This is a genomic window from Rhodovulum adriaticum (assembly GCF_004345735.1).
Taxonomy (GTDB): domain Bacteria; phylum Pseudomonadota; class Alphaproteobacteria; order Rhodobacterales; family Rhodobacteraceae; genus Rhodovulum; species Rhodovulum adriaticum.
The window spans coordinates 339270-392430 of the sequence record NZ_SLXL01000002.1 but is presented as its reverse complement, the minus strand read 5'-3'; the positions used below and the strand labels follow the sequence as shown (position 1 = coordinate 392430).

General features: G+C 66.2%; 61 protein-coding genes and 1 tRNA gene (2 of these 62 only partly in view). 25 read left to right on the top strand and 37 right to left on the bottom strand.

What is annotated here, in order from left to right; translation table 11 throughout:
* A protein-coding gene (locus EV656_RS05325) for an HlyD family type I secretion periplasmic adaptor subunit (RefSeq protein ID WP_132600433.1) crosses the window boundary here: on the top strand, window positions 1-1149 show its 3' portion. The gene continues 168 nt to the left of window position 1, outside the view; the window shows 1149 of its 1317 coding nt (coding positions 169-1317); the start codon falls outside the window, past its left edge; it ends in the stop codon at window positions 1147-1149.
* Between the two features lie 21 nt (window positions 1150-1170).
* On the opposite strand, the gene EV656_RS05320 is transcribed toward EV656_RS05325, so the two are convergent.
* The 12 genes from EV656_RS05320 to EV656_RS05265 form a co-directional block, all read right to left on the bottom strand.
* Window positions 1171-2388, bottom strand: a complete 1218-nt coding sequence (locus EV656_RS05320) for a DegT/DnrJ/EryC1/StrS family aminotransferase (protein WP_132600430.1) — start codon at window positions 2386-2388, stop codon at window positions 1171-1173.
* A gap of 149 nt (window positions 2389-2537) precedes the next feature.
* Window positions 2538-3215, bottom strand: coding sequence for a type 1 glutamine amidotransferase (locus EV656_RS05315; RefSeq protein WP_132600427.1), 678 nt, complete (start codon window positions 3213-3215; stop codon window positions 2538-2540).
* Between the two features lie 33 nt (window positions 3216-3248).
* Window positions 3249-4088, bottom strand: coding sequence for an ABC transporter permease (locus EV656_RS05310; protein WP_132600424.1), 840 nt, complete (start codon window positions 4086-4088; stop codon window positions 3249-3251).
* Complete coding sequence (locus EV656_RS05305) at window positions 4085-4966, bottom strand: ABC transporter permease (RefSeq protein ID WP_132600421.1); 882 nt, start codon at window positions 4964-4966, stop codon at window positions 4085-4087. The genes EV656_RS05310 and EV656_RS05305 overlap by 4 nt, the downstream gene beginning before the upstream one ends.
* Window positions 4967-5015: 49 nt before the next feature.
* On the bottom strand, window positions 5016-5741 hold the full coding sequence (locus EV656_RS05300; RefSeq protein WP_132600418.1) for a transporter substrate-binding domain-containing protein: 726 nt from the start codon (window positions 5739-5741) through the stop codon (window positions 5016-5018).
* Window positions 5742-5794: 53 nt separating this feature from the next.
* The gene (locus EV656_RS05295) at window positions 5795-6583 is read right to left on the bottom strand and encodes an ABC transporter ATP-binding protein (RefSeq protein ID WP_165918938.1); all 789 of its coding nucleotides are present in this window, start codon (window positions 6581-6583) and stop codon (window positions 5795-5797) included.
* Between the two features lie 137 nt (window positions 6584-6720).
* Window positions 6721-7773, bottom strand: a complete 1053-nt coding sequence (locus EV656_RS05290) for a threonine aldolase family protein (protein ID WP_132600412.1) — start codon at window positions 7771-7773, stop codon at window positions 6721-6723.
* A 5-nt stretch (window positions 7774-7778) separates the two neighbouring features.
* Window positions 7779-8249, bottom strand: a complete 471-nt coding sequence (locus EV656_RS05285) for a YcgN family cysteine cluster protein (RefSeq protein ID WP_132600409.1) — start codon at window positions 8247-8249, stop codon at window positions 7779-7781.
* 19 nt (window positions 8250-8268) lie between these two features.
* Window positions 8269-9228: a bifunctional riboflavin kinase/FAD synthetase gene (locus EV656_RS05280; protein ID WP_132600406.1), complete on the bottom strand. Its 960-nt coding sequence runs from the start codon at window positions 9226-9228 to the stop codon at window positions 8269-8271.
* A 32-nt stretch (window positions 9229-9260) separates the two neighbouring features.
* On the bottom strand, window positions 9261-9704 hold the full coding sequence (locus EV656_RS05275) for a MaoC family dehydratase (RefSeq protein ID WP_132600403.1): 444 nt from the start codon (window positions 9702-9704) through the stop codon (window positions 9261-9263).
* 137 nt (window positions 9705-9841) lie between these two features.
* A complete protein-coding gene (locus EV656_RS05270; protein ID WP_132600400.1) occupies window positions 9842-10711 on the bottom strand; it encodes a TIGR01459 family HAD-type hydrolase in 870 nt (289 codons plus the stop codon).
* A gap of 79 nt (window positions 10712-10790) precedes the next feature.
* A complete protein-coding gene (locus EV656_RS05265; protein WP_132600397.1) occupies window positions 10791-11711 on the bottom strand; it encodes a manganese-dependent inorganic pyrophosphatase in 921 nt (306 codons plus the stop codon).
* Between the two features lie 226 nt (window positions 11712-11937).
* On the opposite strand from EV656_RS05265, the gene EV656_RS05260 reads away from it, so the two are divergent.
* The 3 genes from EV656_RS05260 (at window position 11938) to EV656_RS05250 (ending at window position 15160) form a co-directional block, all read left to right on the top strand.
* Entirely contained in the window at window positions 11938-12225 is a 288-nt protein-coding gene (locus EV656_RS05260; RefSeq protein ID WP_132600394.1) for a co-chaperone GroES, read from the top strand.
* A 39-nt stretch (window positions 12226-12264) separates the two neighbouring features.
* Window positions 12265-13911, top strand: coding sequence for a chaperonin GroEL (gene groL, locus EV656_RS05255; RefSeq protein ID WP_132600391.1), 1647 nt, complete (start codon window positions 12265-12267; stop codon window positions 13909-13911).
* Window positions 13912-14035: 124 nt separating this feature from the next.
* Window positions 14036-15160 (top strand): DUF8173 domain-containing protein, encoded by a 1125-nt coding sequence (locus EV656_RS05250; RefSeq protein WP_132600388.1) that lies wholly within the window; start codon window positions 14036-14038, stop codon window positions 15158-15160.
* Window positions 15161-15165: 5 nt separating this feature from the next.
* Here EV656_RS05250 and EV656_RS05245 read toward each other — a convergent pair whose 3' ends face one another.
* The 4 genes from EV656_RS05245 to EV656_RS05230 are packed head-to-tail and all read right to left on the bottom strand — an operon-like array spanning window position 15166 to window position 17448.
* On the bottom strand, window positions 15166-15627 hold the full coding sequence (locus EV656_RS05245) for an NUDIX domain-containing protein (protein ID WP_243695677.1): 462 nt from the start codon (window positions 15625-15627) through the stop codon (window positions 15166-15168).
* The gene (locus EV656_RS05240) at window positions 15624-16700 is read right to left on the bottom strand and encodes a 5-(carboxyamino)imidazole ribonucleotide synthase (protein WP_132600385.1); all 1077 of its coding nucleotides are present in this window, start codon (window positions 16698-16700) and stop codon (window positions 15624-15626) included. Before EV656_RS05240 ends, EV656_RS05245 begins: the two co-directional genes overlap by 4 nt.
* Window positions 16693-17181 (bottom strand): 5-(carboxyamino)imidazole ribonucleotide mutase, encoded by a 489-nt coding sequence (gene purE, locus EV656_RS05235; RefSeq protein WP_132600382.1) that lies wholly within the window; start codon window positions 17179-17181, stop codon window positions 16693-16695. Before purE ends, EV656_RS05240 begins: the two co-directional genes overlap by 8 nt.
* A gap of 48 nt (window positions 17182-17229) precedes the next feature.
* Window positions 17230-17448: a YdcH family protein gene (locus EV656_RS05230; RefSeq protein WP_132600379.1), complete on the bottom strand. Its 219-nt coding sequence runs from the start codon at window positions 17446-17448 to the stop codon at window positions 17230-17232.
* 170 nt (window positions 17449-17618) lie between these two features.
* Between EV656_RS05230 and EV656_RS05225 the strand changes: the two genes are divergently transcribed.
* Window positions 17619-18032, top strand: coding sequence for an Hsp20 family protein (locus tag EV656_RS05225; RefSeq protein ID WP_132600376.1), 414 nt, complete (start codon window positions 17619-17621; stop codon window positions 18030-18032).
* 15 nt (window positions 18033-18047) lie between these two features.
* Window positions 18048-18275, top strand: a complete 228-nt coding sequence (locus EV656_RS05220; RefSeq protein WP_132600373.1) for a DUF1150 family protein — start codon at window positions 18048-18050, stop codon at window positions 18273-18275.
* A gap of 98 nt (window positions 18276-18373) precedes the next feature.
* On the opposite strand, the gene EV656_RS05215 is transcribed toward EV656_RS05220, so the two are convergent.
* The 3 genes from EV656_RS05215 to trxB all read right to left on the bottom strand — a co-directional run bounded on the left by EV656_RS05215 (window position 18374) and on the right by trxB (window position 21944).
* Complete coding sequence (locus tag EV656_RS05215) at window positions 18374-19066, bottom strand: glycosyltransferase family A protein (protein WP_132600370.1); 693 nt, start codon at window positions 19064-19066, stop codon at window positions 18374-18376.
* A 75-nt stretch (window positions 19067-19141) separates the two neighbouring features.
* Window positions 19142-20857: a bifunctional sulfate adenylyltransferase/adenylylsulfate kinase gene (locus EV656_RS05210; protein WP_132600367.1), complete on the bottom strand. Its 1716-nt coding sequence runs from the start codon at window positions 20855-20857 to the stop codon at window positions 19142-19144.
* Window positions 20858-20999: 142 nt separating this feature from the next.
* Window positions 21000-21944, bottom strand: coding sequence for a thioredoxin-disulfide reductase (gene trxB, locus EV656_RS05205; RefSeq protein WP_132600364.1), 945 nt, complete (start codon window positions 21942-21944; stop codon window positions 21000-21002).
* A gap of 186 nt (window positions 21945-22130) precedes the next feature.
* Between trxB and EV656_RS05200 the strand changes: the two genes are divergently transcribed.
* Entirely contained in the window at window positions 22131-22631 is a 501-nt protein-coding gene (locus EV656_RS05200; RefSeq protein WP_132600361.1) for an Lrp/AsnC family transcriptional regulator, read from the top strand.
* 3 nt (window positions 22632-22634) lie between these two features.
* Here EV656_RS05200 and EV656_RS05195 read toward each other — a convergent pair whose 3' ends face one another.
* The 4 genes from EV656_RS05195 to lgt all read right to left on the bottom strand — a co-directional run bounded on the left by EV656_RS05195 (window position 22635) and on the right by lgt (window position 26671).
* Window positions 22635-23423 (bottom strand): Hint domain-containing protein, encoded by a 789-nt coding sequence (locus tag EV656_RS05195; RefSeq protein ID WP_132600358.1) that lies wholly within the window; start codon window positions 23421-23423, stop codon window positions 22635-22637.
* Between the two features lie 541 nt (window positions 23424-23964).
* Window positions 23965-24720 (bottom strand): peptidoglycan editing factor PgeF, encoded by a 756-nt coding sequence (pgeF, locus tag EV656_RS05190; RefSeq protein ID WP_132600355.1) that lies wholly within the window; start codon window positions 24718-24720, stop codon window positions 23965-23967.
* Window positions 24720-25781, bottom strand: a complete 1062-nt coding sequence (locus EV656_RS05185; RefSeq protein WP_132600352.1) for a class I SAM-dependent methyltransferase — start codon at window positions 25779-25781, stop codon at window positions 24720-24722. The genes pgeF and EV656_RS05185 overlap by 1 nt, the downstream gene beginning before the upstream one ends.
* The gene (gene lgt / locus EV656_RS05180; RefSeq protein ID WP_132600349.1) at window positions 25778-26671 is read right to left on the bottom strand and encodes a prolipoprotein diacylglyceryl transferase; all 894 of its coding nucleotides are present in this window, start codon (window positions 26669-26671) and stop codon (window positions 25778-25780) included. Before lgt ends, EV656_RS05185 begins: the two co-directional genes overlap by 4 nt.
* Window positions 26672-26770: 99 nt before the next feature.
* Between lgt and EV656_RS05175 the strand changes: the two genes are divergently transcribed.
* From EV656_RS05175 to EV656_RS05165, 3 genes are all read left to right on the top strand, one after another.
* Entirely contained in the window at window positions 26771-27010 is a 240-nt protein-coding gene (locus EV656_RS05175) for an accessory factor UbiK family protein (protein WP_132600346.1), read from the top strand.
* Between the two features lie 268 nt (window positions 27011-27278).
* Window positions 27279-28244 (top strand): sodium-dependent bicarbonate transport family permease, encoded by a 966-nt coding sequence (locus EV656_RS05170; RefSeq protein WP_132600343.1) that lies wholly within the window; start codon window positions 27279-27281, stop codon window positions 28242-28244.
* A 1-nt stretch (window position 28245) separates the two neighbouring features.
* On the top strand, window positions 28246-28557 hold the full coding sequence (locus EV656_RS05165) for a P-II family nitrogen regulator (protein WP_132600340.1): 312 nt from the start codon (window positions 28246-28248) through the stop codon (window positions 28555-28557).
* 106 nt (window positions 28558-28663) lie between these two features.
* Here EV656_RS05165 and EV656_RS05160 read toward each other — a convergent pair.
* Window positions 28664-28737, bottom strand: a tRNA-Cys gene (locus EV656_RS05160).
* Between the two features lie 156 nt (window positions 28738-28893).
* Between EV656_RS05160 and EV656_RS05155 the strand changes: the two genes are divergently transcribed.
* From EV656_RS05155 to EV656_RS05145, 3 genes are all read left to right on the top strand, one after another.
* The gene (locus tag EV656_RS05155; protein ID WP_132600337.1) at window positions 28894-29547 is read left to right on the top strand and encodes a protein-L-isoaspartate O-methyltransferase family protein; all 654 of its coding nucleotides are present in this window, start codon (window positions 28894-28896) and stop codon (window positions 29545-29547) included.
* Between the two features lie 56 nt (window positions 29548-29603).
* Entirely contained in the window at window positions 29604-30983 is a 1380-nt protein-coding gene (locus tag EV656_RS05150; RefSeq protein ID WP_425057164.1) for a TolC family outer membrane protein, read from the top strand.
* Between the two features lie 69 nt (window positions 30984-31052).
* Window positions 31053-31721, top strand: coding sequence for a hypothetical protein (locus EV656_RS05145; RefSeq protein WP_132600334.1), 669 nt, complete (start codon window positions 31053-31055; stop codon window positions 31719-31721).
* Window positions 31722-31798: 77 nt separating this feature from the next.
* Here the strand turns inward: EV656_RS05145 and EV656_RS05140 are convergent, their stop codons facing one another.
* Window positions 31799-32119: a DUF6280 family protein gene (locus tag EV656_RS05140; protein ID WP_132600331.1), complete on the bottom strand. Its 321-nt coding sequence runs from the start codon at window positions 32117-32119 to the stop codon at window positions 31799-31801.
* A gap of 215 nt (window positions 32120-32334) precedes the next feature.
* On the opposite strand from EV656_RS05140, the gene efp reads away from it, so the two are divergent.
* From efp to EV656_RS05110, 6 genes are all read left to right on the top strand, one after another.
* Complete coding sequence (efp, locus tag EV656_RS05135; RefSeq protein WP_132600328.1) at window positions 32335-32898, top strand: elongation factor P; 564 nt, start codon at window positions 32335-32337, stop codon at window positions 32896-32898.
* 119 nt (window positions 32899-33017) lie between these two features.
* Window positions 33018-33635, top strand: a complete 618-nt coding sequence (locus EV656_RS05130; protein ID WP_132600325.1) for a VOC family protein — start codon at window positions 33018-33020, stop codon at window positions 33633-33635.
* Window positions 33632-34126, top strand: a complete 495-nt coding sequence (locus tag EV656_RS05125; RefSeq protein WP_132600322.1) for a GNAT family N-acetyltransferase — start codon at window positions 33632-33634, stop codon at window positions 34124-34126. Before EV656_RS05130 ends, EV656_RS05125 begins: the two co-directional genes overlap by 4 nt.
* 36 nt (window positions 34127-34162) lie before the next feature.
* The gene (locus tag EV656_RS05120) at window positions 34163-34846 is read left to right on the top strand and encodes a molecular chaperone DjiA (RefSeq protein WP_132600319.1); all 684 of its coding nucleotides are present in this window, start codon (window positions 34163-34165) and stop codon (window positions 34844-34846) included.
* Window positions 34843-35874: an endonuclease/exonuclease/phosphatase family protein gene (locus EV656_RS05115; protein ID WP_132600317.1), complete on the top strand. Its 1032-nt coding sequence runs from the start codon at window positions 34843-34845 to the stop codon at window positions 35872-35874. The genes EV656_RS05120 and EV656_RS05115 overlap by 4 nt, the downstream gene beginning before the upstream one ends.
* A 35-nt stretch (window positions 35875-35909) precedes the next feature.
* Window positions 35910-36254 (top strand): hypothetical protein, encoded by a 345-nt coding sequence (locus tag EV656_RS05110; RefSeq protein WP_132600314.1) that lies wholly within the window; start codon window positions 35910-35912, stop codon window positions 36252-36254.
* A 5-nt stretch (window positions 36255-36259) separates the two neighbouring features.
* On the opposite strand, the gene EV656_RS05105 is transcribed toward EV656_RS05110, so the two are convergent.
* Genes EV656_RS05105 through EV656_RS05090 form a run of 4 tightly spaced genes read right to left on the bottom strand, consistent with a single transcriptional unit; the run spans window position 36260 to window position 41860 of the window.
* The gene (locus EV656_RS05105; protein WP_132600311.1) at window positions 36260-37807 is read right to left on the bottom strand and encodes a Ppx/GppA family phosphatase; all 1548 of its coding nucleotides are present in this window, start codon (window positions 37805-37807) and stop codon (window positions 36260-36262) included.
* Window positions 37808-37861: 54 nt separating this feature from the next.
* Window positions 37862-40030, bottom strand: coding sequence for an RNA degradosome polyphosphate kinase (locus EV656_RS05100; RefSeq protein WP_132600308.1), 2169 nt, complete (start codon window positions 40028-40030; stop codon window positions 37862-37864).
* A 41-nt stretch (window positions 40031-40071) separates the two neighbouring features.
* Window positions 40072-40758 carry a P-loop NTPase family protein gene (locus EV656_RS05095; protein ID WP_132600305.1) on the bottom strand — a complete coding sequence of 229 codons (687 nt, stop codon included), beginning with the start codon at window positions 40756-40758 and terminating at the stop codon, window positions 40072-40074.
* Window position 40759: 1 nt separating this feature from the next.
* Window positions 40760-41860 (bottom strand): AI-2E family transporter, encoded by a 1101-nt coding sequence (locus EV656_RS05090; protein ID WP_132600302.1) that lies wholly within the window; start codon window positions 41858-41860, stop codon window positions 40760-40762.
* Window positions 41861-41989: 129 nt separating this feature from the next.
* Between EV656_RS05090 and proS the strand changes: the two genes are divergently transcribed.
* The 4 genes from proS (at window position 41990) to EV656_RS05070 (ending at window position 45850) form a co-directional block, all read left to right on the top strand.
* Window positions 41990-43381 carry a proline--tRNA ligase gene (gene proS / locus EV656_RS05085; RefSeq protein ID WP_132600299.1) on the top strand — a complete coding sequence of 464 codons (1392 nt, stop codon included), beginning with the start codon at window positions 41990-41992 and terminating at the stop codon, window positions 43379-43381.
* A gap of 30 nt (window positions 43382-43411) precedes the next feature.
* Window positions 43412-43807: a VOC family protein gene (locus EV656_RS05080; RefSeq protein ID WP_132600296.1), complete on the top strand. Its 396-nt coding sequence runs from the start codon at window positions 43412-43414 to the stop codon at window positions 43805-43807.
* Between the two features lie 86 nt (window positions 43808-43893).
* Complete coding sequence (locus EV656_RS05075; protein WP_132600293.1) at window positions 43894-45180, top strand: lipoprotein-releasing ABC transporter permease subunit; 1287 nt, start codon at window positions 43894-43896, stop codon at window positions 45178-45180.
* Window positions 45173-45850 carry an ABC transporter ATP-binding protein gene (locus EV656_RS05070; protein ID WP_132600290.1) on the top strand — a complete coding sequence of 226 codons (678 nt, stop codon included), beginning with the start codon at window positions 45173-45175 and terminating at the stop codon, window positions 45848-45850. Before EV656_RS05075 ends, EV656_RS05070 begins: the two co-directional genes overlap by 8 nt.
* Before the next feature lie 17 nt (window positions 45851-45867).
* On the opposite strand, the gene EV656_RS05065 is transcribed toward EV656_RS05070, so the two are convergent.
* Window positions 45868-46830, bottom strand: coding sequence for a phosphotransferase (locus EV656_RS05065; protein ID WP_165918937.1), 963 nt, complete (start codon window positions 46828-46830; stop codon window positions 45868-45870).
* A 152-nt stretch (window positions 46831-46982) separates the two neighbouring features.
* Here EV656_RS05065 and EV656_RS05060 point away from each other — a divergent pair, with 152 nt between their 5' ends.
* On the top strand, window positions 46983-47285 hold the full coding sequence (locus tag EV656_RS05060; RefSeq protein ID WP_132600284.1) for a hypothetical protein: 303 nt from the start codon (window positions 46983-46985) through the stop codon (window positions 47283-47285).
* Window positions 47286-47350: 65 nt separating this feature from the next.
* Here the strand turns inward: EV656_RS05060 and EV656_RS05055 are convergent, their stop codons facing one another.
* Window positions 47351-47557 carry a cold-shock protein gene (locus EV656_RS05055; protein ID WP_132600280.1) on the bottom strand — a complete coding sequence of 69 codons (207 nt, stop codon included), beginning with the start codon at window positions 47555-47557 and terminating at the stop codon, window positions 47351-47353.
* A gap of 211 nt (window positions 47558-47768) precedes the next feature.
* Here EV656_RS05055 and EV656_RS05050 point away from each other — a divergent pair, with 211 nt between their 5' ends.
* Window positions 47769-48095 (top strand): ArsC/Spx/MgsR family protein, encoded by a 327-nt coding sequence (locus EV656_RS05050; protein WP_132600277.1) that lies wholly within the window; start codon window positions 47769-47771, stop codon window positions 48093-48095.
* Here the strand turns inward: EV656_RS05050 and EV656_RS05045 are convergent.
* The 6 genes from EV656_RS05045 to EV656_RS05020 all read right to left on the bottom strand — a co-directional run.
* A complete protein-coding gene (locus EV656_RS05045) occupies window positions 48077-48571 on the bottom strand; it encodes a DoxX family membrane protein (RefSeq protein WP_425057163.1) in 495 nt (164 codons plus the stop codon). The two genes, EV656_RS05050 and EV656_RS05045, sit on opposite strands and share 19 nt — an antisense overlap.
* 73 nt (window positions 48572-48644) lie before the next feature.
* Window positions 48645-49400 (bottom strand): HvfC/BufC N-terminal domain-containing protein, encoded by a 756-nt coding sequence (locus EV656_RS05040; protein WP_132600270.1) that lies wholly within the window; start codon window positions 49398-49400, stop codon window positions 48645-48647.
* On the bottom strand, window positions 49397-50248 hold the full coding sequence (gene bufB / locus EV656_RS05035) for an MNIO family bufferin maturase (protein ID WP_132600267.1): 852 nt from the start codon (window positions 50246-50248) through the stop codon (window positions 49397-49399). Before bufB ends, EV656_RS05040 begins: the two co-directional genes overlap by 4 nt.
* 57 nt (window positions 50249-50305) lie before the next feature.
* On the bottom strand, window positions 50306-50596 hold the full coding sequence (locus EV656_RS05030) for a BufA1 family periplasmic bufferin-type metallophore (RefSeq protein WP_132600264.1): 291 nt from the start codon (window positions 50594-50596) through the stop codon (window positions 50306-50308).
* A 206-nt stretch (window positions 50597-50802) separates the two neighbouring features.
* Window positions 50803-52734: a threonine--tRNA ligase gene (thrS, locus tag EV656_RS05025; protein WP_132600261.1), complete on the bottom strand. Its 1932-nt coding sequence runs from the start codon at window positions 52732-52734 to the stop codon at window positions 50803-50805.
* 128 nt (window positions 52735-52862) lie between these two features.
* A protein-coding gene (locus tag EV656_RS05020) for a valine--tRNA ligase (RefSeq protein WP_132600258.1) crosses the window boundary here: on the bottom strand, window positions 52863-53161 show its final stretch. 2758 nt of this gene lie beyond the right edge of the window; only the last 299 of its 3057 coding nucleotides appear in the window; its start codon lies off the right edge, out of view; its stop codon occupies window positions 52863-52865.

Sequence of the window (53161 nt, the reverse complement as noted above, 5' to 3'; positions counted from 1 at the left end):
CGCCAGGTCGTGCAGCATCAGGACGGCGGCGTCGTAGGCGCGATCCATGCCAAGGATGGCGACAGGGTCGCGGCGGGGGATGTGCTGGTGACGCTGGACGGGACGTTCCTGCGCTCGGAATTGGCCATCGTGGAACGGCAATTACTGGAAATCGAGGTGCGCAAGGGCCGCCTGATCGCAGAGCGTGACGGCGCCGAGGCGCCGGTATTCCCGGCGGTGACCGGCTTTGCCCATCTGGATGCGGACTGGGTGCGGGGGCAGGTCGATGGGCAGAAAAGCCTGTTTGCCGCGCGGCGGGCCTCGCTTGCCCAGGAACTGAACCAGATTGAGGAACAGAAGATCCAGATCGACAACCAGATTGCGGGGATACGGGCGCAGGTGGCCGCCCTTGAACGGCAGTTGTCGCTGATCGAACGGGAATTGGCCGACAAGGAAACCCTGTTCGCCCAAAGCCTGGTGCCAATCGGGCAGGTGCTGGAATTGCAGCGCGAACAGGCGCGTCTGGACGGGGATATCGGCCGGCTGGATGCCCAGATCGCCGAAAACCGCGCCCGCATTTCGGAACTGTCCGTGCGCGCGCTGCGTCTGACGGATCGCCGCCGCGAAGAGGCGATCAGCGAATTGCGCGATCTGCAATACAGCGAAATCGCCCTGCAGGAACGCCGGCTAAGCCTGGCCGAGCAGTTGGCCCGGCTGGAGGTGCGCAGCCCCGCCGATGGCGTCGTCTTCGGCTCCAAGGTGTTTGCGGTGCGGGCGGTGGTTCAGCCGGCAGAGCCGCTGATGTACGTGGTGCCGGGCGGGCAGCCCTTGCAGGTTTCTGCACGGATCAACCCCGTCGATATCGACCAGGTCTATCCCGGTCAGCCGGTGTCGCTGAAGCTGACCACATACGACACGCGAACCACGCCCGACCTGCCGGGCGAGGTGGTGCGCCTGTCGGCGGATGTGCTGACCGACCAGGCGACTGGCGCCAGCTATTACGAGGTGGTGATCCTGCCCGAGGCCGAAGCGCTGGCCGCACTGCCGGATATCGAACTGATGCCCGGTCTGCCGGTCGAGGTGTTCCTGCGAACCCGCGACCGCACGCCGTTGTCCTATCTGCTGCAACCGCTTGCGGTCTATTTCGACCGCGCCCTGCGCGAGGGTTGACCGACCGGGGGCGCGCCGCCGTCAGGCCGCGGTTCCCGCACTCCGGGGCTGCGCACCGTCGCGGACCTTGACCGCGGCGGCGGCCTCGACCAGCGCAGTGGCGATGAAATCCAGGTCGTCGCGGGTCAGGCGGGCGGGCAGGCGGGTGTCGCAGGCCCGCATCAGCATCGCACGGGTCTGCGGCAGGTCGGGCATCGGCCCCTCTATGAACTGCCAGTTCCAATAGGCGCGTGCGTTGTCCTGGCTCAGGCCAAAGACCTGCACCGACACGCCCCGGGCCTTGGCGGCCTCCTGAAAGGCGGTTGCCTCTTCGTCGTTGTCGAAGCCGACCAGGTTGAACTGGATCGAATCCGGGGCCCGCGTTTCGGGTTCCAGCGGCGGGGGCACGTCCAGCCAGGGCGAGCGGTTGAGCAATTCGGCCACGTAATCGTGGTTGGCCCGGCCGTCATTCGCGCGGCGCTCGATCTCGGGCAGTTGCGGGCGGATCACCGCGGCGGACAGGTTCTGAAGGCGCAGGTTGTACAACGGCAGCTTGTTCTGCCAGCGGGCAAAGCTGTTCTGGAACCCGTGGTGTTTTTTCCAGTTATGCTCATACGCGCCGGACATGATGATGGCGCGCGCGGCCAGGTCGGCGTCGTCGGTAATCAGGATGCCGCCTTCGCCCGCGTTCACCAGCTTGTAGGACTGGAAGGAAAAGCAGCCGATCTTGCCGATGGTGCCGATCTTGCGGCCGTGCCACAGCGTGCCCAGCGAATGGGCCGCGTCCTCGATCACGGGGATGTCGCGGGCGGTGCACAGGTCCATGATCGCATCCATGTCCGAGGTATGGCCGCGCATGTGACTGATGATGACAGCGGAAATGTCATCCTCCAGCTTGGCGGCGAAATCGTCCATGTCCAGGCGATAGTTCGCGCCGACCTCGGCCAGGACGGGCTGGCAATCGGCATGCACGATGGCGGACGGCACCGCGGCAAAGGTAAAGGCCGGGATCAGCACCCGCGCGCCCCGCGGCAGGTCCAGCGCCTTGAGCGACAGGAACAGCGCCGCCGAACAGGACGAGACCGCGACCGCGTATTTCGCCCCCATGAACTCGGCGAATTCCCGTTCCAGCAGGCTGACCGGCGCATCCTTGGGCGCGGTATAGCGGAACAGGTCACCCGATGCGAGCAACCGCTCGATCTCGGCGCGGGCTTGCTCGGGGATCGGTTCGGCGTCGTAGACATTGGGGGCAAGCGCCATGGCTTTCGCCTTTTCTGAAATTCAATTTAAGAATAGCGATAAACGATTTTGCCCGCGCGCCCAAGGGGCCTGCACGACAATTGATGGGCCGGACCCTGCGCCGATTTGCCCCCCGCGCAGCCCCTGAGCCTGTGGCCCGATGCCCGTTCTCAGGACCGTGTGGTCAGGAACTGTGCCAGCCGGCGGGCCATGTCGGGGCGGTCGGTGGGCGTCTCCAGCCGCGCTTGGGCGGTCGCCAGCAACGCGTCGGGCACCGTGCCCGGGCCGCGCTGCGCGATCATTCCGGCGATCACGTCGCGCCCGAATTCGGGATGGGGTTGCAGGCTGAGTCCCCAATCGCCATAGCGCAGCGCCGCATGGGCGCAAAACGCGCTGTGGCCCACGGTTTCCGCACCCTCGGGTGGTACGATCACCTGATCCTGATGCCAGGCGTTCAGGGTAACGTCCTGCCCCTCGATCCGGTAGCTTTGCGCCCCCACCGACCAGCCGCCCGCGAATTTTTCCACCCGTCCGCCCAAGGCCTGTGCCATGACCTGATGGCCAAAGCAGATGCCCACCATCGGCACGTCCGCTGCGTGCGCCGCGCGGATGAACGCCTCCAGCGGCGGCAGGAAGGGGTGATCCTCATAGACGCCGTGGCGCGAGCCGGTAATCAGCCAGCCATCGGCGGCGTGCACACTGTCGGGAAACGCCATCCCTTCGACATCCCAGGTGTGAAAGCTCAGCCCATGCGGTGCAAAAAGCTGCCGGAACAGGTCGCTGTAATCGCCCAGTTCATGGCGCAGGGGGGCGGCCATGTGGCCGGCTTCGAGGATACCGATCTGCATGGGGTCTTGGCCTTTGGTGTTGCGGTCCCGCCGTTACCTGATGATCTGCGGCCGGATGCGCAGGCGCGGGCGTGCGGCTGGGTGCAGGTGCCGGTTCAGGCGCCGGTTGATTGCCCCGAACACCAGGATGATGCACAGGGTCAGCGCGATGAAATAGCCCGCCACGATGGGGTAGGGAATGAACGGGTTGAAGGTCTTGTCGGCAAAATAGTTGGCATAATACAGCGCGTCGCCCCGCTGCTGCCATGCCGGGAAACCCGAGAAGAAGACCAGCGTCGTTGCGTGGAACAGGAAGATCGCCTCGTTCGTGTAGGCGGGCCAGGCCAGGCGCAGCATCGTGGGCCAGACCACCCGGCGGAACTTGACCCGCCCGGTCATGCCATAGGCCTCGGCGGCCTCGACATCGCCCTTGGGTACGGAACGCAGCGCGCCGTAGAAGATTTCCGCAGAATAGGCGGCGGTGTTCAGGAACAACACGATCAGCGCCCCGGCCCAGGCCCGCGTCAGCCAGCGGGTTTCGGCGGTGATCTCGGTGAACAGCAGGTTGATTTCAATGCCAGAGCGGGGCAGCAGCACGAAGGTTTCGTAGGCCAGGAAGAACTGGATGAAGAGCGGCGAGCCGCGAAAGATGAAGATGAACCATTCCGCCGGTTTGCGCAGCAGCCGGTAGCGGCTGTTCTTGGCCAGCGCCAGGCCGGTCGCCAGGAAGAAGCCCGATAGCAACGCCAGCGCGCCGAAATAGACGTTCCAGATCAGGCCCGACCCGATCAGGGTGAACTGCTCGCACAGGGTGATGTCGGCGCGCGGCAACAGGCGTTCGCCGACCCCCAGTGCCCGCAGCCCGTAATCCTGGATCGTTTGAACGCAGCTCATGCGTCGGCCTTTCGCAAGGCTTCGCCGCCCAGCGTTGCCTGCCCGTGGGACAGGCGCACCGTCAGCCGGCCCAGCACGATTTCGGAAACCTTGGTCAGCGACAGGTAAAAGACCAGCAGCCCGAGGAAGTAGTAAAGCCGCCAGTCGGGATGCGGATAGGCATAGATCGAGGTCTTGGCCCCGCCCAGTTCGCGCGCCCAGTAGACGATATCCTCGACCCCCAGGAGAAACAGCAAAGGCGTCGCCTTGATCAGGATCATCCACAGGTTGGACAGCCCCGGCAGGGCATAGATCCACATCTGCGGCACGAGGATGCGCCAGAACGACTGGCGCTCGGTCATTCCGTAGGCCTCGGCGGTTTCCATCTGCGCGCGGGGCACCGCCCGCATCGCCCCGAACAGCACGTTGGCGGCAAAGGCGCCGAAGACGATGGCAAAGGCCAGCACCGCCAGAAAGAAGCCGTAGGTTTCATGCACCCATTGCGGGCTGGTCGACAGGGGCAGCTTGGCCTGGGCGCAGACAACGAAATCGTTGCCCTGGCGGATCGGCTCGGTCCAGTCGGGGCATTTCGCCTGGTGGCGTAACCATTCAAAGGCCTGGTCCAGCGCGATCGGCACGAACAGAAAAAAGATGATGTCGGGCACGCCGCGCACCATAGCCGTGTAGGTCCGCCCGATCACGCGTACGGGCCACAGCCGCGCGCGCGCCGCCATCGCGCCGCCGAAACCGAACAACAGCGCCGCCGGTGCCGTCACCGCAAGCAACAGCATCACCGTCCCGAAGGAGGTGTAGAACGCCATGTGCTTGCCGTTGGTCAGGTAGCAGGCCAGCCAGGCGGCACCGTCAAGCGTGGAGGGGTCAGCGCAGGATGGGAACATCGGCGGGATCGGGCGCGCAACGCGGGGTCGCGCGCCCGTCTTTCGCGGCTCAGAAGCCGCTGTCCATGCCGTCGAACCACTTGGCGATCAGGATGGCGAGGCTGCCGTCATCCTTCATGCTCTGGATCGCGGCGTCAAAGGTTGCCTTCAGCTCGGCGTCGGACTCGCGCAGGCCCATGCCGATGCCGTCGCCCAGCATCACGTCGTCGCCGATGATGACCAGTTCGCCGCCCGATTCCTTGACGATCGGTTCAAGAAAGCCCTTGTCTGCCAGCACCGCGTCGGCCTCGCCGTTGCGCACGGCGGCGACGGTTTCGTCGGGGGTGGGGAATTCCAGCAGCGTCGCCCCGGTCGAGGCCACGTGGCTGGCCTGGATCGTGCCGGTCTGGGCGACGACCACGGCGTTTTCCACGTCGATGCCCTCGGACAGGCCGACATAGACGGACGGATCCGGCGGGAAGTAGTTCTGGGTGAAGTCGATCACCTCGTCGCGCTCGTCGGTGATGCTCATCCCGGCGATGATCGTGTCATAGTTGCCCGAGACCAGGTTGGGGATGATCGAGTCCCACTCGTTCGTGACCCAGGTGCAGGTCAGTTCGGCGCGCTTGCACAGCTCGTCGCCCAGCTCGCGCTCGAACCCGTCGACCTCGCCATTGTCGTTGATGAAGTTGTACGGAGGATAGGCGCCTTCGGTGCCCATGCGGATCACGTCTTGCGCCAGCGCCATGCCGGCCGACAGGGCCAGGGCCGTGGTGCCAAGGATCAGTTTTTTCATCGTATACTCCCCTGTTGTGATGTGCCGGGCGCACCCGGCGGTCTTGCGCGGTCTTACGCCGCGACGGTTGCACTGAGAAACTGTTTCAGCCGTTCGGAACGCGGCGCCCCGAACAGGCGGTCGGGGGGGCCTTCCTCCTCGATCAGGCCCTGGTGCAGGAACACGACGTGGTCGGACACGTCGGCGGCCAGCCGCATGTCATGGGTCACGATGATCATGGTGCGGTCCTCGGCGGCCAGGGCCTTGATGACGCGCACCACCTCTTGCTGCAATTCGGGGTCCAGCGCCGAGGTCGGTTCGTCGAACAACAGCGCGCGGGGCTGCATCGCCAGTGCCCGCGCGATGGCGGCGCGCTGCTGCTGGCCGCCCGACAACTGGGCCGGGTAGACATCGCACTTGTCGCCAATGCCGACCTTGTCCAGCAGGGCACGCGCGCGGGTTTCGACCTTTTCGCGGTCCTCGCCCAGCACGGTGACGGGGGCCTCCATCACGTTTTGCAGGATGGACATGTGGGCCCAAAGGTTGAACTGCTGGAACACCATCGACAGGTTGGTGCGCATGCGGATGACCTGGCGGCGGTCGGCGGGGTGGCGGTTCGGGCCCTTGCCCTTCCACTTGACCGGCTCGCCCTCGAACAGGATGTCGCCTTGCTGGCTGTCCTCCAGCAGGTTGGCGCAACGCAGCAGTGTGGATTTGCCGGATCCCGACGACCCGATCAGCGAAACGACATCGCCCTTGCGGGCCGTGACGCTGACGCCTTTCAGAACCTCCAACGCGCCGTAGCTTTTGTGGAGGTCGCGAATCTCCAGCACGGGGGGGAGGGTATCTGTCACGCCTGCCATCTTTCCTTGTTTCGGTCCCGGAGTAGGGCGCAAATCGCGGGTGAATGCAACGGGGAACCGGCGTTGCGACAGGCGATTGCCCAGTATTTAGGCACAGCCTTTGCCTGTGTCGGCGGGACCGGCGGTGTCAGAACGCCTCAGCCCGAGATCAGCGCCAGGAAACTGTCCACATCCTCTTCGGTGGTGCACCAGGAACAGACCAGCCGGGCCGAAAGCGGCGCGTCGCCCGGCCCCTCCAGCGACTGGTCCATCGGCCAGAGGTAGTATTGTGCGCCCGCCTCTTGTGCGCGGCGGTGCCCCTCGCGCGGCCAGGCGGCAAAGACGGAATTGGCCTGGGTCGGGTGGACCAGATGTGCGCCGGGCAGCGCGGCGATCCCGTCCGACAGGCGCCGGGCGGCGGTATTGGCGCGCTCGGCCAATTTCAGCCACAGGTCGTCGTTCAGCCAGGCGGCCATCTGGGCGGACAGGTAGCGGTGCTTGGAAAACAGGTGCCCGCCACGCTTGCGCCGCAGCTCGAATTCCCAGGCGCGGGCGGGGTCGAACAGGATCACCGCCTCTACCCCCATCAGGCCGTTCTTGGTGCCGCCCAGGCACAGCACGTCGACCCCGGCCTTCCATGTCAGTTCCGCCGGGGTGCAGCCCGCCGTGACCAGCGCATTGGCAAAGCGCGCGCCGTCCATATGCACGGGCAGGCCGTGGGCATGGGCGATCCCGATCAGCGTGGCGACCTCGCCGGGGGTGTAGACGGTGCCGGCCTCGGTGGTGTTGGTCAGCGACAGCGCCCCCTTTTGCACGTTATGCACGCCCGCCCGCCCGGTGAAGGCCAGCGCCTGTTCCAGCGCACCGGGGGCGATCTTGCCGTGGTCGCCCTCGACCAGGGTCAGCTTCGCCCCGCCAGTGTAAAATTCCGGCGCGGCGCATTCGTCCTCTTCGATATGGGCCTCGGGGTGGCAATAGATCGTGGCCCAGGGCGGGCACAGGCAGGCCAGCGCCAGCGCGTTGGCGGCGGTGCCGGTGGCGACCAGGTAGATCTCGGCCTCGGGCGCCTCGAAGATCTGGCGCAGTTGGTCGCGGACCTCGGTCATGGCCAGTTCGGTGCCATAGGGCATGGCATAGCCGTGATTGGCCTCGATCAGCGCCTCCAGAACCTGCGGGGGGACGGGCGCGGTGTTGTCCGAGGCGAAATGCATGTCGCTCACAGCTCCTCTTGGATGATGTGGTCTTCCCAGTCCTCGACCGGGATTTCAAATTCGGGAACGGTCCAGCCGCGCACCGACATGCCTGCTGCGTGCACGCTTTCGGGGTCGCCGGTGACCAGCGGGTGCCAGTCGGGCAGCGGCTGCTGCTGCCACAGCAGGCGGTAGGCACAGGTGGCCGGCATCCAGTAGGCGACATCCGCGATGGTCTGCGGGGTCAGCACGACGCATTCGGGCACGATGGCCTTGCGGCAATGATAGTTGCCACAGCGGCAGGTTTCATCGTCCAGCAGGCGGCAGGCGACGCGGGTAAAGACGACCTCGCCGGTGTCCTCGTCCTCCAGCTTGTTCAGGCAGCATTTGCCGCAGCCGTCGCACAGGGCCTCCCACTCCCGCTCGCTGAGGCGGTCCAGCGGGAAGCGTTCCCAGAAACGGGGGCGCAGTTCGGTGCGGGCGGGACGTTTGGCCATGGTTGCCAGTCTGTGCCGGTCAGGGGCGGAAGGGAAGGGGCGGCGCGTCGGCCAGGATATCCCGCGCGCGGGCGCAGTCGCGGTCCATCTGGTCCACCAGCGCGTTCAGGCTGTCGAACCGCATCTCGTCCCGCAGGAAGGCGACCAGCGCCACCGACAGGTGCGTGCCGTAAAGATCGCCGTCGAAGTCGAACAGGAAGGTTTCGCAGTTGGGCACATTCTCGCCGAACATCGGGCGCACCCCGATCGAGGCCGCGCCGTCATAGCTGCCCGCGTAGGGGCCCGACAGCACGTCCACCCGCACCGCGTAAACGCCAAAGCGCGGGCGGTGCAGGGCGTGGATCGACATATTCGCGGTGGGATAGCCAAGCGCGCGGCCGCGCGCATCGCCGTGCAGCACCTCGCCCTCGATCCGGTGCCAGTGGCCCAGCATTTCCGCCGCATCGCGCGGGCGGCCATCGGTCAGCGCCTCGCGGATCGCGGTCGAGGACACCTCGCCAACCTGGTTGGACAGCAACTCGACCACGCTGACGCCAAAGCCCATTTCGGCGCCGAACCGTTCCAGGTCGCCCACATGGCCGGTGCGCCCCTTGCCGAAACAGAAATCCGCCCCCACCACCACGTGGGACAGCCCCAGCCCGTCTGCGATGACCTGCCGGGCGAACGCCTCGGGCGTCAGGGCCGCCAGTTTCGCGTCGAACGGCAACTGGTACAGGTGGTCCACCTGCAGCTTGGCCAGCCGGTTGGCGCGCGCCTCGGCATTCATCAGGCGAAAGGGGGCCGCGTCGGGGGCGAAGAATTCGCGCGGGTGCGGCTCAAAGGTCAGCGCGCTTAGGGGGGCGTTGCGCTTGCGCGCCTCGGTGCGGGCGGCGTCGATCACCACGCGGTGGCCCAGGTGGACACCGTCGAAATTGCCGATCGCCGCGACCGCGCCGCGTTCGCCCTCGGCCGGGCCTGTCCATGTGGTGAAGGTCTGCATCGGTCCCCGATTGCACCGGGGACCCGGCGCCGTCAATCGAATTTCTTGGTGGGCGCCAGCACCACGGCCTCGCCCTTCAGGACCGGCTTATCCTTCACCAGGCAGCGGCAATCAAGGGTTACCCGGCGCTTGCCATAATCGATGGCGGTCACTTCGACCTCGGCGGTGACGACATCGCCGGGGCGCACGGGGGCCAGGAATTTCAGGGTTTGGCCCATGTAGATCGTGCCGTGGCCCGGCAGTTGTTCACCGATGACGGCCGAAACCAGCCCGGCGGTCAGCATGCCGTGGGCAATCCGACCCTCAAAGATGGTTTCCTGCGCGTAATCTTCGTCCAGGTGCACCGGGTTGCGGTCGGTAGAGACCTCGGCGAACAGTTCGATATCGCGATCCGTCACCTCCTTGCGCAGGTGGCGGACCATGCCGATCTCGATATCCTCGATGCAAATCGTTCCGCGTGGCATGTTGTCGAGCATTTCCAAGACCTCGGTCTCCGATCACGATGTTGCAGCGCAGCATAACGAAGCGCCGCGGGCGCCGCAATCGGGTTCGGCAATATTTCTTCGCCGAACGTGGGAATGTCGCAACTTTGTTGCGCGCCCGTTTTTCGGGCTTAGCGCAGGTAGCCGATGGAATAGGTCGGGCTGAACTGGGCGTCCTGCAGAAAGGCGTCCAGCGCTGCGGGATCGGGCTGGCGGTCGGTTTTCGTTTCGGCCGCGGCCAGCCCGCCGGTGATGAACAGGCTGTCCAGATCCTCGCCCATGGCGCCAGCGATGTCGGTGTGGATGCCGTCGCCGACGCACAGGATCGCGGTGTCGGGCACGTCCGCGATCTGGGCCAGACGGCGGCGGGCCAGGTCATAGATCGGCGGGTGCGGCTTGCCGAAATACAGGCTTTCGCCCCCCATCTCGGTATACAGCCGCGCCACGGCGCCCGCGCACCATTCGCGCACCTCGCCCCGGTCCACGACGATATCGGGGTTGGCGCATAGCAGTTTCAGGCCTTTCGCCTTGGCATACAGCAATTGCGGGCGCAGCTCGGACGGATCGGCATGCACGTCGAACGGGCCGGTACAAACGATGCCCTCGGCCTGTTCCAGCGGCACGCGGGTGATCGGCACCGGGTTCTCGATGATCTTGAGCGGGTCGAAGAAGGTCATGTCGTGGTCTTCGCCCATGAAGAAGACCTTTTCGCCAACCGCCCCACGATACATCGCGGCGCGCGCGCTGTCGCCCGATGTGGCGATCGTGTCCCAGGCGTCGCGGGCCACGCCGATCTTGTCCAACTGGGCGGCCACGCTGTTGCGATGGCGCGGTGCGTTCGTCACCAGCACCACGATACCGCCGCCCGCGCGATAGCGCTGCAACGCGTCCACCGCCTCGGCAAAGGGTTTTTCGCCGTCATGCACGCAGCCCCAGATATCCACGAACATGGCTTTGTAGCGGGCGGAAACGGTATCAAGGCTTTCGATGATCTGGGTCATGGTGCGGGTTCCGGTGTCCGGTGGGCTGACATGAAAAGGGGCGCCGCGCGGGGCGCCCCTTTGGAAGCGGTGGCCTGGTTCAGACCTGCAGGTTGGGGATGATCTGTTTCTTGCGGCTCATCACGCCGGGCAGGACCACGGTGTCGCCATCGACCGTGGCGCCAAAGCTTTTCTCGGCCACCGTCTTGGTCAGGTCATTGGGGACCAGCAGGGTGGCCTCTTCGTTCAGGATATCGACGACGAAGAGCAGCACCTGATCGACCCCGTCCTCGGCGGCGACGGTGGTCATGCTGTCCATCAGGCTGGCCTTGCGGTCCAGCACGACGGCCGGCGCGGTGGTTTCCAGCACCGAGACGCGGAATTTCTTGCCGCCGACCTCGTATTCCTTGGAGTCCATGCGCAGCAGTTCGGCGTCCGAAAAGGCCGAGACATCGGATTTGGCAGCGAACATTTCCGCCGCGTAGTCGGGGATTGCGATGCCCAGATCGGCGGCCAGTTTCTCGGCCAGCGCCTTGTCCACATCCGTCGTGGTGGGCGAGCGGAATTCCAGCGTGTCGGACAGGATGCACGACAGCATCGCGCCCTTGATGTTTTCGGGCATCTTGGCCGCATCGTCGCCCATCAGGTCGTGCATGATGGTGGCGGTGCAGGCCACGGGACGCACGGTGATTTCGATCGGCGACTTGGTTTTCAGCCCGCCTTGCAGCAGGTGGTGGTCGATCACGGCCACGACATTGGCGTCGTTGATATGCTCGGGCAGTTCGGCGACGTTGTTGGTGTCGACCACGACCACGTCGTCATCCTCGGCCACGTCGGCGATGATCTCGGGCTGGGCAAAGCCCCAGCGTTCCAGCACGAATTTCGCCTCGGTGTTGGGTTCGCCCAGCAGCTTCGCCTCGGCGGGGGTGCCTTTCACTTCGGTCAGATACCACGCCCAGATCAGGGGCGAGCCGGTGGAATCGGTGTCGGGGGCCTTGTGGCCGAGAACCTTGATCGTCATGGGAGGGTCCGTTCGTTCAGGAAAAATAGGGTCGGGCGCCCTTATAGGGTGGGGGGGATGGCTTGTCACGGGGGCGGTTTGCAACATCTGCATGACGCCTGCGGGGCGGGAAAAATTTTGCGCCCCCCTCGCTTGACAGGCATCGCGGGCTTCCATATTTCCGGCTCGTTAGCACTCACGGAGTGCGAGTGACAACAGCTCACACTGAACCAAGGAGCGTTCAAAGATGGCATTCAAACCTCTCCACGACCGGGTTCTGGTCCGCCGTGTCGAAAGCGATGAAAAGACCAAGGGCGGCCTGATCATCCCCGACAGCGCCAAGGAAAAACCGGCCGAGGGCGAAGTGATCGCTTGCGGCGAAGGCACCCGCAAGGACTCGGGCGAGCTGATCGAGATGGGCGTCAAGGAAGGCGACCGCATCCTCTTCGGCAAATGGTCGGGCACCGAGGTGACGATCGACGGCGAAGAACTGCTGATCATGAAGGAAAGCGACATCCTCGGGATCATTTCCTGAGCCTGTCCCCCGATAATCCAGATTTAGGAGCAAGCGAAAATGGCTGCTAAGGACGTCAAGTTCGATACCGATGCCCGCAACCGCATGCTGCGCGGCGTGAACATCCTCGCCGACGCGGTGAAGGTCACCCTGGGCCCCAAAGGCCGCAACGTCGTCATCGAAAAATCCTTTGGTGCGCCCCGCATCACCAAGGACGGCGTGACCGTCGCCAAGGAAATCGAACTGGAAGACAAGTTCGAGAACATGGGCGCGCAGATGGTGAAAGAAGTCGCCTCGCGCACCAATGACGAGGCCGGCGACGGCACCACCACCGCCACCGTGCTGGCCCAGGCCATCGTTCGCGAAGGCATGAAGGCCGTGGCCGCGGGCATGAATCCGATGGACCTGAAGCGCGGCATCGACCTGGCCACCGACAAGGTCGTCGCGGCGATCAAGGACGCGGCCCGCGAAGTCGAGGACAGCGACGAGGTTGCGCAGGTCGGCACCATCTCGGCCAACGGCGAGGCCAATATCGGCCGCTTCATCGCCGACGCCATGCAGAAGGTCGGCAATGACGGCGTGATCACCGTCGAGGAAAACAAAGGCATGGAGACCGAGGTCGAGGTCGTCGAAGGCATGCAGTTCGACCGCGGCTACCTGTCGCCCTACTTCGTGACCAACCCCGACAAGATGGTCGCCGAACTGGAAGACTGCCTGATCCTGCTGCACGAGAAGAAACTCTCGTCGCTGCAGCCGATGGTTCCGCTGCTGGAGCAGGTCATCCAGTCGCAAAAGCCGCTGCTGATCATCGCCGAGGACGTCGAGGGCGAAGCCCTGGCCACCCTGGTCGTGAACAAGCTGCGTGGCGGCCTGAAGATCGCCGCCGTCAAGGCGCCGGGCTTCGGCGATCGCCGCAAGGCCATGCTGCAGGACATCGCGATCCTGACCGGTGGCCAGGTGATCTCGGAAGACCTCGGCATGAAGCTTGAGAATGTCACCATGGACATGCTCGGCACCGCCAAGAAGGTCCAGATCACCAAGGACGAGACCACGATCGTTGACGGCAACGGCGACAAGGCCGAGATCGAGGCCCGCGTTGCCCAGATCCGCCAGAACATCGAGGAGACCTCCTCGGACTACGACCGCGAGAAGCTGCAAGAGCGTGTTGCCAAGCTGGCCGGCGGCGTTGCCGTCATCCGCGTCGGCGGCATGACCGAGGTCGAGGTGAAAGAGCGCAAGGACCGCGTCGACGACGCCCTGAACGCCACCCGCGCCGCGGTGCAGGAAGGCGTGATCGTGGGCGGCGGCGTTGCCCTGGTGCAGGCCTCCAAGTCGCTGGAAGGCCTGGAAGGCGACAACGAGGACCAGAACGCCGGTATCGCCATGCTGCGTCGCGCGCTGGAGGCCCCGCTGCGCCAGATCGCCGAGAACGCCGGTGTCGACGGTGCCGTGGTTGCCGGCAAGGTCCGCGAAAGCGACGATCTGCACTTCGGCTTCAACGCGCAGACCGAAGAGTACGGCGACATGTTCACCTTTGGCGTGATCGACCCGGCCAAGGTGACCCGCACCGCGCTGGAAGATGCGGCGTCGGTTGCCGGCCTGCTGATCACCACCGAGGCGATGATCGCCGACAAGCCCGAGCCGAAAGACGCCGGCGGTGCCGGTGGCGGCATGCCCGACATGGGCGGCATGGGCGGCATGATGTAAGCCGATCCCGGTTCGACATTTGGAAAGGGCCCGCATCTGCGGGCCCTTTCTTGTTTCCGTCATGCCCCTTTGCCCGATTCCGGCGTACTCTCTCAGGCGATTCCACCTAAAGGAGGGTAAGCGGATGCGCTTTTTCCTGATGATAGCGATGCTGGCCTGGGCGACGATCGCCGGGGCCGAAGACCGCCCCGAGGGGGGCGATTTCCGGCTGGGGCTGGATGCCTTTCACGCCGGTTCCGCGCCGATCCATGCCCAGGCGGGCGCAGACGATCTGTTCATGGCCGGTGAAACCGTCCGTGTTCAGGCCCCGATTGAGGGGACGGCCCACCTGGCCGGGCGCCGGATCGAGCTGGAGGCCACGATCGGCGACGCGCTTTATGCGGCGGGCATGGACCTGGAGTTGCGCGGCGCGATTGACGGCGATGCGACGGTTTCCGCCTATTCGGTCGATCTGCGCGAACCCGTGGGCGGCGACCTGCGGGTCTGGGGCGCGAACGTGACCCTGGCCGCGCCGGTGGCGGGCAACGCCCTGATCGGCGGCGACCGGGTCGAGATTACGGGGACGGTGGCGGGCGATGTCCTGTTGTCCGCACGCAGCGTGACCTTTGGCCCCGAGGCGCGGATCGACGGCGCGCTGACCCTGGTTGCCAAGGATCCCGACGCAATCGAGGTGCCGGCCTCGGTCATCCCGGCGGAGCGTATCACCCGCGAGGTGGCGCAGCACGGCCCGCGCGCGATGGCCAAGGGGCATCCCGGGGTCTGGGGTGCGGTCATCGTCAACCTGCTGGGCGGGATCGTGCTGACCGCAGCGCTGGCCGCGCTGATCGCGGGCGTCTGGCCGGGGCAGATGGCGCGGCTGCGCGAAACCCTGCTGGACCGGACGCTGCGGGCGATGGGGGTTGGTTTCCTGGGGCTGTCCTCGTTGATCGGGGCGACGGTGCTGCTGGCGCTGACGGTCATCGGCCTGATCGTTGCCCCCGCTGCCGCTGCCGCGGCCTTCCTGCTGGGCGCTGCAGGCTATATCATTGCTGTTTACGCGTTTGGCGTGGGCCTGCTGAAATTGTTTGGCCGTGCCGTGCCTGACAGCCTGGGCGACCGTGCGCTGGCTGCCGTCACGGGGGCCGTGGTGGCCGGGCTGATCGGCATCATCCCGTTCCTGGGCTGGCTGTTCGTGCTGGCACTCAGCATTTCGGGCGCGGGGGCGCTGGTCCTGCGGATCTGGCCCAAGGGCGCTGTCGCGGTGGGCTGAGACCCTCAGCGAACCAGCGGCTCCAGCGGATCATAGATCACCGCGTCGCCATCCCAGGCGGCGCGGGGCAGGCTGTCGGGCTTGAACCGGATCGCGGCCATCTGGTCGCGGGTGAAAAAGCGGCGCTCGGTCACCACCCCGGCTGGGTCTGCCCAGTGCGGGTCCAGCCGCCCGGCCCGCAGGGTGCAGCGGAAATAGACATCCACCTGGTGAAAGGGGCGGGTGGGGTCGTGAAACTCGTTCACCAGGCAGGGGGCGCCGACATCGACGGTCAGGCCGGTTTCCTCGTGCACCTCGCGCATCAGGTTTTCCGGCAGCGAGCGGCCGGGTTCCACCCCGCCGCCGGGCGCACACCACAGATCGCTGACTCCGCCCGGAAAGGCATTGACCAGCAGCAGGCGGTTTTCCTGCAAGATCAGGGCGCGCACCGCCAGCCGGGGCCGATCCGCGTTCAGCGCAGGCGTCACGCCGCCGGGCCCAGGCGGCGGTTCGCGTGGCCCATCTTGCGGCCCGGCTTGATCTCTGCCTTGCCGTAAAGATGCAGCGCCACGGCCGGGTCGCGGGCCAGTTCGGGCACGCGGTCCATGTCGGTGCCGATCAGGTTTTCCATACGGATATCGGAATGCCGCGCGCCATCGCCCAGGGGCCAGCCCGCCACCGCGCGGATGTGCTGTTCGAACTGGTCGATCACGCAGCCATCCTGCGTCCAGTGGCCCGAATTGTGCACCCGGGGGGCGATCTCGTTGACCACCAGCCCGCCGGGCGTCACGAACAGTTCCACCCCCATCACGCCGACATAGTCCAGCGCGTTCAGGATGCGCCCCGCCAGCAGGACCGCATCGGTCCGCAGCGCGGCGGGCAGCGGGGCGGGAACGGTGGTGGTGCGCAGGATACCGCCCTCGTGCACGTTGGTGCCGGGGTCGAAGCAGGCAACCTCTCCGCCCAGGCCGCGCGCCGCGATGACCGAGATTTCCGAGGTGAACGCGACGAACCCCTCCAGGATCGCCGGGGCGCCTGCCATTGCGGCCAGTGCGGCGGGGGCCTCGTCGGGCGCCATGATCCGCGCCTGCCCCTTGCCGTCATAGCCGAAGCGGCGGGTTTTCAGGATCGCGGGGGTGCCGATGTCCGCCAAGGCCTCGGCAAGGTCGACCTCGTCATCGACGGCGGCAAAGGGGGCGGTTTTCAGCCCCAGCTCTGACAGGAATGCCTTTTCGACCAGGCGGTCCTGACTGACGGCCAGCGCCCGGCGGTTCGGGCGGATGGGCACCACAGCCTCGATCGCGTCCAGGGCGGCGGTTGGGATGTTCTCGAACTCATAAGTGACGACATCGACCGAGGCAGCAAAGGCCGCCAGCGCGGCGCTGTCCTCGTAAGAGGCGGTGGTCACGCGGTGGGCGACATGGCCCGCGGGCGGTTCTGCGCCCGGCTCAAAGATGTGGCAGCGCAATCCCAGGCGCGCGGCCGCGACCGACAGCATCCGGCCCAGTTGCCCGCCGCCCAGAATGCCGATGGTCGCCCCTTGGGCCAGCGGCTCACTCATCACGCGGCTCCTGCGGGATCGAGGCGGACAGATCGGCGCGCCAACGGTCCAGCCGGTCGGCAAGGGCAGGATCGTTCAGCGCCAGGATGCCCGCGGCCATCAACCCGGCATTGGCCGCACCCGCTGCCCCGATCGCCATGGTTGCCACCGGAAAGCCGCGCGGCATCTGCACGATGGAATATAGGCTGTCCACGCCCGACAGTGCGCGGGTCTGAACGGGAACGCCGATCACGGGCACACGCGTTTTAGACGCCATCATGCCCGGCAGATGCGCCGCGCCGCCTGCGCCTGCGATGATGGCCTGCAGGCCACGATCAAGCGCCGTCTTGCCATACTCCCACAGCCGGTCAGGCGTGCGGTGGGCCGAAACGATCCGCGCCTCATAGGCCACGCCAAGCGTGTCGAGGATGTCTGCCGCTTCCTTCATGGTGGGCCAGTCCGACTGGCTGCCCATGATGATGCCCACTTTCACGTCTGCCATGCCACGCCCCCTTGGATTGCGAGCGCGCACTATAGCCGTGTGCGGGTCTTACGCAATGATGTCGGGGGTCAACTGGTCCTCAAGCAGGGCGATGCGGTCCTTCAGCGCCAGTTTCTGACGCTTCAGCCGCATCATGGTGAACTGGTCGCTGGTGCTGCGCTCCTGCAGGGCGCGGATGGCCTCGTCCAGATCGCGATGCTCGTGGCGCAGCACCTCCAGCCGGGCGCGCAGGATCTCTTCGGAATTCATCTCGGTGGCGATGTTCATCGGTCCTGCCTTGAGTCAGCCTTTGAACGGGTTCGTAACCATAGCGTTTTTCCCCGCCCGCGGGAAGCCGGTCTTGCGACGGGCGCGGCGGGAACCCATATTTCCCCCAATGGCCGCCGCGTGTGCGGGGCCGCAAACACATCAGGTCGCTTGTTCAAGGACTTGCCATAATGACGAAACTGACCCTCGGTTCGCATCCCTACCTGCTGGGATTCGAGCAACTCGAACGCCTCGTGGAACGGACCGCCAAGTCCGGCAACGAAGGCTATCCCCCCTACAATATCGAACAGACCTCGGAACGCGGGTATCGCATCACGCTGGCGGTTGCGGGCTTTTGCGAGGCCGACCTCTCGATCACCGTCGAGGATCGGCAACTGGTGATCCGCGGCCGCCAGGCCGACGAGGACGGCGCCCGTGTCTTTCTGCACCGCGGCATCGCCGCGCGTCAGTTCCAGCGCAGCTTTGTGCTGGCCGACGGCGTCGAGGTCGCTGGCGCGACGATGGAAAACGGGCTGCTGCATGTCGATCTGACCCGGGCCGAGCCCGACAGCGTGGTGCAGACGATCCGTATCGAAACGACCTGAGCCATAGGGGGAGCGATGAACACGAAATACGATTTCCTGCCCGAGGGCGACAACCGCATCGTCTATGTCCGCCCAGTGAAAGTGTCCGATCTGCCCGACGAATTGCGCGAACAGGCCGGCGGCATGCAAGAGCTGTACGCCCTGCACGATGCCAGCGGCGAGCGGTTGGCGCTGGTGCGCGATCGCCGGTTGGCCTTCGTGGTGGCCCGGCAGAACAACCTGGCGCCGGTGAACGTTCACTGAGCGGGCCAGCCTGAAAAATCCTGGCAAAGATTTTTCGAACGCGCCCGTGCCGGGCGCGTGCCTCCGGCGGGGGTATTTTGGCCAAGAAGAAGCAGCCCTCAGCGTGGGGGCCAGAGGCCGTAGCGGCTGTGCAGCAGATCCGCGCAGGCGGCGTTCGCCCCGGCGCGGGTCTGGCCGTCGATCTTTGCGTCCTGCAAGGCGCCGGGGCGGTTCAGCGGGGTGCAGGCGGCACGGGCGGCCGGTGCTAGGCGGATCGGCAGGTCCTGGCGCGCGTAATGGCCCGACAGCCAGATATCATCGACGGCCCAGGCCGCGGGCGGGATGTCATACGCGTCTGACGGGATCATGTCGGGGCGGATCAGCACGCCCGAGAACCCCTGCGCGATATCGGTATCGCCCGCCGGGGTGGAGCGGCGGCGCAGCGCCGTGACCGCAAAGCCCGACGCGGCGACCACGGTATCGGGGCCGTCCTGTGCGGCGCAGAGCGCGGCCAGCCAGCCCGGGCCGTACAGGCAATCGTCATCGCAATAGACCAGCCTTGCGCCCGTCCCGGCCAGGGCACGGGCGGCGGGCAGCACCTTGGCCGCGGGGCCGGGATCGGTGTCCAGCCTGAGCAGGACCACCCCGTCGGGCAGTGCCGGTCGGGGGAACGTGCCGGGAAAGCGGCGGTACTGGCGGGGCAGGGCGAGGATTACCCGGTCGGGCCGTGGGCGCTGGTTCAGGATCGAGGCCAGCACCGGGCGGAGCGTGGCAAAGCGGGGCGGGATCGAGGTGAGCGAGACCACCAGCATCCGGCATCTCCGATACGAAACGGCCGCCCGGGGTTATCCCCGGGCGGCCAGTTGTCAGGCGATGCGCGCCGTGGCTCAGTTGCCCGCGATCAGCCCCATGCTTTCCAGCTTGAGGATCACCTGGTGGGCGCAATTGTCCACGTCCACGCCGGTTGTGTCGACGCATAGTTCGGGGGTCTCGGGCGCCTCGTAGGGGTCGGAGATGCCGGTGAACTCTTTGATCTTGCCTTCGCGGGCCAGCTTGTACAGGCCCTTGCGGTCGCGGCGCTCGCATTCCTCAAGGGGCGTGGCGACATGCACCTCGCAGAAGGCGCCGTATTGTTCGATCATCTCGCGCACGGCGCGGCGGGTGGCGGTGTAGGGCGCGATGGGCGCACAGATCGCGATGCCGCCGTTCTTGGTGATCTCACTGGCGACATAGCCGATCCGGCGGATGTTGATGTCGCGGTGTTCCTTGGAGAAACCCAGTTCCGAGGACAGGTGCTTGCGCACCACGTCGCCGTCCAGCAGCGTGACAGGGCGGCCGCCCATTTCCATCAGCTTGACCATCAGCGCGTTGGCGATAGTGGATTTGCCCGAACCGCTGAGGCCGGTGAAGAAGACGGTGAAGCCCTGCTGCGAGCGCGGCGGCTTGGTCTTGCGCAGTTCGCTGACCACCTCGGGGAAGGAGAACCATTCGGGGATTTCCAGACCCTCGGCCAGGCGGCGGCGCAGTTCGGTGCCCGAGATGTTCAGGACCGTCACGCCCTCTTCGATCTCGTCGGCGGGTTCGTATTGCGCGCGTTCCTGCACGTAGACCATGTGCTTGAAGTCGACCATTTCCAGGCCGATTTCGTCTTGGTGCTGGCGGAACAGTTCCTGCGCGTCATAGGGGCCGTAGAAATCCTCGCCCGCGCTGTTCTTGCCCGGGCCGGCATGGTCGCGGCCGACGATGAAATGGGTGCAGCCGTGGTTGCGGCGGATCAGGCCGTGCCACACTGCCTCGCGCGGGCCGGCCATGCGCATGGCCAGGTTCAGCAGGCTCATCGTGGTGGTGGACTGGGGGTATTTGTCCAGCACCGCCTCGTAGCAGCGCACGCGGGTGAAATGGTCCACGTCGCCCGGTTTCGTCATGCCGACGACCGGGTGGATCAACAGGTTGGCCTGCGCCTCTTTCGCGGCGCGGAAGGTCAGTTCCTGGTGCGCACGGTGCAGCGGGTTGCGGGTCTGGAAGGCCACGATGCGGCGCCAGCCCAGCTTGCGGAAATAGGCGCGCAGTTCATTGGGCGTGTCGCGGCGCGAGCGGAAATCGTAATGGGTGGGCGGCTGAATGCCGGTGATCGGGCCGCCCAGATAGACCTTGCCGGCGGTGTGGTGCAGGTAGTTCACCGCCGGGTGGGCCAGATCGTCGGCGCCGAATACCTTTTCGGCCTCGCGCACCTTGTTGGGCACCCAGCGATCGGTGACGCTGAGAATCGCAAGGATCACCCCTTCCTGGTCGCGCAGGGCGATGTCCTGTCCCAGTTCCAGCTTTTCGGCAAAATCCTCGGTCACGTCCAGCGTGATCGGGATCGGCCACAGCGTCCCGTCGGCCAGGCGCATGTCTTCCACGACGCCGTTATAATCCTCCTCGCCCAGGAAGCCCTTGAGCGGGTAGAAGCCGCCGTTCATCAGCAGTTCCAGATCGCAGATCTGGCGCGGGTTCAGATCCCAGCTGGGCAGGTCGCCAGCCTCGACCTTCAGTTTCTGGGCGCTTTCGGCGGAAACATACAACTCGGGGATGGGGGCGAGGTTGGAAAGGGATGTGGACATTGCTTCAACTCTTTCTTGACGGAAAGCCGGATGGCGGGCCGCGATTTGCGCGCGGCCTAGCGCTGAAATGCGGACGGTTTCAAGACGGCGCCGATCTCTTTTCGCAGCTGCGGCGAAAAGGACGCACAACCGGCGTAGCGTGTCAGTCCTCTTGCTCGGCGAGGAAGCGTTCGGCCTCCAGCGCGGCCATGCAGCCCATCCCGGCCGAGGTGACCGCCTGGCGGTACTTGTGATCGGTCAGGTCGCCAGCCGCGAACACGCCGGGGATCGAGGTGGCCGTGCTGTCGGGCTGGGTGACGACATAGCCGCCCATATGGGTTTCCAGCTGGTCTGCCACCAGTTCCGAGGCCGGCGCATGGCCGATGGCGACAAAGAAGCCCTTGCAGGGGATTTCTTGGGTTTCGCCGCTATCCACATGCTTGACGCGGACGGCCTCTACGCCCAGCGGGTTCTCGGTGCCCAGGATTTCGTCCACCGTGTGATGCCACAGGCATTCGATCTTGGGGTTCTTGAACAGGCGTTGTTGCAGCACCTTTTCGGCGCGCAGTTCGTCCCGGCGATGGATCAGCGTCACCTTGGAGGCGAAATTGGTCAGGAACAGGGCCTCTTCCACGGCCGCGTTGCCGCCCCCCACGACCACGACCTCTTGTCCACGGTAGAAAAAGCCGTCGCAGGTCGCGCAGGCGGAAACCCCAAAGCCCTTGAATTTCTCTTCCGAGGGCAGGCCCAGCCATTTCGCCTGGGCCCCCGTCGCCAGGATCAGTGCGTCGCAGGTATAGGTGGTGCCGCTATCGGCCTGGGCGGTAAAGGGGCGGGCGGACAGGTCGAGGCTGGAGATATAGTCGGACACGATTTCCGCCCCCATGGCGCGGGCGTGGGCTTCCATCTTCTGCATCAGGTCGGGGCCCTGGATTTCCGACTCGCCGGGCCAGTTCTCAACCTCGGTGGTGATGGTCAGCTGACCGCCGGGCTGCAGGCCCTGGATCAGGACGGGGTCCAGCATCGCGCGCGAGGCATAGACCGCTGCGGTGTAACCCGCCGGGCCAGAGCCGATAATCAGAACCTTGCAATGCTTCGTCTCGCCCATCTCTGCCTCCTTGAGTATCGGTCGCGCCCGATATAGTCCCGGCGGACCTGACGCGAAAGCCCTTGCGTGCCCATTCGCCGCAGGTCGCCGCGCGCCGGAGCGTTTAAATATCTTGCGCGTGCGTGAAACAATATTGCGCACCAAAACCCATGCGCATATGATCTGCAAAAGCCAAGAGGAGCAGGGATGTCGGGCAGTAGACTCGATGCCATCGACCGCAAGATCCTGTCGGAATTGCAGGCCGATGGACGCATGACCAATGTGGAACTGGCCCGTCGCGTCGGTATCTCGGCGCCGCCTTGCCTGCGCCGCGTGCGCACGCTGGAGGAGGCGGGTTTCATCCGCGGCTACCATGCCGATGTCGATATCCGCGAGCTGGGCTTTGAGGTGCAGGTCTTTGCCATGGTCGGCCTGCAAAGCCAGGCCGAGGCCGATCTGAAGGCGTTCGAGGCGCGCTGCCGCGACTGGCCGCTGGTTCGCGAATGCCACATGCTGAATGGCGAGGTCGATTTCATCCTCAAATGCGTGGCGCCGGACCTGTCGACCTTTCAGAGCTTTCTGACCGAGGAGTTGACCGCCGCCGACAATGTGGCCAGCGTCAAGACCTCGCTGGTGATCCGCTGCGCCAAGGACGCGCCCGGCGTGCCCTTCGACGTGCTGGAGGAACGGCTGGGCCGGTCGGCCTGAGGGTCAGGCCGCGCCGCGCAGGCTCTCGGCCTCGTGGGTGCTGAGCCGGGGCATGACCAACGGTCCGAAATCGCCGGTGCCATGAAGGTGCGGGAAAAGCTCCAGGAACGCCTCTTGCAGGGACGGGTCCAGGCGCGCCATCGCGTTTTCGCCGGGGTGATAGCTTTCGACCTCGACCCCGTTTGCCACCAGGATGTGGTGGCGCAACAGCCCCAGGTGATAGACGCGCATCGGGCGGACCACGCGCAGTGAAATCACGGCATGGCCATCGGTCAGCGTCGCTGCTGGCACCAGGGCAGAGGGGCCGCCGCACAGGGCGTGGCACCCGTGATGCTGGCTGACCACGCGGGCGCGCGGCCCCAGGACCAGATCGGCCATCGGCCGGTCGATCCCCAGACCCTCGGCGATGAAACGGGTCATCTGCGGCCCGCTTTCGGGCGCGGGGGGCAGCAGGGTAGAGCCGATCCAGACCAGAGGACGCAAACCAGCATCGGCCGTGCGCACCAGCATGCCCGGCACCAGATCCTCGACCGCGACGGGGCCATCGGGGGTGGCGATCAGCGTGCCATGGGTAAAGGCGCAAAAAGCCTCGTCCAGGTGCGGATCGGCGGGCAGGATGCGGACGCGTTCGGCCACCTTGTCGGCAGAGACCAGTCCGGCGGCCTCATATCTGCGCATCAGAGGCATGCTGCGCTGAGGCCGCCGGTCCAGGCGAGCGTTTCCAGTCTTCTTGCCCGTATGGTCCAGGCGTTGCGCCGCCAGTTCGGCAGCCCTCCGGTCGTGGCTTCCCATGCGATCAGTCCTTTCGGTCTGTCACATCTGCGGCGCCCCCACCGGATGCAGAGAGACTGTCGGCAACTTGTCCAATTGGGGGGCTCTTGTCAAAACTTGCCTTGGTTTCGCCCCGATCCCCGGGGGAATGATCGGGGCAGGGCGCGGATTGTTTCTGGCGCCGGGTCCAATCCCGCCATATTCGGCCCGCCGGGTGATTCGTCCCCGCGCGAAATGCAAACGGCCCCGCCGGGGCGGGGCCGTCTTGCCGGACCGGGGATCTGCCCCGGCGTCGGGCGTGTCGTATTCTCAGACTGCTTCGCGGGTTGCTGCGGGCATGTGGCGCGCGCTGCGTTCCCAGGGCAGGGCATGCATCGGCTTGGCGCTTTCGGCGATGATCCAGGCCATCCAGCGGTTGTTCTTTTTCATGGCGTCGCTCCTTTTCCAGGCGTTCCGGGCGGCCTTTGCTGCTCGACCAGCCCCATTGACCTTATCCTGCCCCGGCTTTGGGGCAGGTCTTGGGCAGAGCAGGGCATAGAATGGGGCGTTTTCGGGTCCGGCCTTACAGCCGGATGGCAGAGATCAGGCGGCCGTAATCGGCCTCTTTCGCGTGCACGCTGCGGCGAAAGGAAAAGAAGCGCGCCGGATCGGAATAGGTGCAGTGCCGGGTCCACAGCGCCTGCCCGATCCCGGCGGCGCGCAGGCGGGCAAGCGAATAGCCGGGCAGGTCGAACAGCATCCGGTCGCCCTGGCCGTTGGCAAAGAAGCGGGTGTTGTCCGTGTCGTCGGCGACGAAGGTTGCCAGGAATTCCGGCCCGACCTCGTAAGCGCTTTGGCTGATCGTCGGGCCGATGGCGGCCACAATGTCGGCGCGGGCCGCGCCCAGCCCCTCCATCGCGTCCAGTGTGGCCTCCAGGATGCCGTTCAGCGCGCCGCGCCAGCCTGCGTGAACCGCGCCGATCACGCCGGCCGCGCGGTCGGCGAACAGCACCGGCTGGCAATCGGCGGTAAGCACCGCCAGCGCCAGGCCGGGGCGGTCGGTGACCAGCCCGTCCACCTGCGGCCGGTCCGTCGGGGGGGCATCCAGCGCTGCGACATCGGCGGAATGCACCTGGTGCGCGGTGACCAGATGTTCGGGCTCCACCCCCATCGCACCGGCCACCCGGCCGCGGTTGATGGCCACCACCTCGGACTGGTCCGAGGATCCGCCGCCGCAGTTCAGACCCGAGAAGATGCCCGAGGACGCCCCCCCCCGGCGGGTAAAGAACCCGTGGCGCAGCGGGGCCAAGGCGTCAGAGGTCAGGATTTCCAGCGTCATCAGTCCAGTCCTGGGGGGGCGGGCGCGTCCGCCGGGGTCAGCGCGAGTGTCTTGAAGAGGGTTCCCATTTCCTGCGGATGGGTCAAGCGGCGATGTGCGGCAATATGACTTTCCAGCGCCGCCCCGGTCAGACCGCGCGCCAGCGCCTGCGCCCGGGCGGTGATACCCAGCCGTTCCAGGAACACGCCCTGGGGCGTCATCGCACTGACCCTAAGGCCGGTGGCTGCGCGGGCCAGGGCCGCAAAATCGACATGGGCGGTCAGGTCGGCCTGCCCGGGGTGGGCCAGCGGCGGGTCGTAGGCGTGACGGTAGAGCGCCTGCAGCGTATCCCCGCGCGCGTGCCAGTCGCCGTAATCGACGATCAGCGCCGCCCCGCCATGGGCGGCGATGCGCGTGGCCAATGCGGCGACCGTGGGCGCTGCGGCCGGGCAGGTTTCCACGATCTCGCCCGGTCGGGTATCGGCAAGGCGATGATCCAGTTCGGCCAGGGGCGCGGGGGCCGACAGGCCCAGGGTCAGCGCACCGTCCACCAGCCCGACCTGCCGTTCGCGCCACCCCTGCGCGTCGCGCTGAAACTGGCGGATCGGCAGGGCATCGAAAAACTCGTTCGCGATCACGAACAGGGGGGCGTCGGGCAGGCCATCCACCGTGTCGTGCCAGGTGACGGCATAGCCCTCCAGCGCGTCTTTCTGGGCGGCGCGCAGGCGCGGTGCGGCCTCGACCAGGTGTATCTGCGCGGCCTGGTGAAAGCCGGGCACGCCCTGGGTGGCACGCAGTGCGTCGGCCATCAATGTGCCCCGGCCCGGCCCCAGCTCTGCCAGGGTAAAGGGGACAGGGGCGCCCTGGTCCAGCCAGACCTGCGCCAGCCACAGCCCGATCAATTCGCCGAACATCTGGCTGATTTCCGGCGCCGTGGTGAAATCGCCCGCCGCGCCAAAGGGCTCGGCCCGGGTGTAATAGCCATGCTCGGGATGCAACAGGCATTCGGCCATGTAATCGGCCACCGTGATCGGCCCGGTGGCCGCGATCCGCCGGGCCAGGAGGTCGGCCAGCGGGGTCATGCCGGGCGCCGCAGGGCCGCGATGGCCAACAGGGCCAGGCCCAGGATGACCATCGGCAGCGACAGCACCTGCCCCATGCTCAGGCCCAGCCCGTGCCACTGCACGACATGGCCCATCGGGTTATCCGGGGTGATGAACTGGAAATCCGCCTGCCGGAACAGCTCGACGAACATCCGGGCCAGCCCGTAGCCGGTAAAGAAGACCCCGGCGATCAGACCCGGCCGTTTCAGTGCGCCGCGCCGCCAGGCCAGCCACAGAACCAGCACGCCCAGCACCAGCCCCTCCAGCGCCGCCTCATACAGTTGCGAGGGGTGGCGCGCGCAGGGCATCTGATCCCAGCCGGGGCAATATTGCGCCAGCTCCCCCGGAAACACGACGGCCCAGGGCACATCCGAGGGGCGGCCCCACAGCTCGGCATTGATGAAATTGGCGATCCGGCCAAAGAGCAGGCCCGCAGGCGTTGCCACCGCCAGCGCGTCCGAGGCCGACAGCAGCGGGATGCTGTGCTTGCGGGTGAACAGCACCAACGCCAGCATCACCCCCAGCAGCCCGCCGTGAAACGCCATGCCGCCCTGCCAGATCATCGGGATTTCCCAAGGGTGGGACAGGTAGTGCATGGGTTTGTAAAAGAACACGAAGCCCAAGCGCCCGCCGAGAATCACCCCAAGGATGATCCAGGTTAGTAACCCTTCCACCTGGGCGGGCGTCATCGGGGCGCGTTCGGCGGGCCACAGCCGCGGGGTGCGGACCAGCGACACGATCAGCCGCCACCCCAACAAAATACCGGCAATATAGGCCAGCGCGTACCAGCGCAGCGCAAACTCGATGCCAAGGATCGAGATCGAAAAGATCTCGGGGCTGATGTCGGGGAAGTGAAGGACGGCCTGCATGTCGGGACCCTTGTCAGTGCTGCGCGCGGTCGAAGTCAAGCTTGAGGTTATGCCCGATGCGGCCCATATAGGGGGCGAATGTAACGCCAGAGGCTCACGATGCAGACCCGGAACAAATTTCTCGACGACATGTCGAAGCTGATGACCAACGCGATGGGCGTGGCCCAGGGCGCCAAGGAAGAGGCCGAAACCGCGATGCGCAGCATGCTGGACCGCTGGCTGGCCGACCGCGATTTCGTGACCCGCGAGGAATTCGAGGCCGTGCGCGCCATGGCCCAGAAAGCCCGCGAAGAAAACGAGGCGCTGAAGGCCCGGCTGGACGCGCTGGAAGGCAAGTAAGTCGGACCGCTTGCCCGGCTGAAAACGGGGCGTGCCGCGGGGCGCGCCCCTTTTCCGTGTCGGGCGGGCAAGACAGAGATGCCCCGGCCAGATGGCCGTGCCGGCCAATCACGCCCGCATTGTCAGGCGTCTGGCCGTCACGAACCCCGCGCGCAAGACCCCGGTCGCGCGGCGCCCCTGATGGCCTTGACGGCGGTAACGTGGCATTGTCCCATTGGGGAACGATCCCGAAATTCCCACCCGCCGCGCAGGAACAAGGACAACCCGGATGCTCGACCTCGCACTTGCGAACCTGCTGTCGCCCATCGTCTTGTCGTTCGTTCTCGGGCTGGGCGCGGCGCTGGCGCGCTCGGACCTTGCGGTGCCCGAGGCGGTGGCCAAGGGGATTTCGATCTATCTGCTGTTCGCGATCGGGTTCAAGGGTGGCGCCAGCCTGGCAGAGCATGGGATCGACCTGAAGCTGGGTCTGACCTTGTTGATGGGCGTCGTCCTATCGTTCAGCCTGCCGCTTCTGGGTTTTGCGCTGTTGCGCCTCCTGTCGGGGATGTCCCGGACCGACGCCGCGGCCGTTGCCGGGCATTACGGGTCGATTTCCATCGTGACATTCGTTGCCGCAACGACCGTCCTGGCCGATGCGGGCCTCTCGTCCGAGGGGTACATGGTCGCCGTGGCCGCCGCGATGGAGGCCCCGGCGATTCTGTCCGCGCTTTGGCTGATCTCGCGCGGGTCGGACCAGACAGAGATGAGCGCGGACCTGTGGCGCGAGATCCTGCTGAACGGATCGATCGTGCTGCTGCTGGGGGCGTTCGTCATCGGCATCGCGACGGGGGCCGAGGGGTTGAGCCGGATAGAATCCTTTATCGTTTCCCCGTTCCAGGGCGTCTTGTGCCTGTTCCTGCTGGATATGGGGCTGATCGCCGGGCGGGGTCTGCGCAAGGCCGATGTGCTGGATCGCGGCGCCATAGGGTTCGGGGTGCTGATGCCCCTGCTGGGGGCGGGGGCGGGGTTGTTGGCGTCGCTTGTCGTGGGGCTTTCGGCGGGTGGTACGATGCTGTTGATGACCCTGTCGGCCTCTGCGTCCTATATCGCGGTGCCCGCGGCGATGCGTGTGGCGGTGCCGCAGGCCAACCCCTCCATCTACCTGACGCTGTCGCTGGCGGTGACGTTTCCGTTCAACCTGGTTCTGGGGCTGCCGATCTACCTGACGGTGGCAAAGACCGTGATAGGATCCTGATATGCAAACTCATGATGCCAAGCGGGTCGAGATCACGATTGAACAGGTGATGCTGCGCCGCCTGACGGAGGCGCTGGAAACGGCCGATGTGACGGGGTGGTCGGTCTTGCCGGTGCTGGGCGGATCGGGCCGGTCGGGCAACTGGAGCCGGGACGGCCAGATCAGCCGCGGAACGGGCATGGTGCAAGTGGTCTGCCTGATCCGCCCCGACAAGCTGGACGCGCTGCTCGACGCCGCCTTCAAGGTGGTTGAGCGGCATATCGGCGTGGTCTGCGTGACCGACGCACAAGTGCTGCGCGCCGAACGGTTCTGAGGCGACGCCGTAACGGCGGGGTCGGCAGGGGCGGCGGTTTGCAACGCGCTTTCAGACGGTCCGACCTACAGCCAACCCGGTCTCATCCGTGCCATAGGAATGATGGTGGAGGCGAGTACCGGAATCGAACCGGTGTACACGGATTTGCAATCCGCTGCGTAACCACTCCGCCAACTCGCCAGCGCGGAGCCTCTCATAGCCCAAGGGTTGGGGGGGCGCAAGCGGTGGATGTTGCGCAAAGGTCGGATCGCGTCTTCGTGCGGGCTGCAATATTGCCGTGATGGCGCTTCTGTGGCATCACACGGCCAACAGTTCCGAACCGGAGAGTTCAGCCCCATGCCCGATTTCGACGCCCGCCGCGTGATCATGGTGGATACCCAGGTCCGGCCGTCGGACGTGACCCGCCTGCCGATCATCGAGGCGATGCTTGCCGTCCCGCGTGAAGAGTACGTCCCCGCCGCCCTGCGCGAGGCCGCCTATCTGGGCGAGAACCTGCCCCTGGCCGAGGGGCGCACCGTGCTGGAACCGCGGACCTTTGCCAAGATGCTGGAGGCGATCGATCCGGCGCCCGGCGACCTGGTTCTGGATCTGGGGTGCGGGCTGGGGTACTCGGCGGCGGTGATGGCGCGTATGGCCGATGCGGTCGTGGCGGTCGAGGAAGACGCCGCCATGGCGCGCGAGGCACAGGCGACGCTGGCCGAACATGGGGTCGACAACGTGGCGGTGGAACACGCCGCCCTGGCCGAGGGCGCGCCGCGGCACGGCCCCTATGACGCCATCGTCGTCGAGGGTGCGGTCGAAGAGATCCCCGCCGCGCTGACCGATCAACTGGCCGAGGAAGGGCGCATCGTGGCGCTGTTCGCCGTGCCCGGCGGGGGCGAGGTTCGGCTGGGCCACAAGGTCGAGGGCGCGGTCAGCTGGCGCTTTCTGTTCAATGCGGGCGCGCCTGTTCTGCCGGGCTTTGCCCGTGCGCCCGCCTTCGAATTCTGACTGAGGCATTAATCTTGCCGCGCGATCGGATGCGCGGCCCCGGAAAGGCACGGAACATGAGCGGTATCTTTCGAATGGTCACGGGCGCGGCGCTGGCGGCGTCGATGTTGGCCGGCGGCGCTGCCGCCCGCGCGGAAACGCTGACCGACGCGTTGATCGCGGCCTACAAGAATTCCCACTTGCTGGAACAGAACCGCGCCGTGCTGCGCGCCGCGGACGAGGATGTCGCCCAGGCCGTCGCGGCCCTGCGCCCGGTCATCCAGTTCTCTATGGATGCGACCTATACCGACGGCAACCGCAAGGGGCCGACGGTCGGTACGACGGTTACCAGCGCCTCGGCCGACGTGACGGCGAGCCTGACGCTGTACGATGGGGGCAGCAACCGGCTGGCGATCGACGCGGCCAAGGAAAACGTGATGGCCACCCGCGCCGCGCTGATCGGGGTGGAACAGAACGTGCTGCTGGCGGCGGTCCAGGCCTACATGGATGTCTTTGCCGCGATCCAGAACGCCTCGTTGGCGGAAAACAACGTGCGGGTGCTGACCCAGCAGCTGCGCGCGACCGAGGACCGCTTCGAAGTGGGCGAGGTCACGCGCACGGATGTTTCGCTGGCGCAGTCGCGGCTGGCGGCGGCGCGCTCCAACCTGGTGGCGGCGCAGGGCGCGCTGGCCAATGCGCGCGAGGCCTACCGCCGCGCGGTCGGCAAGTACCCCGCGGGGCTGAGCGGCATTCCCAGCCTGCCGTCGCTGCCCAAGAGCACCAGTTCCGCCCGCGACATCGCCGTGCGCAGCCATCCCGACATCCTGCAGGCGCAGCATAACGTGACGGCCGCAGAGCTGAACGTGGCCCGTGCCAAGGCGGCGCAAGGGCCGTCGCTGTCGGCCAATGCGGGCCTGACGGCCGAGGATGACGGCGGCGAATACGGTTTTGTTGGGCTCTCGCTGAGCCAGACGATCTATGCCGGGGGCGGTCTTTATGCGGCGGAACGGCAGGCCCGCGCCAACGCCGAACGCGCCCGTGCCGCCCTGCTGCAAAGCGTTCGCCTGATCGAGGAACAAGTCGGCAGCGCCTGGGCGAATCTGTCCGTGGCCCGCGCCCAGATCGAGGCGACCGACCGCCAGATCCGCGCCGCGCAACTGGCCTTTGAAGGGACCAAGGAAGAGGCCCGCTTTGGCGCCCGCACCACGCTGGATGTGCTGGACGCCGAGCAGGAATTGCTGGACGCGCGCACTGCGCGGGTTCAGGCCGAAGCGAACCAGTATGTCGCGGTCTACGCGCTGCTGGCGTCCATGGGCCTGTTGACGGTGGAGCATCTGGACCTGGGCATCCCGACCTATGATCCGCTGCAATACTACAATGCCGTGCGTAACGCCCCGGCCAAGAGCATTCAGGGCGCGCGGCTGGATCGGGTGCTGGAGGCGCTTGGCCGGCCCTGAGCCGGCTTGGTGTTGTGTCGAAAGGGGCGTCGCGCTACCCTATCGGGTAGAGGCGCAGAGGGAGAGTGCATGTCCGAGTCCGCCGAACCCCGCGATCTGGAGGACGTTCTGGCCTCGATCCGCAGGCTTGTCGCCGAAGAGGTGGATGCCGCTGTAGTGCCCGAGACTGCGCCCGTGCGCGCCCCCGACCGTCTGGTGCTGACGCCCGCGCTGCGGGTTGCGCCGCCGCAACCGGCACAGGCGGACAGCGCGGATGCGCCCGATACCCCTGATGAGGCGAAAGAGGATCAGGATTGCCCCCCCTCCGACGCCGATGCGGACGACGCCACGGACGCGCCGAAGGCCCCGGCCGAGGACGCTGCCCTTGATGCGGTTGACGAAGACATGTCCGGGGCCGAGGCGGCGCGCGACCAGGCGGGGGATTCCCCCTTTGATTTCCATAGTATCCGGGTGGCCGTCGGCGCGGAAAAGGACGCCGCGCCTGAGGACGGAGCCGCAGAGCCGGATGTAGACGAGTCCGATGCGGATGAGCTCGGCTCGGAATGGCCGGACTATCCTGGGGTTTCCGGTGCGATCGAGGAAACCGCGCTGCTGGACGAGGATATGCTGCGCGAGATCGTCGGCGAGATCGTGCGGCAAGAATTGCAGGGCGCGTTGGGCGAGCGGATCACCCGGAATGTGCGCAAGCTGGTCCGCCGCGAGATCAACCGCGCGCTGGCTGCCCGCAACATCGGCTGACCGTTCACCGAACAAGACCCCGGCAAAAGAAAAGCGCGCCACCGGGGCGCGCCTTTGGGTCGGTTTCTGATCTGCGATCAGGCGGCCTCGGCGCGCTCCTGCACCTGGCGCCGTTCGCTTTCCTCGCGCGACAGCGCGACAGAGGTCCGCACGCCGCGCTCTACGAATTCCATCAGGCCCTTCACCACACGTTCGTTCGGGTCGATCCCGGCACAGGACAACACTTCGCGCCCATCCCGCGAGCGCGCCCAACGGGCGATCTGATCCGGCCCGTTCCCATATTTCTTGTCGTCGGCAATCGCATCATCCAGCGCGGCCAGCACAACAGCGGCGAACAGTTTGCGTGCACGGTTGCCTTGTTCGTGGTTGAAAGCGGAGCCATCAACGAAATCGACCATGTCGTCGTCCTTTTATTCTTGCTCTTGCATTTCGGGCGTGCCGCCGAATATGACGGTTTCGTGGCGATTCGGTATTTCCCTTTTGGAATGCCACCTATGCGCCAGATGCATGGGTCGGTTGCCCGGGACCGTTTATATGGTTGCCTTGCCAGGCTGTCACCAACCAGATATAGGGGCGCGGAAGTTCCGTTCAACCTATCGTCAAGGGTCCAGTCATGCCCAAGATCAATGGAAACGAAATCCGCCCCGGCAACGTGCTGGAACATAATGGCGGCCTGTGGGCCGCCGTGAAGGTGGATCACGTCAAACCGGGCAAGGGCGGCGCCTTTGCCCAGGTCGAATTGCGCAACCTGCGCAACGGGTCCAAGCTGAACGAGCGCTTTCGCAGCGCCGACAAGGTGGAACGCGTCCGGCTGGAACAGAAGGACCAGCAGTTCCTGTATGAAACCGACGGTCAGCTCGTCTTCATGGATATGGAGACCTTCGAGCAGATCGAACTGCCTGCCGATATCCTGGGCGAACGCCGCCCGTTCCTGCAGGACGGCATGACCGTGGTCATCGAATACTACGAGTCCGAGGCGCTGAACGCGACGCTGCCGCAAAAGGTCACCTGCAAGATCGTCGAGACCGAGCCGGTGGTGAAAGGCCAGACCGCGGCCAACAGCTTCAAGCCTGCGTTGCTGGACAACGGCGTGCGGGTGATGGTGCCGCCCTTTGTCGGGCAGGACGAGGATATCGTCGTGAACACCGAAACCATGGAATACGCCGAGCGCGCCTGAGCGCGCATCGCGGCCAGACAGGCGGGGCGGCCCGGATCGGGCCGCCCCGTTTCGTTTGCACCGCAGGGCAATCGCGCGCTATTCCGGCTGCGACGGGGTCAAGGGGGCAGGGGGGTACAATGCTGACACTGGATCATCTGGCGGTGTCGGCCGCGACGCTGGAGGATGGCGTCGCAATGGTCGAGGATCGCCTGGGCGTGCGGCTGGCCCCCGGTGGGCAGCACCCGGCGATGGGCACCCATAACCGGCTGATGGCGCTGGCGCCCGGCCTGTATCTGGAGGTGATCGCCATCGACCCGGACGCGGCCCCGCCGGGCAGGCCGCGCTGGTTCGACCTGGACCGCTTTGCAGGACCGCCGCGCCTGACCAACTGGATCGCCCGTTGCGACGATCTGTCGGCCGCGCTGGCCGATGCGCCCGCAGGCTGTGGCCAGCCGATGTCCCTGGCGCGTGCCGATCTGCGCTGGCAGATGGCGGTGCCTGCGGATGGGCGCCTGCCGTTCGATGGCCTGTTCCCGGCGCTGATGGCCTGGCAGGGCACGCTGCACCCGGCGGCGCTGCTGCCCGAAACCGGGTGCCGGCTGGTCGGGTTGGAATTGTATCACCCACAGGCCGAGGCCCTGCGCGCGGCGTTGCAGGGGCGGCTGAACGACCCGTTGGTTGCGGTACATCCCGGCGACCGGCCTGAATTGCGCGCGCTGATCGACACCCCCGCAGGGCGGCGGGTACTGGAATGAGCGTTCGGCCCGCCCGCGCCGCGGATGCCCCGCAGATTGCCGCGATCTGGGGTCATTACATCCGCGAGACCCTTGTCACCTTCAACGCCGCTGAAAAGACTGCGGCCGAGGTCGCAGCCCTGATCGCCGAACGGCAGGCGGCCGGGCATGGCTTCTTCGTGGCCGAGGATGCAGGCCGCGTTATGGGATTTGCCACCTACGGTCAGTTTCGCGGCGGCGTCGGTTATGCCCGGACGATGGAACACACGATCCTGCTGGACCCTTTGGCCAGGGGCGGGGGGCATGGCCGCGCGCTGATGGCCGCGGTCGAGGATCACGCGCGCGCAGGCGGGGCGCATTCTATCTTTGCCGGTGTCAGTGCGGCCAATGCCGATGGCGTCGCGTTCCACGCCGCGATGGGCTATGCCGAGGTCGCCCGCCTGCGCGAGGTCGGCCACAAGCAGGGCCTTTGGCTGGACCTTGTCCTGATGCAGAAATTCCTTCACGCCTGACCTGACTTTCCCGCCGGGCAGGGGTAGTGTGCGGCCATGTCTCTTTGGTCCCGTATCGCCGATGCCGTTTCCGCGCTGGCGCAGGGTGAAAGCCTTGCGACGGTGTTCGACCGGCTGCGCACCCCGCCCGAACGCTCGGTGGGGTTCACCATCGCGGTGATCGCGCTGGGGGCCAAGATGGCCAAGGCGGACGGGCATGTCACCCGCGACGAGGTCGCCGCCTTTCGAGAGGTCTTTACCATCCCCCCCGCCGAAGAGGGCAACGCCGCGCGGGTCTTCAACCTGGCGCGGCAGGATGTGGCCGGGTTCGAGGAATACGCGGCCCGCATCGCGCGCATGTTCCGAAACGACCGGCAGGCGATCTGTGACCTGATGGAGGGGCTGTTCTTCATCGCCATGGCCGATGGCGCCTATCACCCCGGTGAGGATGCGTTCCTGTCGCGCGTGGCGGAAATCTTCGGCCTCAGCCCGCGCCAGTTCACCACCCTGCGCGCCCGTTTCGTGCCCGATGCGGCGCCCGACCCCTATACGGTGCTGGGCGTCGATCCCGACGACGATCTGGATCGTATCCGCAAGGTCTGGCGCAACGAGGTGCGCGAATGCCACCCGGACCGCATGCAGGCCCGCGGCGTGCCCGAAGAGGCGGTGAAACTGGCCGAAAAACGCCTGATCGCCATCAACGCCGCGTGGGAGCGGATCCTGGCAGACCGCGCCGCATGAGGCTGGCCACCTATAACGTCGAATGGTTCGACAGCCTGTTCGACGACGAGGGCAACCTGCGGGACGATGACGGATGGTCGGGCCGGCAGAATGTGCGCCGCGCCGATCAGATCGCGGCGCTGGGGATCGTGTTCACCGCGTTGGATGCCGATGCGGTGCTGATAGTCGAGGCGCCCGACCATAACGGCCGCCGCGCCACCGTGCCTGCGCTGGAAAACTTTGCCCGCGTCATGCATCTGCGTGCCCGTCGGGCCATCGTGGGGTTTCAGAACGACACGCAGCAGGAAATCGCGCTGCTTTACGATCCCGACCGGCTGACCGTGCGCCACGATCCGCGCGGCGATCCCACCGGCAAGAAGGGGTCGGGCGACGCGCCGCGCTTTGACGGGGTGTTCCGCTGGGACGTGGACGTGGACACCGCCCCGGACCTGATCCGGTTTTCCAAGCCTCCCCTGGAACTGGACATGCAGACCGAGGCCGGGACGCGGCTGCGCCTGATCGGGGTGCATGTGAAATCCAAGGCCCCGCACGGCGCGTCCACCCCCGACGAGGTGATGCGCATTTCCATTCAGAACCGGCGCAAGCAACTGGCGCAGTGCATCTGGCTGCGCCAACGGGTAGAGGCGCATCTGGACGCCGGGGACAGCCTGATCGTGCTGGGCGATTTCAACGACGGTCCCGGCCTGGACGAATACGAAAAGCTCTTTGGCCGCTCGGGCGTGGAAATCGTGCTGGGACAGGACGGCCCGGCGGAGCGGCGGCTTTTCGATCCGCATGCCCGGCAGGCCTTGCAGGGGCGGCTGGCCGCGCAGCCCAGCACCGCGCGCTTCTACATCGGTGCCGAGGGGCGCTATCTGTCGGCGCTGCTGGATTATATCATGGTTTCACCCGACCTGCGCGGCCATGCGCCCGACTGGCGGATCTGGCACCCGTTCGACGACCCCGCGCTGTATCGCGTGCCCGAGCTGCGCGAGGCGCTGCTGACCGCCTCGGACCATTTCCCGGTGACGCTGGATATCGCGCTCTAGCTTCCATTGCGGGCGGGCCTGCTTATATTGGGGCCATGAAACGCATCGCTGCCCTCACGCTTGCCGCGCTTGTCACGCTTTCGCCCGCCGCCGCCCAAGAGGCGGAGGAACCCGGCGACCTGCGCGAGGGGATGGACCTGCTGAACGAGGGTATGCGCCTGTTCCTGCGGGGGCTGGGCGACGAGTTGGAGCCGCGGATGCGCGCGCTGGTCGAGGAGATGGAGCCGGCGATGACCCGGCTGATGGAGTTGATCGACGACATCGACGCCTATCACCTGCCTGAAAAACTGCCCAACGGCGACATCATCATCCGCCGCAAGCAACAGGGCGAAGGTGGCGATCTGCCGCCGGTCGGCCCGGATGGCGAGGTCGAGCTGTAGCGCGCTCAGCGCTTGCGCAGCCGCACCGTCGTTTCCACCCCCAGCGATTTCGCAAGCGAGGCAAAGCGCGCCCGCGCCACCTCGCCGAACAGGGGCTCGGCACCGGGTGACAGCACCAGTTCCAGAACCCGTTTCTTGGGGAAATGGCGCAACTCTGCCAGGCGGTCGGGCCCCTCGGTGGAAAACATCGCGCCAAAGCGCATCGCCTTGCCCAGTACCTCGGCCTCGCGCAACTGGTCGGGGGTCAGCATCTCGAACAGGTGTTCGAACCGGCTGCCCGATCGGTTGTTCTTGTAGCGGTGCAGCAGCGCCACGCCCATATAGACCCGTTCCCAGTGTTCCAGCCCGCCCAGGTTGGCCTGGGTCGCGGAATCGAAGCACACCTCGTGGCGGTAATCGGGATGGGCGCGCCAGGCGGTATCGTGCAGCAGACAGGCGGCCTTGATGATGCGCCGCTTGGCCGGGCTGGCTGCGCCAAAGATGGGCAGCACGAAATTGTACAGCCGCTTGCCGAACCCCGGCAGCCGGGCCGAGGCCGCCTCGGCAAAGCGGCAGGCCTCTGTCAGGGGATCGCGGGCGCGCAGTTCGGCGGGCATCTGTTCGTACAGCAGCCCCTCGCGGATGCCGTAGCTGGACACGGCGATTTCATGGGGTTTCAGCACGGCCACCAGCTTGCGCAGCACCTGGCCCGCCAAGGGCACCAGCGCCATCCGATCCGACGAGGTGCCGGTGCGTGCGCGCAACTCGTCGGGGTCGTTCTCGGCGATCCAGTCAAGGGTGGCCAGCAGCGATTTGCGCGTCATCCGGTATTCGTGCAGCACGGTCAGCGGATAGCCCCGCCGCTCCATGTCCAGCCGTGCGATGGCCCGCCACGAGCCGCCCACCAGATACAGCCGGCTGGGGGCAGGGGGCATCAGCGCGGCCAGTTTCTCGACCTCTTCGGCGATGTAGGCGGCCAGCCCCTTCTTGCCGCCGGGCACATCGCGCAGCTTCAGCGGTCCCAGCGGCGAGGTGCCCCGCGCGCCGACCATGCCGCCGCGCAACTCGGCCAGTTCCATGGACGAGCCGCCGATATCGCAGACCACGCCCTCGGCCCCCGGCCAGCCCAGCAGCACGCCCTGGGCCGACAGCCGGGCCTCTTCGGTGCCGTCGATGACCCACGGTTTCAGGCCGGTTTCCTTTTCGATCAGGGCGCGAAACTCTGGCCCGTCCTCGGCGTCGCGCATCGCGGCGGTGGCGACCACGGTCAGCGGCGTTGCGCCCATGCCCTGGGCCAGCAGGGCAAAACGTTTCAGCGCGCCAAGCGCCCGTTCGCGCCCCTTGGGCGACAGGTGCCCGGTTTCACCCAGGCCCGCGCCCAGGCCGCACATCACCTTTTCATTGAAGAAATAGGCCGGGCTGCGCGCCGCCCCGTCGAACACCACCATACGGACAGAGTTTGATCCGATATCGACCACACCGACGCGGGACAGCGCCCGCGCCTCGGGGCCGCCGAACAACGGGCGGCCAAACGGATCCCAAGCCTCGGCCCTTTCCTCGGCGCTGGCGTCCATATTCTACTCCCCCGTGGCCCGAAATGCGACTGTGCCAAACCCTGTAAGGGGCCGTCAATCGCCTGCCTTGGCCAGGATCGGGACATCGCCCGCCCCGGCCGTGCCACGACCCGAGAGCGAGGGGTTTTCCATGAAGAAGCGGTGGCAGTTGAACGCGTCCTTGCCCGCGGGGGCGCGGACGAAATGGCCGTCGGGCTGCATCACCCAGCTTTGCGCCTCATCGGCCATGTTGGCGGCCATGACCTGATCGACGATCTGCGCCTTGACCGTGGGGTTCATGCACTCGACCAGGGTTTCCACCCGGCGGTTCAGGTTGCGCCCCATCCAGTCCGCGGACGAGATGTAGACGCGCGCCTGCGGCGAGGGCAGTCCATGCCCGTTGCCGAAACAGACAATGCGGGAATGTTCCAGGAAGCGGCCGATAATGGATTTCACCCGGATGTTTTCCGACAGGCCCTTGATGCCCGGCCGCAGCCCGCAGATGCCGCGCACCACCAGGTCGATCTTCACCCCGGCGTTGGAGGCCGCGTAAAGCGCGTCGATTACGTCGGCCTCGATCAGCGAGTTCATCTTGCCCCAGATATGGGCGGGGCGCCCGTTGCGGGCATGCTCGGCCTCCTGGCCGATGCGTTCGATCAGGGTGGATTTCAGCGTCAGCGGAGAGATGGCCAGGTTTTCCATCCCCTCGGGTTCGGCATAGCCGCCGACATAGTTGAACACCTTGGTCGCGTCGCGCCCCAGGGCCGGGTCGCAGGTGAACAGCGACAGGTCGGTATAGATCCGCGCGGTGATCGGGTGGTAGTTGCCGGTGCCGTAATGGGTATAGGTCACCAGCTGGTCGCCCTCGCGCCGGACGACGGTGCTGATCTTGGCGTGGGTCTTGTAGTTCATGAACCCATAGATCACATGCGCGCCCGCCCGTTCCAGCCGGCGGGACTGGCGGATATTGGCCGCCTCGTCGAAGCGGGCCTTGAGTTCGACCAGCGCGCTGACCGACTTGCCGTCCTCGGCGGCCTCGCACAGGGCCTCGACGATGGGAGAGTTCTTGGACGTGCGGTACAGCGTCTGCTTGATCGCCACCACGTCGGGATCACGGGCGGCCTGTTGCAGGAACCGCACCACCATGTCGAAGGTTTCATAGGGGTGGTGCAGCAGCATGTCCTTTTGCCGGATGGCGGCGAACATGTCGCCCTCGTGGTCCTGCACCCGTTCCGGCACGCGGGGGGTAAAGCTTTTCCACAGCAGTTCGGGGTGGTCGTCCAGCACCAGTTCGGACAGGTCCGCCAGGCCGATCAGGCCGCGGATCTCGATCACCTCTTCCTCGCCGATATGCAACTCTTCCATGATGACAGAGCGCAGTTCCTCGGGGGCGCCGGCGGACATTTTCATGCGCACCACTTCGCCGCGGCGGCGTCGCTTCAGCGCGACCTCGAATTCGCGGACCAGGTCTTCGGCCTCTTCCTCCAGTTCCAGGTCGCTGTCGCGCAGCACGCGGAAGGTGCAGTGTCCCACCATCCGGTAGCCCGGGAAGAGCGAGCCGAGATGGATCAGCAGCAATTCCTCCAGCGGCAGGAAACGGTTCTGCCCCTCGGGGGCGGGCAGGGGAATGAACCGCTGCACCTGGTGGGGGATCGGCAGCAGCGCCTGCAACGCCTTGCCGTCGCGTTCCCGTTCCAGCTGCAGCGCCAGGCAGAAGCCGGTGTTGGGGATGAACGGGAAGGGGTGCGCCGGATCGATCGCCAGGGGCGAGAGCACCGGAAAGACCTTGTGCAGGAAATGATCGGCCAGCGTTTCGCGGTCGCCCTTGGTCAGGCGCGAGCGGGTCAGGATGTGGATGCCCTGATCCTCGATCTCGCGCTTCAGCTTGTTCCAGGCGGCCTGCTGGGCCTGCAACAGCTTGCGCGCGTCGCGGTCGATCAGGACCAGTTGTTCGGCCGGGGTCAGCCCGTCGGCGGCGGGCGTGGTGTTGCCCTTCTTTGCCAGTTCGCGCAGGCCCGCCACGCGAACGGTATAGAATTCGTCCAGGTTGGTGGCAGAGATCGACACGAAGCGCACCCGCTCCAGCAGGGGGACGCGCGGGTTTGACGCCTCCTCCAGCACGCGCCAGTTGAAGCCCAGCCAGGACAGTTCGCGGTTGAAGAAGCGCTTGGGCCCCGTGCGCTGTGCTTCGGGGATTTCGATCGGCTCGGGGCGGGGGGCGGTGAGGAAATCTGCCTGTGTCATGCGCGCGCTTATCTGTGGTCCGTGTGAAATCTAGATGACAGTTATCGGCCCCCGGGCGGGGGCTTGTCCAGCAGGTCGCGCGCCAGGCGGGGGCCGGGGCGGCGCCCGGTCGCCAGCGCCTCGCGGTCGATCTGGGCCACGATGTGCGCGGCGGCGGCCATCGAACGTTCCATCCGGCCCAGCAGGTACAGGATCAGGTCGGGCTGAACGGTCAACTGGCGGTCGGCGAACAGCTTGACCAGCACCGCAGCCAGCAAGGCATCGTCGGGCGCGTCCAGATGCGCCGTCGCGGTGCCCTGCATCCGGCTGGCCAGGTCCGGCAGGAGCAGCGGCCAGTCCCGCGGCGGGGTGCGCGCGGTCAGCAACAGCGCGCCGCCCTCTGCCAGCAGCAGGTTGTGCAGGTGAAACAGCGCCTCTTCGTCCGGGCGGGTGCCCGCGATCCGGTCGGCGCCATCCACGGCCACGGCGCCGGTGGCCGCCAATCCGGGCAGATCGGCAGCGGCCAGGTCCAGGGCGTCGATCACCTCTGCCCCGGTCAGGGCGGCCCAGACATGGACCAGGTGCGTCTTGCCCGCCCCCTCGGGACCGATCAGCAGCAGTTTGCCCTGCGGCCAGTCGCGCCAGGCCTCGACCTGGGTGACCACCAGCGCGTTGGCCGGCGAAACGAAGAAATCGTCGCGCCCCCGCGCCGGGCGCACGGGCAGGTCCAGGATCAATTGCCGGGCCATGTCAGGTATCGTCCCCCTCGCGCGCCTCGTCCTCCAGCGCGACGTGGTGCCAGGTCAGCCCCTTGTAAAGGCGGCTATCGCGGTATTGCGCGATGGCAAAGCGGATCAGCACCCCCAGAACGGCCGCGATCGGCACCGCCGTCAGCAACCCGACAAAGCCGAACACGGCGCCAAGCGCGGACAGGGCGAAGATCAGCCAGACCGGGTGCAGCCCGACAGAGCCGCCCACCAGCTTCGGCGTCAGGATATTGCCCTCCAGGAACTGCCCGGCAACGAAGATCGCGCCCGCCGCCCCGATCATCCACGGCGCCCCCCAGAACTGGAACAGCGCCAGGCCAATGGCCAAAACCCCGCCCACGACCGAGCCCACGAACGGGATGAAGGAGATCAGCCCGGCGATGAACCCCACGATCAGCCCGTAATTCAGCCCCAGCAGGCTGAGCGCGGCAGCATAAAACGCCCCCAGGATCAGGCAGACTGTGACCTGTCCGCGGATAAAGCCAGCCAGGCTGGCGTCGATCTCGGCGGCCAGGCGGCGGATGACGGGGGCGTGGTCCAGCGGCAACAGCTTGTCCACCTGGGCGACCATGCGGTCCCAGTCCATCAGCAGGTAAAAGGTGATGACCGGCACCAAAACGACCAGCAGCAACAGGTTCACCACGCCGGCCAACGAGGCCAGCGCCCCGTTTAGCAATTCGTCCCCGCGCGACTTGATCGCGTCGCCGACGGCCACCAGCGTGCGCCGCACGGTCGATCCGTTGTCGTCCAGCGCGGGAAAACGCTCGGTCACGAAGGCCTGGAACTGGCGCGCCATCTCGGGGGCTATGTTGATCAGGGAAACGGCCTGATCGATCAGCTTGGGCACCAGCACCAGTGCCGCGATGGCGAACACGATGACGGCGGCCAGCGTGATCGTCACCGTGGCCAGGACGCGGGAAAAGCCGATCCTTTCCAGCCGGTCCGCGACCGGGTCCAGGAAGTAGGCCACCGCCATCCCGATCAGGAACGGCGTCATCACGTCCCCCAGGAACCACAGCAGCGCAAAGAACACCGCCGATGCGGCGCCCCAGTATGTGACCTGTTCGCGTACCGGCAAGGCCATGGCGGCCCCCTGTTGTTGTTCCCCTCAGTCTTTGCCCAGTCGCGCCGCGCGTGCAAGCCCGCCGCTTGTCTGGCCGGGCGCGATGGCATAGACGGGGCGCAATGTCCACCGCTGAGGCAAGAGACGAAAATGCGCCTGTCCCGCTACTTCCTGCCCGTCCTTAAGGAAACCCCGTCCGAGGCCCAGATCGCCAGCCACCGGCTGATGCTGCGCGCCGGCATGATCAAACAGGCCAGCGCCGGGATCTATTCCTGGCTGCCCATGGGCTTCAAGGTTCTGAAAAAGATCGAGGCCATCGTGCACGAGGAACAGATCCGCGCGGGCCATATCCCGATGCTGATGCCTACGCTGCAATCGGCAGACCTGTGGCGCGAATCCGGCCGTTACGACGATTACGGCGAGGAAATGCTGCGCATCACCGACCGGCACGGGCGCGACATGCTGTATGGGCCGACCAACGAAGAGCTGATTACCGACATCTTCCGCTCTCATGTCGGCAGCTACAAGGATCTGCCGCTGACGCTGTACCATATCCAGTGGAAGTTCCGCGACGAGATCCGTCCGCGCTTTGGCGTGATGCGGGGGCGCGAGTTCTACATGAAGGATGGCTATAATTTCGACACCGACTACAACAGCGCCATCCACGCCTATAACCGCCACATGGTCAGTTATCTGCGCACCTATGAACGGATGGGCCTGAAGGCGATCCCGATGCGCGCGGACAGCGGGCCCATCGGCGGCGACGATACCCACGAATTCTTGGTGCTGGCCGATACCGGCGAGTCGGAAGTGTTCTATGACAGCGCGATCCTGGATCTGACCTTTGGCGATCGGCAGGTGAATTTCGACGATCGCGCGGAATGCACCGCCATCGTCAAGGAATGGACCACGCCCTATGCGCGCACCGATGAAACCCATGACGAGGCGCTGTTCGCTCAGATCCCCGAGGATCGGCGCAAGACCTCGCGCGGGATCGAGGTGGGGCAGATCTTCTATTTCGGGACCAAGTATTCCGAACCGATGGGCGCGGTGGTGACCAACGACAAGGGCGAGCGTGTTCCGGTCCACATGGGCAGCCACGGCATCGGCGTGTCGCGCCTGGTCGGCGCGATCATCGAGGCCAGCCATGATGAAAACGGCATCATCTGGCCCGAGGGCGTGACCCCCTTCCATTGCGGGATCGTGAACCTGAAACAGGGCGATACCGCAGCCGACGCCGCCTGTGCCGGTCTTTACAAGGCGCTGGTCGAAAAGGGGTTGGAACCGCTTTATGACGACCGCGAGGAACGCGCCGGCGCCAAGTTCGCCACGATGGACCTGATCGGCCTGCCCTGGCGGATCACCGTGGGCCCGCGCGGCCTGAAGAACGGCGTTGTTGAGCTGACCTGCCGCCGCACCGGCGAAAGCGAGGAAATGACGCCCGAGGCGGCGGTTGCGAAGGTGGCCGAGATCTATGCGTCCCATCACACCGCCGGGCATTGGGAACCGATGGCGAAATCCAGTTTCCACACCTGGTTGTGAGCTGAGAGGCGGGGAACAAGGAGATTGCCGATGGCCAAAGCCGTACACAGCATGATCCGCGTCCTGGACGAGGCCCGCTCGGTCGATTTCTACCGCCGTGCCTTTGGGCTGGAGGTGGCCGCGCGGCTGGATTTTCCAGAGTTCACGCTGATTTACCTTAGCAATCCCGAAACCGCGTTCGAGGTCGAGTTGACCGTGAACAAGGGCCGCACCGCGCCCTATGACCTGGGCGACGGCTATGGCCACCTGGCGGTCACGGTCGAGGATCTGGAGGGCGAACACGCCCGCTTTCGGGCCGAGGGGCTGGCCCCCCGCAAGATCGTCGATTTCGCCCCGGCGGGGGAACGGGTCGCGCGCTTCTTCTTCGTGGCCGACCCGGATGGCTATCAGATCGAGGTGATCGAGCGCGGTGGCCGGTTCGCGTGAGCCTGGCACCGCGCCGCCCCTAGCCGCTTGACGCCGCCCGTCGGTGCCCCCACTGTCCGGCCGACCGGACCCGACAGGACATCGCCTTGGCCAATCGCACCGCTCCCTTTGCGCCCTTCGAATGGATGATTGCCTGGCGCTATCTGCGTGCCCGCCGGGCCGAGGGCGGGGTCAGCGTGATGACCTGGATTTCGCTGATCGGCATCACGCTGGCCGTGTTCGCGCTGATCGCCACGCTGGCGGTGCGCGCCGGGTTTCGCGCGGAATTCGTCGATACGATTCTGGGCGCCAATGCCCATGTAACGGTCTATTCCACCGTCCATGTGACCGAGGACGGGCAGACCAGCCGCGCGATCACCGATTACCGCGAGATGGCCGAGCGCCTGCGCGCAGTGCCCGGCGTGACGCGCGTTGCCCCCCTGGTGCGCGGGCAGGTGATGGCCGCCGGGCGCGGTCGCAACGCGGGGGTCGAGGTTTACGGCATTTCGCCCGCGGACCTGGCCACCATTCCCCGCGTTGCCGACGCGCAGGAATCGTCCGGCGACATCGCCGATTTTCCCCAGGGCATCGCCATCGGCTCTGGCGTGGCGCGCGAGTTGGGGGTTGGCGTGGGCGACCGCATCCGGCTGATTTCGCCCGACGGCGTCAAGACCCCCTTTGGCACCAGTCCGCGGGTGAACGCCTATGAGGTGGTCTATATCTTTACCGCCGGGCGCTACGACATCGACCGCACCCGCGCCTACCTGCCCTTCGCCGAGGCGCAGAGCTTCTTCAACTCCGAAGGGGCGGCGGACGAACTGGAAGTGATGGTCGAAAACCCCGAGCGGGTGGACGACATGGCCCCCGCCCTGATCCGCGCGGGCGGCGAACGGGTGCTGCTGTGGACCTGGCGCGATGCGTCGGGGTCGTTCCTGCGCGCGCTGGATGTCGAGGACAACGTGATGTTTATCATCCTGTCGATCCTGGTGCTGATCGCGGCGATGAATATCGTGTCCGGCTTGATCATGCTGGTCAAGAACAAGGGCCGCGACATCGGCATCCTGCGTACGATGGGCCTGACAGAGGGTGCGGTGCTGCGCGTCTTTTTCATCTGCGGGGCGTCGGTGGGGCTGATCGGCACCGGGGCCGGGGTGGTGCTGGGCTGCCTGTTCGCGATCTATATCGACCCGATCTTTTCCGCTGTGAACTATGTCGCCGGGGGCGGGGTGTGGGATCCGTCGATCCGGGGCATCTATGACCTGCCGGCCAAGCTGCAGGGGCGCGACGTGGCCTCGGCGGTGATGCTGTCGCTGGGCCTGTCCTTTGTCGTCACGATCTTCCCGGCCCGGCGCGCGGCACGCATGAACCCGGTGGAGGCCCTGCGCTATGAGTGAGCCTGTGCTGGCGCTGGAGCGCGTGGAAAAGGTCTATAACCGCGACCTGCCCTCAGAGGTGCAGGTGCTGCGCGGGGCCTCGCTGGCCATCGCGCCGGGCGAGGTGGTCGCGCTGGTCGCGCCCTCGGGGGCGGGGAAATCCACGCTGTTGCATATCGCCGGGCTGCTGGACACCGCCGATCGGGGCAGCGTGCGGATCGGCGGGCAGGAAATGACCGGCGCCAGCGACCGGCGGCGGACCATGGCGCGGCGGGCCGATATCGGTTTCGTCTACCAGTTCCACCACCTGCTGCCGGAGTTCAGCGCGTTGGAAAACATCGTGCTGCCGCAACTGGCCGCGGGCGTGCGGGCCCGGGTGGCCGAGGCGCGGGCGCGTGACTTGCTGGTCTCGGTCGGGGTGGGGGCGCGGGCGGATCACCGGCCCTCGGCCCTGTCCGGCGGGGAACAGCAGCGCGTCGCCTTTTGCCGGGCGTTGGCCAACGGGCCGCGGCTGTTGCTGGCGGATGAACCCACCGGCAACTTGGACCCGGCAACATCCGACACGGTCTTTGGCGCGTTGATGGGGCTGGTGCGCGAGACCGGCCTGGCCGCCCTGATCGCCACCCATAATCTGGAGCTGGCCGCGCGCATGGATCGCATCCTGCACCTGGAGGACGGGCGCCTGGCCTGATCTTTCAGGGCCACCCCTTAGCCGGGCAGGGCGGTGGTCGGTGCCCGCAGATAGGCCGTGATCGCCCGGCGCAGATTGTCGGCGCGCGGCGCGGCGCGGTCGATCGTTGCGAACTTGTCAGCCAGTTCCACCCCGATGAAGAAGGGCAGCAGGCGGCTGCGGTCGATCGGGGTGAAATACCGCTGCAAGGGCGCGCAAAGCGCGTCGATATCCGGCTGCGCGATGCCGAGGGGGCGTTCTGCCCTGCTGCGGGGATGGCGGGTTTCCAGATAGACCAGGAACCGGGCCAGATCCTTGACCAGCGGCAGCCAGTTGGCGTTCTGGATATCCACGCCATAAAGCGCCGCTGGCGTCACGATCAGGTTTGCGGGGGCGAAATCGCTGTGGCAGCGGGCCTGCGTGACGGTGGCACCGGCAACCGCAGGCAGGCGTTGGGCCAACCGCTGGGCCAGGGCGGCGGCCAGCGCGCCATCCGGGCCATCGGTGATATCGCTCAGATCGGCGGTGCGCACCCGCACCCAGTACCGCCCGCCGAAACTGTGTTGCCGGGTCGCCCTGGAAACCAGGTGGGCCAGCCATTGGCCCGCCCCGCCAAGCAAGGCATCCCGATCCGTGGGGGGCGCATCGGCCAGCATCGCGTCCATGGGCGTGCCCTCGATCCGCGCGGTGACGGTGATCCCTTCGCCCGGCCAGGCATTCAGCAGCGGGGCCACGCGAAACCGCCCGGTGGCCATAAAGGCGCCCAGTCGGGTCAATTCGCGTTTCTGCGCGCGGGCGCGTTCGGTCCGCTCTGGTCCGTGGAACAGCTTCAGTATCGCGGGGCTGTCGGCATACCGGCCCTCGAAGACGGACGAGCCGGGGCCGGTCTTTGCCAGATCCTCGACCGCGAACCGGGCGATGGCCTTGCGGCGCGACTGGATCTCTTGCAGCGTTTCCGCCGCAGCCAGCAGGGTTTCCAGTTCTTCCAATTCGCGTACCATGCCGGGACTGTCGAGGCGATGGCGGCACCGGTCAAGGGCGTTGCGTGCGGGCGGGGGCGGGCCAATCATCCTTTGACAGGCTGGGGCAAAGCTGTAACACTTTGAGAACAAATATTTTCGAGCGGTGTTACAATTTGTCTAGGGGAATGGAAATGTTGACCAAATCCGGCCTGTTGGCCCTCTCCTTCGCACTGGTCGCCGGACCTGCTGCGGCGTGGCAGGACATGACCCGCCCGCACGATCCGAATACCCCGGCCCCGCAGCCTGTGCCGCACAAGGTGAATTACTGCCCCGACGGCCTGCAGCCGGTCAAGTTCAACGGGATGATCAGCTGCGGCGGAACCTACCAGCCGCGCTATATCGTCGTTGATAGCCTTGAGGATGTACCGGCCGATTATGCCGGTCGCGTATATCACCTGCGCCACGGCAACCCGGGCCGGCAGGAACTGCAATAACGCAGCGGGTTTGAACGGGGGCGGACGCATACCGCCCCCGCATGGGGCGCGTGCATGGGCTGCGCTTACAGCGCTTTCAGGTCGCCCGCAGATTGACGGCCGTCGCGGCCCTCGATCAGTTCGTAGCCGATCTTCTGGTTGTCGGCGAGGCCGGTCATGCCGGCGCGTTCCACCGCCGAGATATGCACAAAAACGTCCTTGCCGCCATCATCGGGGGCGATAAAGCCATAGCCCTTGGTGGTGTTGAACCATTTCACGGTGCCGGTAGGCATCTTCCACTCCTATCGTCGTTCCGCGCCCGCGGGATTGCGGCACGGTAGGTCACAGCCAGGTCTTCCAGTCTTCCGGCTGCCCCTGAAGGAGGAGCGGTCGTCCAGTCGTCTGCCGTCACACATTGAGGATGGGGGGCGAATCGGGGCAAAAGCAAGCGCCGAGCGGTCGCGCCGCCGTCGCAGCCACCGTGTGATGACAAAGGAGGCAAGGATGATCCTCTTTGGCCTGAAAAACTGTGACACCTGCCGAAAGGCCCGCCGCGCACTGGAGGCCACTGGTCACCCAGTCACGTTCCGCGATGTGCGCGCAGAACCGATGAGCGGCGAAGACCTGAGCCGTTTCCTTGGCGCCTTTGGTGAGGAGGCGTTGATAAACCGCCGTTCCACCACCTGGCGGGGCCTGTCCGAAGATGAGCGTGCCGCCCCGCCCGCCGATCTGTTGGCCGCCCACCCCGCGCTGATGAAACGGCCGGTCATCGATGCGGGCGGCGATCTGTATCTGGGCTGGGGGCCGGAGGTTCAGGCCGCCCTGCTGTAAGCGGCGCGGCGGCGTTGCAGCCAGCCATCCACCGACAGCGGCCCGCCCCCCAGCAGCGCGGGCACGGCCAGCAGCGTGACCCAGATCAACCGCTGGTCCAGAATCGCCGCATCCGGCATCCGATCGAACCACGCGCCCAAGGTCACCGGGTCGGACAGCGCGCCGTGCCCGATCAGGTCGGTCGCGGTCTGCACCAACACGAACCCGATCATGCCAAGCGCGGCCAGTCGCGTTGCAAGCCCGATCAGCAGCAGTGCGGGTAGCAGGAATTCGGCCCAGGTGCCGGCGATGACGACCGCGTGCTGCCAGGGGGCAAGCGCACCCACATCAAACCCCGCCGCCGCCATCGCGCGGGGGAAGATCTGCGCATACGCCCCTAGGGCGGGTTGGATCAGGCCCAACGGGCCGTCGCCATGCTTGGTCAGGGCGGAGGCCCAGAAGTAGATCAGTAAAGATGCAGCAAAAGTGAAACGCACGAGTGTCGTCAAGATCGGCTTTGCGCTTCTCTCTTCGATAGACGGTATGAAATTTTCATATTTTTTTATAGTGCTATGCATTGTGTCCCTCACCCTGAAAGCCGCAGATCGCGCCATGTTTCAGAAGAATGTTCAAAAGCTCTAGAATATCGGAATCCTGAAATTCTGAATCCGCGCATTCCAGTGCCGAGCCCAGCGATTTGCCCTCTTTCAGCGCGGCGATCACGGCCCCGCCTCCCTGTGGCAGCAGCAGGGGCACGGGATCGAAACCGGGCCGCGCGATCAACACGTCCTGCGGGCCCGGCTGCGGCGGGCGTCCGCCGTGATGGGCCTGCCAGATCCCCAGGACCGGCCAGTCGGACCGGATCAGCCGCAACGCGGGGGCCAGGCGCAACCGCATGCGTGCCAGATCCTCGGCGGTGTATGTGGTCAGTATCCGCGGGTCCAGCGGTGTGGCATCGGCGGCGTGATAGCTTTCGCGCAAGGCCAGTTCCAGGCGCGCAACATCGGCCAGGTAGCCCAGATGCGCAACCGGCGCGAACGCGGCCAAAAACACGGGAAAGGCCGTGCCATAGAGCATCAGCCGCGGCGAGCTCGGCGGGTGGGCACGCACGAATTCCCCGGCCATCGCGGTAAAGAACTCTGCCCCGACCAGGGCCCGAACCACGGGAAACCCGGTTTCCATCGCGGCGATCAGGCTGGCCACCACGTTGTTTCGGTAGATGTCGAACCGGCGTCCGGCCCCGCGCCCGCCCCGCCCGTGCAGCCCCGCAGGCGGGTCCAGCCGCGGCGCCAGCAGGGCCGCGGCAAAGGCGTGCTGACCGCTCATGCCGCAACCTCGGCGGCAAGGGTGGCGGCGCGCGCGGCCTCGGCGGCCAGCACCGGCCAGTCGGGCACGTCGGTGTCCCACTCGATCAGGGTGGGGCGGATGCCGCCCCGCGCGATTGTATGGGCGTACAGCGCCCAGACAGGATCGGCCACTTGTGCGCCATGGCTGTCGATCAGCAGGGGATTACCATGTTCATCCTGCTGGGCATCGTGCCCGCCCAAATGAATTTCGCCAACCTGATCCAGCGGAAGGGCGTCGAGATAGGCCACCGGGTCGGCGCCGCGATTGGTGCAGGCAACGTGGACGTTGTTCACGTCCAGCAACAGCCCGCAGCCCGTGCGCCGCACGATCGCGGCCAGAAAGTCGGTTTCGGTCATCTCGGTTTCCGCGAATTCCAGATAGGTCGCGGGGTTTTCCAGCAGCATCCGCCGGCCAAGCGTATGCTGCACCCGGTCGATGTGATCGCAGACGCGGGCCAGCGTGTCCTGCATATAGGGCAGGGGCAGCAGGTCGTTCAGATAGGCGCCCTCGTGGGTGGACCAGGCCAGGTGTTCGGAAAAACTGGCGGGGTTCAGCCAGTCCACCAGATGTTTCAGCCGCGCCAGGTGGTCGGTATCCAACGGCCCCTCCCCCCCGATTGACAGGCCCACCCCATGAACCGAAATCGGGAACCGTTCGGCCAGCGCGCGCAGTTGGGCCAGCGGGCGGCCGCCGTCGCCCATGTAATTCTCGGCGTGGATTTCCAGCCAGGCGACCGGGCCGGGATCGGCCTGAATGTCGCTGAAATGCTGTGCCTTGAAACCGACGCCGGGCCGCGGCGGCAGGCTGGGGTGTGTCGTGTCGAGCATGGCGTCCTCCGTTGAATGATGGCGGCCCCGGGGCTGTGCCCGGGGCCGGATATCCGATCAGGACGGCAAGTCGCGCATCAGCGGCTCAAGCGAGCCCATACGATCGCCCGGCAGGTCCATCGTTTCGCAGGTGCCAGCGGGGACCAGCGACCAGGCGTTGCCCTGGTAATCGACGCTGGAGGTGCCCGCGCAGGTGGTGCCGGGGCCGGCGGCACAGTCGTTTTCGCCCGCCAGCGAAACGCCGTAGCATTTTTCGTTCGCCTGCGCGGCGGCGGGGGTGGCGGTGTGCGCGGCGATCGCCGCAGTCAGGGCGCCGGCCAGCGCCAGCGTGGTCTTGGTGTTGCTCATGTCTTACTCTCCCTTGGGGTTTCCCATGTCGCATCCCTTGCGACAGGGCCAAGTGAGCGCGGAGCGTCGTTCAACTGCCAGTCACAGGCCGGTGCAGCACGCCGCCGTGACGGGGCGTGACCTTTCGCGTGCGCGCACAGGAGGTCTGCAAAAATGCAGAAGGCGCCGGAAAACCGACGCCTTCTCAATAGGGTGGGGGATTGCGATCAGGCCAGGTCGGGCGGGGTCGCCTCGACTGCCAGGTCGGCGACGATTTCGTCCAATGTTACAGTTTTGGTCTGCTTCTCGCCCAGCCTGCGCACGGTCACGGTGCGCTCTTCGACCTCGCGTTGGCCGATGGCCAGGATCACCGGCACCTTGCCGACGGAATGCTCGCGCACCTTGTAGTTGATCTTTTCGTTGCGGATGTCGGCCTCGGCCCGGATCCCGCGTTCGCGCAGCGCGTTGACCACCTCGTACACGTAATCGTCGGCATCCGACACGATAGAGGCCACGACCACCTGGCGCGGGGCCAGCCAGAACGGCAGCTTGCCTGCAAAGTTCTCGATCAGGATGCCGATGAAACGCTCAAGCGACCCGAAGAGCGCCCGGTGCAACATGACCGGGTATTCGCGCGCGCCTGCCTGTGTCACGTAGGTCGTTCCGAACCGCTCGGGCAGGTTGAAATCGACCTGCAAGGTGCCGCATTGCCAATCCCGGCCGATCGCGTCGCGCAGCACGTATTCAAGCTTGGGGCCGTAGAACGCGCCTTCCCCTTCGAAGATCGTGTAATCATGGCCAGCGCTGTCCAGCGCGGTGCGGAGCGAGTCTTCGGCCCGGTCCCAGCTTTCATCGCTTCCGATGCGGTTTTCGGGCCGGGTCGAGAGCTTGATACGCACGTCCTCGAACCCGAAATCGCTGTAGATCGACAGAATCAGGTCGTTGATCTTCAGGCATTCCTCGGTCAGCTGATCGGGCGTGCAGTAGATATGCGCGTCGTCCTGGGTAAAGCTGCGCACGCGCAACAGGCCGTGCAGGGCGCCGGACGGTTCATAGCGGTGGACCTTGCCGAATTCCGCGATCTTCAACGGTAGATCGCGGTAGCTTTTGACGCCCTGGCCATAGATCAGCATGTGCCCCGGACAGTTCATCGGCTTGAGCGCATAGTCGCGATCATCCTGGGTCTGCGCGAGGAACATGTTGGCGCGGTAGTTCTCCCAGTGGCCGGACTTTTCCCAAAGCGCGCGCTCCATGATGTCGGGTGAGTTCACCTCGACATAACCGGCGGCTTCCTGGCGGCGGCGCATGTAGCCGATCAGGGTCTGGAACAACTGCCAGCCATGCGGGTGCCAGAAGACGGAGCCGGGCGCCACCTCCTCGAAATGGAACAGCCCCATCTCGCGGCCCAGGCGGCGATGGTCGCGCTTTTCGGCCTCTTCCAGGAAGGTCAGGTAATCCTTCAGCTCTTGCCGGGTCTTGAAGGCCACGCCATAGATCCGTTGCAGCATCGGCCGGTCGCTGTCGCCGCGCCAGTAGGCGCCGGCCACTTTCATCAGCTTGAACGCATCGGCGGGCACCTGGCCCGTGTGTTGCAGATGCGGGCCGCGGCACAGATCCTGCCAGTGGCCGTGCCAATACATGCGGATCGGCTGGTCCTCGGGGATCATGCCGACCAGTTCCACCTTGTAGGGTTCGCCGTTCGCCTCGTAATAGGCGACCGCCCGGTCGCGGTCCCATATTTCGGTGGTAACGGGATCGCGGCGGTTGATGATCTCTTTCATCTTGGCCTCGATCTGGCCAAGATCCTCGGGCGTGAAGGGCTCTTCCCGGTCGAAATCGTAATACCAGCCGTTGTCGATCACGGGGCCGATGGTGACCTTTACGTCGGGCCAGATTTCCTGAACCGCGCGGGCCATGATGTGGGCCAGGTCGTGCCGGATCAGTTCCAGCGCCGGTTCGTCATCCTTCATCGTGTTGATGGCGACGGCGGCATTTTCGGTGATCGGCCATTGCAGATCCCAGTGGGCGCCGTTCACATTGGCGGAAATCGCCTTTTTCGCCAGAGAGTTGGAAATGCCTGCGGCGATCTCGGCGGGGGTGATCCCGGCCTCGAACGCTTTGACGTTACCATCGGGGAAGGTGATGTCGATCTGGCCCATAGCTGGACTCCTCGTCGGTTTGGCGCCCACGGAACGCCCGGTTGCGGGTTATGTCTGACGCCTAGGTGAACCCCGGCGCCGGGGGTGTCAAGCATTTGCAGGTGCGGCGCAAGCGCCGCACCGCAGCATTACGCCAGTTCGGCCAGCCGGGCCAGGGCGGCGCGCAGCTTGTCGGCCTCTTCGCTCTTGGCGGCGGCCAGGTCGCGGGTTTCCTCGACAACGTCCTCGGGGGCGCTTTCGACGAATTTGGGGTTCTTCAGCCGCCCTTGCAGCCCGCCCAGTTCCTTTTCCAGCTTGGCCAGAGATTTTTCCAGCCGCGCCTTTTCGGCGGCCACGTCGATGATGCCCGCCAGCGGCAGGCCCAGGGTGCCGCCCTCTACCGCGATTGTGATGCAGCCCTTGGGCAGGGCGTCCGCCGCGTCCAGGC

What these genes read in the sequence shown, in the direction of transcription:
- EV656_RS05320 (WP_132600430.1), bottom strand. Translation starts at nt 2,388, where the DNA reads ATGGCGCTTGCCCCCAATGTCTACGACGCCGAACCGATCCCCGAGCAA.
- EV656_RS05315 (WP_132600427.1), bottom strand. Translation starts at nt 3,215, where the DNA reads ATGCAGATCGGTATCCTCGAAGCCGGCCACATGGCCGCCCCCCTGCGC.
- EV656_RS05310 (WP_132600424.1), bottom strand. Translation starts at nt 4,088, where the DNA reads ATGAGCTGCGTTCAAACGATCCAGGATTACGGGCTGCGGGCACTGGGG.
- EV656_RS05305 (WP_132600421.1), bottom strand. Translation starts at nt 4,966, where the DNA reads ATGTTCCCATCCTGCGCTGACCCCTCCACGCTTGACGGTGCCGCCTGG.
- EV656_RS05300 (WP_132600418.1), bottom strand. Translation starts at nt 5,741, where the DNA reads ATGAAAAAACTGATCCTTGGCACCACGGCCCTGGCCCTGTCGGCCGGC.
- EV656_RS05295 (WP_165918938.1), bottom strand. Translation starts at nt 6,583, where the DNA reads ATGGCAGGCGTGACAGATACCCTCCCCCCCGTGCTGGAGATTCGCGAC.
- EV656_RS05290 (WP_132600412.1), bottom strand. Translation starts at nt 7,773, where the DNA reads ATGCATTTCGCCTCGGACAACACCGCGCCCGTCCCCCCGCAGGTTCTG.
- EV656_RS05285 (WP_132600409.1), bottom strand. Translation starts at nt 8,249, where the DNA reads ATGGCCAAACGTCCCGCCCGCACCGAACTGCGCCCCCGTTTCTGGGAA.
- EV656_RS05280 (WP_132600406.1), bottom strand. Translation starts at nt 9,228, where the DNA reads ATGCAGACCTTCACCACATGGACAGGCCCGGCCGAGGGCGAACGCGGC.
- EV656_RS05275 (WP_132600403.1), bottom strand. Translation starts at nt 9,704, where the DNA reads ATGCTCGACAACATGCCACGCGGAACGATTTGCATCGAGGATATCGAG.
- EV656_RS05270 (WP_132600400.1), bottom strand. Translation starts at nt 10,711, where the DNA reads ATGACCCAGATCATCGAAAGCCTTGATACCGTTTCCGCCCGCTACAAA.
- EV656_RS05265 (WP_132600397.1), bottom strand. Translation starts at nt 11,711, where the DNA reads ATGACGATCAAGGTTCTCGGCCACAAGGCCCCCGACACCGATTCCACC.
- EV656_RS05260 (WP_132600394.1), top strand. Translation starts at nt 11,938, where the DNA reads ATGGCATTCAAACCTCTCCACGACCGGGTTCTGGTCCGCCGTGTCGAA.
- groL (WP_132600391.1), top strand. Translation starts at nt 12,265, where the DNA reads ATGGCTGCTAAGGACGTCAAGTTCGATACCGATGCCCGCAACCGCATG.
- EV656_RS05250 (WP_132600388.1), top strand. Translation starts at nt 14,036, where the DNA reads ATGCGCTTTTTCCTGATGATAGCGATGCTGGCCTGGGCGACGATCGCC.
- EV656_RS05240 (WP_132600385.1), bottom strand. Translation starts at nt 16,700, where the DNA reads ATGAGTGAGCCGCTGGCCCAAGGGGCGACCATCGGCATTCTGGGCGGC.
- purE (WP_132600382.1), bottom strand. Translation starts at nt 17,181, where the DNA reads ATGGCAGACGTGAAAGTGGGCATCATCATGGGCAGCCAGTCGGACTGG.
- EV656_RS05230 (WP_132600379.1), bottom strand. Translation starts at nt 17,448, where the DNA reads ATGAACATCGCCACCGAGATGAATTCCGAAGAGATCCTGCGCGCCCGG.
- EV656_RS05225 (WP_132600376.1), top strand. Translation starts at nt 17,619, where the DNA reads ATGACGAAACTGACCCTCGGTTCGCATCCCTACCTGCTGGGATTCGAG.
- EV656_RS05220 (WP_132600373.1), top strand. Translation starts at nt 18,048, where the DNA reads ATGAACACGAAATACGATTTCCTGCCCGAGGGCGACAACCGCATCGTC.
- EV656_RS05215 (WP_132600370.1), bottom strand. Translation starts at nt 19,066, where the DNA reads ATGCTGGTGGTCTCGCTCACCTCGATCCCGCCCCGCTTTGCCACGCTC.
- EV656_RS05210 (WP_132600367.1), bottom strand. Translation starts at nt 20,857, where the DNA reads ATGTCCACATCCCTTTCCAACCTCGCCCCCATCCCCGAGTTGTATGTT.
- trxB (WP_132600364.1), bottom strand. Translation starts at nt 21,944, where the DNA reads ATGGGCGAGACGAAGCATTGCAAGGTTCTGATTATCGGCTCTGGCCCG.
- EV656_RS05200 (WP_132600361.1), top strand. Translation starts at nt 22,131, where the DNA reads ATGTCGGGCAGTAGACTCGATGCCATCGACCGCAAGATCCTGTCGGAA.
- EV656_RS05195 (WP_132600358.1), bottom strand. Translation starts at nt 23,423, where the DNA reads ATGGGAAGCCACGACCGGAGGGCTGCCGAACTGGCGGCGCAACGCCTG.
- pgeF (WP_132600355.1), bottom strand. Translation starts at nt 24,720, where the DNA reads ATGACGCTGGAAATCCTGACCTCTGACGCCTTGGCCCCGCTGCGCCAC.
- EV656_RS05185 (WP_132600352.1), bottom strand. Translation starts at nt 25,781, where the DNA reads ATGACCCCGCTGGCCGACCTCCTGGCCCGGCGGATCGCGGCCACCGGG.
- lgt (WP_132600349.1), bottom strand. Translation starts at nt 26,671, where the DNA reads ATGCAGGCCGTCCTTCACTTCCCCGACATCAGCCCCGAGATCTTTTCG.
- EV656_RS05175 (WP_132600346.1), top strand. Translation starts at nt 26,771, where the DNA reads ATGCAGACCCGGAACAAATTTCTCGACGACATGTCGAAGCTGATGACC.
- EV656_RS05170 (WP_132600343.1), top strand. Translation starts at nt 27,279, where the DNA reads ATGCTCGACCTCGCACTTGCGAACCTGCTGTCGCCCATCGTCTTGTCG.
- EV656_RS05165 (WP_132600340.1), top strand. Translation starts at nt 28,246, where the DNA reads ATGCAAACTCATGATGCCAAGCGGGTCGAGATCACGATTGAACAGGTG.
- EV656_RS05155 (WP_132600337.1), top strand. Translation starts at nt 28,894, where the DNA reads ATGCCCGATTTCGACGCCCGCCGCGTGATCATGGTGGATACCCAGGTC.
- EV656_RS05150 (WP_425057164.1), top strand. Translation starts at nt 29,604, where the DNA reads ATGAGCGGTATCTTTCGAATGGTCACGGGCGCGGCGCTGGCGGCGTCG.
- EV656_RS05145 (WP_132600334.1), top strand. Translation starts at nt 31,053, where the DNA reads ATGTCCGAGTCCGCCGAACCCCGCGATCTGGAGGACGTTCTGGCCTCG.
- EV656_RS05140 (WP_132600331.1), bottom strand. Translation starts at nt 32,119, where the DNA reads ATGGTCGATTTCGTTGATGGCTCCGCTTTCAACCACGAACAAGGCAAC.
- efp (WP_132600328.1), top strand. Translation starts at nt 32,335, where the DNA reads ATGCCCAAGATCAATGGAAACGAAATCCGCCCCGGCAACGTGCTGGAA.
- EV656_RS05130 (WP_132600325.1), top strand. Translation starts at nt 33,018, where the DNA reads ATGCTGACACTGGATCATCTGGCGGTGTCGGCCGCGACGCTGGAGGAT.
- EV656_RS05125 (WP_132600322.1), top strand. Translation starts at nt 33,632, where the DNA reads ATGAGCGTTCGGCCCGCCCGCGCCGCGGATGCCCCGCAGATTGCCGCG.
- EV656_RS05120 (WP_132600319.1), top strand. Translation starts at nt 34,163, where the DNA reads ATGTCTCTTTGGTCCCGTATCGCCGATGCCGTTTCCGCGCTGGCGCAG.
- EV656_RS05115 (WP_132600317.1), top strand. Translation starts at nt 34,843, where the DNA reads ATGAGGCTGGCCACCTATAACGTCGAATGGTTCGACAGCCTGTTCGAC.
- EV656_RS05110 (WP_132600314.1), top strand. Translation starts at nt 35,910, where the DNA reads ATGAAACGCATCGCTGCCCTCACGCTTGCCGCGCTTGTCACGCTTTCG.
- EV656_RS05105 (WP_132600311.1), bottom strand. Translation starts at nt 37,807, where the DNA reads ATGGACGCCAGCGCCGAGGAAAGGGCCGAGGCTTGGGATCCGTTTGGC.
- EV656_RS05100 (WP_132600308.1), bottom strand. Translation starts at nt 40,030, where the DNA reads ATGACACAGGCAGATTTCCTCACCGCCCCCCGCCCCGAGCCGATCGAA.
- EV656_RS05095 (WP_132600305.1), bottom strand. Translation starts at nt 40,758, where the DNA reads ATGGCCCGGCAATTGATCCTGGACCTGCCCGTGCGCCCGGCGCGGGGG.
- EV656_RS05090 (WP_132600302.1), bottom strand. Translation starts at nt 41,860, where the DNA reads ATGGCCTTGCCGGTACGCGAACAGGTCACATACTGGGGCGCCGCATCG.
- proS (WP_132600299.1), top strand. Translation starts at nt 41,990, where the DNA reads ATGCGCCTGTCCCGCTACTTCCTGCCCGTCCTTAAGGAAACCCCGTCC.
- EV656_RS05080 (WP_132600296.1), top strand. Translation starts at nt 43,412, where the DNA reads ATGGCCAAAGCCGTACACAGCATGATCCGCGTCCTGGACGAGGCCCGC.
- EV656_RS05070 (WP_132600290.1), top strand. Translation starts at nt 45,173, where the DNA reads ATGAGTGAGCCTGTGCTGGCGCTGGAGCGCGTGGAAAAGGTCTATAAC.
- EV656_RS05065 (WP_165918937.1), bottom strand. Translation starts at nt 46,830, where the DNA reads ATGGTACGCGAATTGGAAGAACTGGAAACCCTGCTGGCTGCGGCGGAA.
- EV656_RS05060 (WP_132600284.1), top strand. Translation starts at nt 46,983, where the DNA reads ATGTTGACCAAATCCGGCCTGTTGGCCCTCTCCTTCGCACTGGTCGCC.
- EV656_RS05055 (WP_132600280.1), bottom strand. Translation starts at nt 47,557, where the DNA reads ATGCCTACCGGCACCGTGAAATGGTTCAACACCACCAAGGGCTATGGC.
- EV656_RS05050 (WP_132600277.1), top strand. Translation starts at nt 47,769, where the DNA reads ATGATCCTCTTTGGCCTGAAAAACTGTGACACCTGCCGAAAGGCCCGC.
- EV656_RS05040 (WP_132600270.1), bottom strand. Translation starts at nt 49,400, where the DNA reads ATGAGCGGTCAGCACGCCTTTGCCGCGGCCCTGCTGGCGCCGCGGCTG.
- bufB (WP_132600267.1), bottom strand. Translation starts at nt 50,248, where the DNA reads ATGCTCGACACGACACACCCCAGCCTGCCGCCGCGGCCCGGCGTCGGT.
- EV656_RS05030 (WP_132600264.1), bottom strand. Translation starts at nt 50,596, where the DNA reads ATGAGCAACACCAAGACCACGCTGGCGCTGGCCGGCGCCCTGACTGCG.
- thrS (WP_132600261.1), bottom strand. Translation starts at nt 52,734, where the DNA reads ATGGGCCAGATCGACATCACCTTCCCCGATGGTAACGTCAAAGCGTTC.